We start from the raw sequence: 55,532 nt of genomic DNA, 5'->3' as shown, positions 1-55,532 counted from the left end.
GCTGGTTTTTGGGATGATGCCAAAGAGGTGGGAAGCAAGTTTTTAAGCGATTTTTCGGAAGACAGTGTTATTGTTTCGCCTTCGGCCTCATGCACCGGAATGGTGAAGAATTACTATAACGATCTGTTTACCAATACGGCTGTTCACAATAAATGCAGGGCTGTTCAAGGGAATATCTACGAGCTATCAGACTTTTTGGTGAATATCCTGGAGTTTGATTATTTCGGCGCCGAACTTGATGGCAAGGCCGTTTATCATGATAGCTGTGCCGGTCTGCGCGAGTGCAAAATAAAGGATGAGCCGCGCCAACTGCTCTCTAAAGTACTCGGCCTCGAATTGTTAGACCTCAAGGATGGCGAGACCTGCTGCGGTTTCGGCGGTACATTTGCCGTTAAGTTTGATGGCATTTCAACCGCCATGGCGCAGCAAAAAGTAAATAACGCCCTTGATGCCGGTGCCGAGTACATTATCTCAACAGATACTTCATGCTTAATGCATATGCAGGGGTATATTGATAAAAATAATTTACCTATTCAAACCCTGCACATTGCCGATGTTTTGGCTTTGGGCTGGGGGAATGTGTAGTTAGGTTTTTTATCAATCGTATTTAGACATCGTTTAAAATTGACGAATATCGTTTACAGATAGATAATGCTTCATTGCCGTTGGTTTTAACCAACGGGATAATGAGTAGCGATAAGAGGGCTTCAGCCCAAATCCGCTAATACAATTGGGCTAAAGCCAAGACTTCTTAGCTTTTTTACCGTCGGTTAAAACCAACGGCAATAAATATTTTTTGATAGTGTCCCAAAAGATACTATTTTACTTCTGCTCAATATCTAGGATAGATCCTTCTCTCGCCATCTCTACAAGAAATGGTTTGGCAATACCTTGCTGGGCGTTATCATAGGCGGTATCACCCTTTGCCGCGATATCATCAAGGCCCTCTTCACGGTCCGATTCATATTTGTTTAAGGCCAGGTAAACAGAATCGCCGGAAACCTTATTTACCCTGTAAAGGGTATAGTGTTCGTTTTTAAGTTTGATATGAAATATATCGTTCTTTTGTGGCGATAAAACCCATTGGTTTACTTTTTTGCTTTCTGCTTTTCGCTGATATAAAAAAATATCGAACCGATAACGATAAGGAAACAGCCTGCAAATGTCCACACAGGTATTGTAGTTTGAGATTTTATATTATCATAGCTTAATTTAAGCGAGGCGGACATTTCCTTAAGCTTCAAAACCTGCCTGCAATTTAGGCATTGGGATACGCCTGTTTTACCTATCGGGAAAAACGGGATCCAGAAAATATGTGCCCAGCGTTGAAATACATTCATTTGTATACTGTTGCCGGTATTGCAGTTTGGGCAGGTGTCGCTTGTTATTTCAGCTTTTAATAGTTTCGCTTTGATGCCGTATATGATCATGGTATGGGTGGTTTAGGGTTTACGTTTATCCGCACTGAAAATAGGCAAATTACCAGGATTATGAAAATACCGAGCTTATAAAGAGGCTCTTGTTTATAGAAAAACTAAAGCAACGATGGTGGCACTGTTTTGTTAGTGGGTATTGGCAAGACGCTATGCAGGTTCAAAAAACTCAAAAAAACGCTAAAAAAGGCCGAAAATAGAAGTACGTTCTTAAGCGATGAGATTATATTCCTTAAAGTTTTAGTAGTTGATAATCAAATATTTATTGGTGTTTCAGGTAAAATATTAAAGCTTTGATTATCAATATGTTTTATAAAAATCATGTTTTGCGTTTCACTCTCAAAAAATGGAACATTTTAAAAACGCGGCGAAAGCCAAACCAATTTTATTTGGGGAATGGCGATTTTGGGACACCCATAATTTTACAATTACTTTTTACCTTGAAGTGAAATTGCTGAAATAGGCATTTCTTTAAAAAACATTATCTTTGCCGATTAAAATGAACAAGAAAGTCGCTTTTTACACTTTAGGCTGCAAGCTGAATTATTCAGAGACCTCATCCATTGGTCGGCTATTTAACCAGGCCGGTTATGATACGGTAAATTTTACCGAAACACCGGATGTTTTTGTGATCAATACCTGCTCGGTAACTGACAATGCCGATAAAAAGTGTAAGAAGATTGTTAAAGAGGCGCTTAAAATTTCACCTAATGCCTACGTAACCATAGTAGGATGCTACGCGCAGCTAAAACCGCAGGAAATTGCCGAAATCCCCGGCGTAGATATGGTACTTGGCGCTGCCGAAAAATTTCAGATTGTTGACCACATTACCGACCTAACTAAAAGACCCAAGGCATTGGTGCTTAATCAGCCCGTGTCTGAAGCTAATGAGTTTGTACCCGCATATTCTTTTGGCGACCGTACCCGCACTTTTCTGAAAGTGCAGGATGGCTGCGATTACTCCTGTACGTTTTGTACCATTCCACTGGCCCGCGGCGCAAGCAGGAGTGATACCATTGAAAATGTTGTAGCGCAGGCAAAGCAAATAGCTGAGTCGGGCGTAAAAGAAATTGTGCTTACCGGTGTAAACCTTGGCGATTTCGGGATCCGGAACGGTAAACGCGAAGACAAGTTTTTTGATTTGGTTAAGGCCCTTGATGAGGTAGAAGGTATCGACCGTTTCAGGATCTCATCTATAGAACCTAACCTGCTTACCGACGAGATCATCGCTTTTGTGGCTGCTTCAAAACGTTTCGTACCGCATTTTCATATCCCGCTGCAATCAGGTTCGGATAAGATTTTGGGGTTGATGCGCCGCCGGTACAAGCGCGACCTCTATGTTAACCGTGTTGCCAAAATAAAAGAGCTGATGCCCGATTGCTGCATTGGCGTGGATGTTATTGTTGGTTTCCCCGGCGAAACAAGGGAGGATTTTATCGATACCTATAACTTCCTCAACGAACTTAATATATCGTACCTGCACGTATTTACTTATTCGGAAAGGGAAAATACTTTGGCCGCTCAGATGACGGGCGCGGTACCCGGCTCGGCACGTGGCGAGAGGAGTAAAATGCTACATATCCTGTCGGATAAAAAGCGCCGTGCTTTTTATGAAAGCCAACTCGGTAAAAACCAGGAAGTTTTGTTTGAGGGTGATATCAAAGATAGCTTTATGCACGGTTTTACCCGTAACTATGTGAAAGTACGTACCAAGTATGATCCTGTACTGGTTAACGAATTGAAAACGGTAAATCTAACAAATATTTCACCTGATGGTGATGTTGAAATAACAGAAGGCGAAGAAATATTTGTGCATTAAATTCTATATTCGCCTTAAAATATAACCTATGTTTCCAACGCTTACATCGTTACTGAAATACCTTTTTGGTTTTAATCTTCCTTTGCCTATACAAACCTTCGGCTTTTTTGTGGCGATAGCTTTTGTTGGCGCTTACTGGGCATTTGGCCAGGAGTTTAAACGTAAAGAAGCGTTGGGCGTAATCCATACTTTTAAAAAACGGGTTACCATTGGGTTGCCGGCTTCAAATGCCGAGCTTGCGGGAAATGGTGTTTTTGGCTTCATATTAGGCTATAAAATTGTGGACAGTATTCTCAATTACCAGGCTCTCATTGATAGTCCGCAGGATTTTCTGATATCCTTAAGAGGCAACTGGATAGGCGGTATACTCGGTGCAGCAGCGTTTGCTTACTGGGCTTGGTATGAAGCACAAAAACAAAAGCTCGACAAGGCGATAACTAAAGATGTTGATGTGCACCCCAATGAATTGATGGGCAGTATATTATTGTGGGCAGCAGTGTTTGGCTTTGCGGGCGCTAAGCTGTTCAACGCATTAGAAAACTGGGGCGACTTTATGAAAGACCCGGTTGGCATGCTTATAGGTTTTAGCGGGTTAACATTTTATGGTGGTTTGATCTGTGGTGGTGCAGCTGTATTGTATGTTGCTAACAAAAATGGTATTAAACCTTTGAATATGCTTGATATTGGTGGCCCTGGTGTGATGTTGGCTTACGCGTTGGGCCGCATTGGCTGCCAAATGAGCGGCGACGGCGATTGGGGTATAGTTAACCTGGCACCTAAACCACACTGGTTAAGCTGGGCTCCCAATTGGATGTGGAGCTTTAAGTTTCCGCACAACGTAAATGACGAAGGTGTGCAGATGGTTGACTGCGTAGGGAAATTTTGCCATGAGTTACCGTACCCGGTTTATCCAACCTCGTTTTATGAGTCTGTAATTTGTTTATTACTGTTCTTTGTTTTATGGAAAATAAGGCACAATTTTAAAGCTCCCGGCGTTTTGTTTGGTGTATATATGATATTAGCCGGCGTTGAGCGTTTCATTATCGAACTCATCAGGGTTAATACCAAATATGTTGTTGCAGGTGTTTCATTCACCCAGGCCGAGATGATTTCGGTGATTATGATTTTAGGTGGTATTACACTTATTGTAACAGGATTAAACAAAGAAAAGAAAGCACCGGGCACAACAAATGGCTGATAACAAATCAAAAGGCAAATTAATTAATAACCAGGTATTCAGATTTGTACTTTCGGCCGGGGCTGGTTTTTTGGTAGATGTTTCAGCATTTTATCTTTTTTACCATAACCTGCTCACTCAACATACTTATCATATTTTCGGGCTTACAGTTCGTAACTATACGGTTTCGTTGGCATTATCATTTTTTATGGGGGTATTGGTTAATTTTTTAATCACCCGCTATATGGTATTCAACGAATCAAAATCGGCACCGCGCAAGCAGTTTTTCCGTTTTGTGACAGTAGCTATCATCGGTTTCTTTGCCAATCTATCGGTTGTAAAAATACTCATCCAGGCTTGCAGCTTTAACCCAACAGTAGCGCGGATTTCAGCAGCGCTGAGCTTGTTCTTCGCGAGCTTTTTTATCCATAAAGTTTTTTCATTTAGCCTATCATTAAAACGTAACCATGCAAACAGCGAACATCATACACCAGGTAATTGAAGTTTCAAAACAGGCAGGTGACTTCATCAGGCAGGAGCGTAAAGCATTTGACCCGGATAGGATAGAATATAAAGGCCTTAACGATATGGTTTCCTACGTTGATAAAACCGCCGAAGAAGCTATTGTAAAGGGCCTGAGCAAAATTTTGCCTGAAGCCGGTTTCATTACCGAAGAAAAAACAACCACTAAAATAGGCGAACGCTACAACTGGATCATCGATCCGCTGGATGGTACTACCAATTTTATTCATGGTTTACCCGCTTTTTCAGTAAGTATTGCTTTGAAAGAATACGATGAACTGATAGCCGGTGTGATATATGAAATAAACCTTGACGAGATGCTTTTACGCCTGGAAAGATGCTCCCGCATACCTGAACGGTAAAGAGATCAGCGTAAGCAATAACAGCACAGTCGGTACCAGCTTACTGGCAACAGGGTTCCCATATTACGATTTTACCAAGCAGGCAGCCTATATCGAATTATTTACCGAACTGATGCGCAGCAGTCATGGCTTGCGTCGTTTAGGTTCTGCAGCCGTTGACTTGGCTTACACCGCTTGTGGTCGTTTTGATGCTTTTTACGAGTATAACCTTAATGCCTGGGATGTTGCCGCCGGTATTGTAATTGTAAAACAAGCCGGGGGCGAAGTAGTGAACTTTAAAGGCGGCTCGGAAGTGCTGGATACCCGTGAATTATTGGCTACCAATGGGAAGATCACGGGGGAGATGCTGGAGGCGATACAGAAGTATTTCAGGTAATACTTTTACACCTTTATTCCTTAGCATATCCCAAAAGCAATCCTTTATAAAGTTGCAATTGCCTCTTAAGCGCATCTTGCTGATCTTTTGGTAATATTATTTGATCGTGGCCTTTGTTACCGTTAAAACGAACAATGACCTTATCTGCTGTTACAAGTTTTAATAATATTAAGATTTTGTCGTCGTAAATCGTCTCCTCGCTGTATTCGTTTATCCAATGCTGTAAAGAGTCTGTTGCAAAATCGGGTTTGTACCGGAGACGTTTACCATTTATAACAAATGTCAAACTTTGTAATCCTAAAGGTTTTTTATTTATATGTTGACAACCAAAATAAATGTTGCAGCCTGTTATGTCATAACAATTTATATAGGCGTATAAACCGGTGACTGGCTTACCGACTATTGAATTTTTATCTCTGAAATACGTTGCCTGAACCGCAGACTCTCTTGTGATATTGCTTGAATCTTTAATTAACTTTTTAAAGAGTTTCTTATCCACATTGATTGCGGCTAATTTTTTGAGACTCGCTTGCGCTGTTTCTGACAGTTCAACAGGCTGGGGTTGTGTGTTTAACATTGAGGTGTCAATAGCTATGCTACCACTATAAGTAGTCTTCTGCTCCGATCCAATGATTTTAGCTATGACTATTACCACCATGATGGCGACCGAAGCTATCAGAGCGATACTACATCCAAGATTTGTATTTTGCTTATCGGTAGGAAAATCATCTGACTGGAGTGTTTCATTGGCATCACCATTTTCCACGTTTTCCAGTTGGTGTTGTACTCCTTCCGTTGTAACTTCTGTAGACGATATTGTATGATCTGTCTGCGGTTTTGAGTGATAAATTGTTCCGCAATAGTCGCATTTAATTGTTTGATTTGCGCTTGCAGTTAATATTGCACCGCAATTCTTACAATTTAGTAATTCATTAACTTCCATAGTTTAGAAAGTTGGAGTAAATAAAGTATCATCAACTGAAATTAGAATGTGGAGGTTTGAAATATCAATCAAATTTGGCATTGTGATAAAGTTTAACGATTGGGTGGCTAAAATAGAAACTTATAGACAGATAACCTCATTTAATTATAAACAGGATTAGGGGTAAAAAATCAAAAGCCTCTCATTTTCATGAAAGGCTTTTGGGTAAATGATGGGGCTCGAACCCCAAAATCTTTATTATTATAATGCTTCAGAAACCACTTCAGTAACTTCCGGTACCATACGTTTAAGCAAGTTTTCGATACCGGCTTTAAGGGTTACGGTTGATGACGGGCAGCCGCTGCATGAACCGCGAAGTTCAACAGTTACTACGCCTTCGTTAAATGAGCGGTAAGAGATAGCGCCGCCGTCCTGCTCAACAGCCGGGCGAACGTAATCATGCAGGATCTGCTGAATTTTAACTTCGGTCTCTGTACCTTCAAAATTTCCGGCTTCTGCTTCTTCCTCCAACTGGATCTTCAATTCAGATTCGATAGCACCTTTAACAAACTCTTTCATTATCGGTTCAACATCTGCCCATTCGCTGCCTTCAGTTTTGGTAATAGTCACAAAATTACTGGCAAAGAAAACGCCATTTACAAACGAAAACTTATATAGTTCTTTTGCAAAAGGTGAATGTTCGGCACTTTCCTTGGTAGGGAAGTCAACACTGCCGTTAATAAGCAGTTTGTTAACTATGAATTTCATAGTTGCCGGGTTAGGCGTTAATTCGGTATATACGTTGATGTTCATCGTTTCGTGTTTTAAAATCTTAATTAACAAATTTAGTTACCTTTTTCATTAAAAGCTACCACTTACTTTGTTATGACATGCGGATGATTTTTTTGCACACAGGCAAATATCCAATCAAATGCCAGTATAATTCAACGGCGTTATCTTTTTAATCTCGTCCTTAATAGCATCACTTACATTTAACGTATCAACAAACTCTGCTATTGTGTTAGCATTGATCTGCTGATTGGTACGGGTAAGGTCTTTCAGGGCTTCGTAAGGATTAGGATAAGCTTCGCGCCTTAATATGGTTTGAATAGCTTCTGCAACAACCGGCCAGTTAGCTTCCAAATCGGCATTGATGGCGTCGGTGTTTAATAACAGTTTGTTTAATCCCCTAACGGTTGATTTAATGGCTATCAATGTATGTGCAAAAGGCACACCGATATTCCTAAATACGGTAGAGTCAGTAAGGTCGCGCTGTAATCTTGATATTGGTAATTTAGCCGCAAGGTGTTCAAATAAAGCATTCGCGATACCCAGGTTGCCTTCCGAGTTTTCAAAGTCGATAGGGTTAACCTTATGCGGCATGGCCGATGAGCCCACTTCGCCGGCTTTGATTTTTTGCTTGAAATAGTTCATGGATATGTAAGTCCACATATCGCGGTCAAGATCGATCAGGATATTGTTTACGCGTTTCAAAGCATCGCATTGAGCCGCAAAATTATCGTAATGCTCAATCTGGGTAGTAAACTGCGAGCGCTTTAACCCTAAGGTGTTATTTACGAAATTATTGCCGAATGCTTTCCAGTCGATAGCAGGGTAGGCGATATTATGCGCGTTAAAGTTACCGGTAGCGCCGCCAAACTTAGCTGAGTTTGGAATAGGTTTAAGCAGTTCAAGCTGCGCTTCCAAACGCTCAACAAAAACCAGGATCTCTTTACCCAAACGGGTTGGCGAAGCCGGCTGACCATGGGTATGCGCTAACAGAGGAATATTTTCCCAATCGGCAGCGAAGGTTTTCAGGATACTAACCAGATCATTAATAGCAGGGTAGTAGCTGTTATTTAATGCCAGTTTAAAAGTGTACGGGATGGCAGTGTTATTGATATCCTGTGAGGTAAGGCCAAAGTGAATAAACTCTTTGTATGGTTCCAGACCTAATTTATCAAACTCCTTTTTAATGAAATATTCAACCGCTTTTACATCGTGATTTGTCGTTTTTTCAATCACTTTGATACTCTCAGCGTCATCTTCCGAAAAAATCCTGTAAATGTCGCGTAACTTTTCTGATAGATTTTTATCAAATGACTGTAACTGAGGTAGTGGATATTCGGCAAGTGCTATGAAATATTCTATTTCAACAAATACCCGGTACTTGATAAGGGCATATTCTGAAAAGTATGCGGCAAGTTCGGCGGTGGTGTTTCTATAACGGCCATCAATAGGCGAGATCGCTGAAAGTGAAGTAAGCGTCATATATTAAAAAGAGAGTGGGTGATAATTTTTTGCAAAGGTAATCATTTTTGAGGTGCCAATAGCAGATTAAAAGCTTCGCAATTAAACCACAGAATAATAAGCATTAATTAAATGGATTTTAAAAATGAACAGGTATTTGTAATAAGAAAGTAAAAATGAATGGAAACTTTTTATTCAAAAAATGTTTCCTTAGTTTTGACCCGGAAAGTCAATGAGTCAAACAGAAAGAATTATAAAAGGCGCCGAAGACCTGTTTTTAACTGCAGGGATTAAAAGTATCACCATGGATGATATTGCCAGGCACCTTGGTATGTCAAAAAAACGATCTACCAGTTTTTTAAGGATAAAAACGAACTGGTAGTAGCCCTTACAAAACAGAAGTTGAAAGAAGATGAGGATCAAATGAACGATATCATCAGCAAATCAAATAATGTAATTGAAGAGATGATTAACATGACCAAGTGTTCGGAAGAGATCTTTTCGAGGATCAACCCGATTGTTATTCATGATCTGCAAAAGTATCATCCCGAAGCCTGGAACGATTTTCAAAAGTTTAAGGCCGAAATATTGATCCAGAAAATGGAAGAGCTGTTGATCAAAGGGATGGAACAGGGTTATATCCGTAAAGATATTGATGTAAGGATAATAGCACGGATGCGGGTAAACCAGGTTGAACTGGGCTTCAACACCTCCATATTCCCGGTATCTGAGTTTAGTCCGTGGAAGGTGCAGGTTCAGTTTTTAGATCATTTTAATTACGGCATCTGTACACTTGAAGGGTATAAACTGCTTAACGAGTATAAGAATATTAATAATGAATAACATGCTGACACACAGTTGTCATTAACTGCATGAAATTTGTATCAGTTTAAATGAAATCAAATCACTCAACCACAACATATATAATGAAGTATTTATTTTTTACGGCAACTGTGTTTTGCGCTATAGCCTTTAAAGGATACGGGCAGGAGGCAACGCCAAATGGACAAACCTTTAACTTTACGGTTCAGGATTGTGTTAATTATGCATATGAGCATCAGGATTCGGTAGTAAATGCCAAACTTGATATTAAGAGCGCCGAATATAAAGTTAGGGAAACAACCGGTATCGGCTTGCCACAGGTAAGCGGAACGGCATCTTTTCAAGACTACTTGAAAATCCCGACTACTTTACTGCCAGGAGAAATTTTCGGACAGCCCGCCGGTACCTTTATTCCCGTTCAGTTTGGCGTTAAATACCAATCAAGTTTTGGGGTCAATGCCGACCAGATCTTGTTTGACGGTAGCTACCTTGTTGGCTTAAAGGCGTCAAAAACTTATAAGGAGCTTTCTATACGTAGTCATATCCGTTCAAAAATTGAGGCAAATGTTAATGTCACAAAGGCTTATTACCAGGTTTTGGTAAGCAACGAGCAGTTAAGGTTGTTAAATGCCAATATTGCTCAGCTTAAACAACAGATGGATGAAACGGTACAGCAAAATAAACAGGGCTTTGTAGAAAAAATTGACGTAGATCGGATTGCTGTTCAGTACAATAATTTGGTTACAAGCCGTGAAAATACTATCCGTTTACTGGCATTGAATTATCAGGTGCTTAAATTTCAGATGGGTATGCCGATAGAATATGCACTTAGCCTGAAAGATAAACTTGAAGATATTAAGCTTGAAGACAATACCGCTGATCTTGCGGCCGATACCTCGTTTTATCATAACCGAATTGAATATAATTTGGCCGAGACAGCTGTAGATCTTAAACAACTGGACCTGAAACGTCAAAAATCGCTTTCTCTGCCTACGCTTAAAGCTAATGCGGCTTATACTTCATCATACCAGAACAATAATTTTAGTAACCTTTATAAAATGAGTTTTCCATCAAGTTATGTGGGGTTATCTTTAAACATACCAATATTTAGTGGCCTTCAGCGGGTTAATCAGATAAAACAGTACAAAATTGCTGTATTGAAATCACAAAATGATTTGGAGAACGCCAAAAACGGATTAAAACTGCAGGCTAACCAGGCTCATATTACTTATGTAAATGGTTTGCAGTCGCTTAATAACCAAAAGCGTAATCAAACGCTTGCGCAGGAAGTGTTACATGTATCAAAGGTGAAATATCAGCAGGGAGTTGGCTCAAGCATTGAAGTTACCCAAGCACAAACATCACTTGAAGATGCAGATAATAAATATATACAAGGCCTTTATGACGCATTGGTTAGTAAAGTTGACCTTGATAAAGCTTACGGACGAGATTAAATAACAACAACACTAAACTCACTATATAACAATGAAAATGAAAAAATTTATATACATACCGTTCCTGGTTTTACTGGCTGCCTGCTCAAGTAAACCCAAAGATAAGAAAGCCGAGCTGGCGGATCTGAAAAAGCAGCAATCAGATCTCAATTCAAAAATTGAGAAGTTGCAGTCTGAAATGGGCACTACTGATTCGGCCAAGAGCACTGATGTAAGCGTTACTGAAATAAAGAATGGTAATTTTACTAATTATGTTCAGGTGCAGGGTAAGATTGATGCACAGGATAACGTTACCGCTTATCCGCAGGCATCAGCTGTTATTACGGCTATTTACGTAAAACCAGGTCAGCATGTAAGTAAGGGCCAGGTATTAGCACAATTGGATAATAGTGTTATGCAGCAAAATATAGCGCAAAGTGAAGCTCAGGTGAGCTTGAACCAACAGTTGTTTGATCGTCAGAAAAACCTTTGGGATCAAAAAATTGGCACCGAAGTACAATATCTACAGGCTCAAACCACCTTACAAAGCAGTCAGAAAGCTTTGGCTTCATTAAAAAAGCAATCAGCTTTGTATCGTATCATATCGCCCATTAATGGCACTGTAGATCAAATGGACCTGAAACTTGGTCAGGGTGCAGCACCGGGTCAAACCGGCATCCGTATTGTCAATGCCGATGTTTTAAAAGTTAAGGCCGATGTTCCTGAATCATACGCAAGCAGCGTAAACACCGGTAACGATGTTAAAATATTGATCCCGGATGCTAAGGATTCATTAGTTACCAAGGTGACTTTTGCAGCTAAAGCTATCGACCCTACATCTCGCAGTTTTGGCGTGGAGATCAAATTGCCTCAACGCAGCACACTTCGCCCTAATATGACCGCTATTTTAAAAATTGCTGATTATTCAAAAACAAATACGATAGCTGTACCAGTTAAAGCTATACAGAAATCAGAGAACGGCGACCATGTCTTTGTAAATCAGAATGGTATTGCCAAACAGGTAAATGTAAAATCGGGTGTTACTTATGGTGGCCAAACAGAGATATTATCAGGCTTAAAAGCCGGCGACCAGCTGGTTGTTGAAGGGGCAACTGAAATAGAGGATGGCGATAAGATTAAAATTGTTCAGTCGGCCAATTAGTTATTAACCAATTGATCTGTTCATTATGAAAGATGTAAAAAAGAATTTGGCCCTTCAAGCTGGGCCATAGATAACAAAACGGCCATTTATGTGCTCATGTTCCTGATCACCGCACTTGGCCTGATAAGTTATAACCGCTTGCCTAAGGAAAACTTTCCGGATATAGCACAATCAAAGGTGTTTATAACAACAACCTTTGCTGGTCAGTCTCCACAAAATATTGAGAACCTGGTGACCCGCCAGATTGAAAAGCAATTGAAGTCGTTAAAGGGCTTAAAAAAGGTGACGTCAAACTCGGTACAGAATGTTTCCATTATCACGGCCGAATTTCAGGCGAACGTTGATATTAAGGATGCAAAAATCGATGTGAAGGATGCTATAGATAAGGCAAAAAAGGATCTTCCCCAAAATGATAATAATTATACCGATCCTGCTGTATCTGATATCAATGTTGCCGACCTGCCCATTTTATATATCAATATTTCAGGTAATTATGATCTGAAAAAGCTAAAGGAATATGCCGATATATTAAAAGATGAAATTGAAAGCTACAAAGAGATCTCAAAAGTTGATGAAGTAGGTGCTTTAACACCAGAAATTCAGATAAATGTTGATATGAATAAGATGGCTGCGGCGCAGCTGAGCCTACCGGATATCAGCAATGCTGTTGGTTACGAGAATATATTATCATCGACCGGTACGGTTAAAACTGATGGTGTTCGCAGGACTATTGATATTAAGCAAGACTTTAAAAATGCCGATGAGGTTGCGGCAATGGTGATCCGTAACCCCAAGGGACAGGCTGTTTACCTGAGAGATATTGCCGAAGTAAAAGATTCGTTCTTGGAGCAGGAAAGTTATGCAAGGTTAAAAACTAACGATAACCCTAACTTTAAAAATGTAATTACCCTTAACGTAAGTAAAAGGGCTGGTGAAAACCTGATTGAGGCATCGGATAAGATCAACGAATTGATCAAATTAAAGCAGAAAACAGTTTTCCCTAAAGGATTGGATATTGTTGTAACCGGTGATCAGTCAGACAAAACGCGTACAACGCTTAATGACCTGATCAATACAATCGTTATTGGCTTCCTGTTGGTTACCGTTATCCTGATGTTTTTCATGGGCACAACCAACGCTATTTTTGTTGCGCTATCTGTGCCTTTATCGTGTTTTATCGCCTTTTTGGTGATGCCGGCAATTGGGTTCACGCTCAATATGATCGTGTTATTCTCGTTCCTGCTGGCGTTGGGTATTGTGGTGGATGACGCCATTGTGGTTATTGAAAACACCCATCGTATTTTTGCTAACGGAAAAGTACCTATTAAGGAAGCTGCAAAAATGGCCGCAGGCGAAGTGTTCCTACCTGTATTTTCAGGCACTATGACTACTTTGGCCCCGTTTATACCATTGGCTTTCTGGAATAGTTTGATAGGGCATTTCATGTTCTTTCTGCCTATTACCCTGATCATTACCCTGCTGGCCTCGCTGGTAGTAGCATATATCTTTAATCCGGTATTTGCGGTTGACTTTATGAGGCCTCATCATGACGGAGAGCATGACAACCCTAAATTTGACAGGCCGACAAAAAGGGCGATGATATTTTTAGCTATAGCAGCAGTTATCGGTTACCTGATAAACGTAGGTGTTGGTAACCTGATGGTGCTGATCATGGTGTTATACCTGCTCAACCACTTTTTCCTGTTGCGGGTTATTGACAGGTTTCAGAAAAATGCCTGGCCTAAATTTCAAAACTGGTATGCAAAATGGCTTGAGCGTGCGGTACACAGGCCGGTTACCGTTTTGCTTGGCACCATAGGCTTATTCATTTTTGCTATTTTCCTGATGGCTGTACGCGGCAAAACACCTGAGTTTTTCCCATCCGGCGACCCTAACTTTGCTTATGTATATATTACCCTGCCTATAGGTACCGACCAGGCTTATACAAACCAGGTTACCCAACAGATAGAAAAACGTGTTGCCCAGGTTGTTGAACCTGATAAGGATATCGTATCGTCTGTAATATCAAACGTAACTAAAGGTGTAACAGATCCTACTGATGAAGATCAGGGCGATTATGAAAATAAAGGCAAGGTTACCGTTGCTTTTGTTGAGTTCGGCAAGCGTAATGGTAAGGATACCAAAAAAGTATTGGCAAATATCCGCGCAGCGGTACAGGGTATTCCAGGTGCAAAGATAGCCGTAGCCCAGGAAAACAGCGGCCCGCCGGTACAAAAGGATATCAGTATTGAAATTGCCGGCGATAACCTTGATTCCCTTGTTGCTACGGGTAACAGGCTTAAAAGCTATCTTGCCAAACAAAATATAGCTGGTATTGAAAACCTTATTGCGGATGTACAAAGCGATAAACCAGAAATTGTGTTTGATGTAGATCGCGAGCGTGCTAACCGCGAGGGCGTATCTTCTCAACAAATAAATCAAAATCTATTTACCGCCATTTATGGCTGGAAGGCGGCTGATTTCCGCAATACCCGTGAAGATGATTACAAAATTATGGTGAGGACACTGCCAAGCCAGCGAAGTAATATTGATGAGATTAAAAACCTCAAGATAACATACCGTGATTTGGCAATGGGGGGAGCAATTCGCCAGGTACCTATTTCTGCTTTTACTGATGTGCGTTACACAACTACTTACAGTAACATAAAACGCAAGCAACAACGCAGGGTATTAACGCTTGGTTCAAATGTTATTAAGCCATATAATCCTAACGAGGTTAACGCTAATATTTTAAAAGCGATAAATAACTTTAAAAAACCTGATAATGTGATCATACGCCAGGGCGGCGGTCAGGAAGACCAAATGGAAGCCATGACATTCCTGCTTTCTGCCCTTGGTGTGTCATTCGGGCTTATCCTGGTTATTTTAATGATCCAGTTTAACTCTATTGGCAAAACGCTTATTATTATCAGCGAGATCCTCTTTAGTATTATTGGTGTATTGCTGGGCGTTAGTGTGTTCGGCATGACCATGTCTATCGTAATGACGGGGATTGGTATCATTGCACTCGCCGGTGTGGTTGTTCGTAACGGGATCTTATTGGTTGAGTTCACCGATATGTTGCTTGAACAGGGCGTGAGTATTCATGATGCTGTAGTTGAAGCCGGTCATACCCGTATGACACCGGTATTATTGACAGCAACTGCAGCTATTTTGGGTCTGATACCTTTGGCAGTTGGTTTCAATATCGATTTCGTTGGCTTGTTTACCCATTTTGAACCGCATATCCACTTTGGTGGCGATAACGTTGCTTTCTGGGGGCCGCTGGCCTGGACAATGATCTTCGGTTTAGGTTTCGCCACCATTATTACATTGATCCTTGTACCATGTTTATACCTGATCCGTTATAATCTGAAAGCAAGGTTGTTCGGCAAAAAATCGGTTGAAGCTAAACATGTTGAAGTATTAGAAACAGAAGCTGTTTAAAATAAAGAGCCATTAATAACACAAACAGCGGCAGTCTAAAGATTGCGGCTGTTTTGTTTTTTGACAGTTTTTAAATAAAACATAATGATGTATTTATGGTTCTCTATGCAAACGTTTATCACAGCCATGAAACTTAAAATAACAAAACCGCTTTGGCCGGTAATAGGCCTTGGTACGTTAGCCGGTATGCGTACCTTATCTGCCCCTGTTGTAACTACGCATGTATTAAGTCATCATCCATCAAAGCAACTGGAAACATCACCGTTAAGGTTCATGCAATCAACAACGGTGGCTGCTGTTTTAAAGATCGTATCCGTTACTGAACTCATTGCGGATAAATTGCCCTCCACTCCAAACCGTATAGAGCCCGCAGGGGTAGCGGCAAGGTGTTTATCCGGCGCCCTGGCCGGCGCCAGTATTTATAAAGCGGTGGGGGGCAAAGCATTAACCGGAGCCTTGATAGGAGGGGTGGCGGCAATATCTGCAACCTATGCCAGTTACTTTTTACGCAAAAATACGGTTAAGGCAAATCATATCGCCGACCCGATAATTGGCGCAATTGAAGATGCTTTGGTAATAGGATCGGGCTTTGGCTTAAGCAAGCTAACCTATGCCCCGGTTGCAGGCTGAACATATTTTTCAAGCTCACCCAGGTTGCTGATCTCATTGCGCGAACGGGGCAGGCTGTCGGGATAATTCTTTTGAATAAAGCTTATCAGGTTTTCGCGGATATAGCAGCGGAGGTCAAATGCATCTGATGAGGTTCGGGAACTCATTAACACCCTGATCTCTATGGTATGTTCTTTAACGTCAGTTACCTGCACTACTTTAACCCGCTTGTCCCAGAGGTTCGATTTAACTATCAGGCGTTCAAATTCTTCACGTATAGCATCAATAGGGGCGGTATGGTCCATGTATAAAAATACGGTGCCCAAAATGTCGGCAGATGTCCTTGTCCAGTTCTGAAAGGGTTTTTGAATAAAGTAATTGATGGGGAGGATCAGCCTACGTTCTGTCCCAGATTTTTAAAACCACATAAGTAAGCGTGATCTCCTCCACGCGTCCCCATTCTCCCTCTACAACCAAAACATCATCAATACGAATAGGCTGAGTAAACGCTATCTGGAAGCCGGCCAGCAAATTACCTAATGAGCTCTGTGCTGCAAAACCAACTATAATACCACCTATACCAACACCGGTAAGTAAACCGGTACCTATTTTACGCATGCTTTCAAAACTGAGCAATATAATGGCAATCGTCAAAAAGATAATAGTCACCACAATGATCTTACGTATAAACTGGATCTGGGTACGTATTTTACGTTCCTTCAGGTTATCCACTTTATTAAGGTCGTAAGTGTGATAGATATAATCTTCCAGGATCCTTACCGAACGTACAAGCAGGCCCGCGAAAGATATGGTAAGTAAAATCTCAAAAGTTTTGTCAAGAGGTTTGTAATAAACCGGATTCATTCGCATTAATGGCGAAAGAATATTGAATAGAAACAGTGGGATGAAATAAGCCACAGCCGGCCCAAGGTTAACCAATATCGATCTTAAGATTGAGTAGGATGTATCTGCTTTTTTTGCATAAAATTTAAACGGCCGGGTTATTATGAATTTTATACTCAGGCCAACAAGTATGGCTACCAGCGCGATGATCAGGTTCCAGACAAATGATGGTATGCGCTGTGAAAATGTGAGCAGGTCGGGGGATAAGCTGTTTTCAATATTCATAGCAAGGCAAATGTTTTCTACAGTAAAATAGTTGGAATGTAAAATTGTTTTAGCAAACGGCGCCGTACCGGGTGTTGTTACACATGTTTAATGAATTTTTGATAGTTTTGTTAAAAAAGTCAGGAAATCGATTGTCTTAACTTTTTGTTTACCTGTTTAAATAAAACTTAACGAGCACATGGCAGCAGTGAATGACCAGCAGGATATTAAAAGAGAAAAAATTTTAGAGGCCTCGCACCAGCGCTTTTTACATTACGGTTATTCAAAAACTACCATGAACGAAATAGCCGGCGACCTCTCCATGTCAAAGGCCCTGCTTTATTATTATTTTCCGGATAAAAGCCAGTTATACATTGCTGTAATGCGTAAACTTGCCACTGATTATCTTAAAACACTTGAAAACAGGCTAAATACATTTACCAATTTAAAAGAAGCTTTTACCTTCCAGGTAAATACCCATCACGAGTTTATAGTAAACAATTATAACTTTTTTGATTTTTTCAGGCTTAACGAACAAAACCTCCCCGAAACCATTTGGCAAATAGTTAGCGAAGTTCACAGTGCCGAGCTAAACCTGTTAAGCAATGCTATTAAATCGGAAGTTGAAAAAGGAGCCATTAAGCCTGTAGAAAATCCTGACGAAGTTGTTGATGTATTGATGGACGCTTTGCACGGCATCAGGGTGGGGGCGATATCTCAAAAGAAAACCAACTTTCCGCGCAAGGAACACCTGGAAGAAATTCATCATAAAAAACTACTCCTGCTTGATATTTTTATCAAAGGATTGATGTACTAAAGTCATCTTAAAGTATAAATACTCCACACTGTCAGTTAGCCGTCAAATGAATTGGCTGTTAAATAGTATGGCTATTATTTATAGGTACATTTGTACTTACAAATAATTTAATAGCCAGGTAATTACCTCCCTGTTTAGTTATTTATAAAATACTTCTTTTTTAAGAGGTGATTGTTTTAGAGTGATTTAGCCTGCATAGCTTTTTGCCGTGCGGGCTTTTTTTATGGGTTGATATTTGTACGGATAGCAATATTGCCGGTCAATATTTTATGTACCGGACATGCATTTGCTATTTTCAATAACCGATCTCTTTGTTCGTCATTTACTTCACCTTTAAAGCTAATTTTAGTTTCAATGCGTGTACCACTTAAAGTCTTAAACATTTCAACATTGGCTTTAATTTCTTCTATAGGCCACATTTTACGGTTAATGTACATGCGTAGGGTGATCACAGTGCAGCTTGCGAGGCTCGCCAGTAACAAACTAAACGGGTTCATGCCTGTATTGCTGCCTTCAGCCTCAAGGGGTTCATCGGTTATAAGGCCATGCCCACCACTGTTAACTACTGTTTGATATTGAGTGAGTCCTATAAGTGCAATAGCTGTTTCTATCAACTCAATTCCGGTTTCTTCCATAAGGCGTTTAAATAGAGTATTGTTATTAATAAATTAAGCTTAGTCCTAAGGCATGAGTTCTAAGTATAGAAAAGCAAAAAAACAGATTGGCGACTTCCGACTCAATACTATCGACTTAATTTTCTTTATTCGGGTGTTTCATTAATATCAACCAGGTTCCAGTTCTTTTTCAGAAATTTGGGGCCGCCATTATATTTCAGTATCACTTCAAAATTGGTACGGTTTGTTTCACCCTGGCTATCTGTTGAAAGAACATACGATTTGATAATAAAAACAGAGTCGGCCTTTTTGCCAAATTGATATCTGTCGTCAGGAAAAGAGGTATTTCCCGAACGTATGGTTGGGATTACAAATTCCTTCGCAATTTTATAAGCATCATCGGCATTAGGCATTTTGCTAAATGAAAGCACCTCCGTAACATCACCGGATATGGCAAACTTTACCATAATAAAAATAAATACTACACCAGCGATGATAATGGCGTAGACGCCTTTCATAGCGCGCTTTTTTTAGCTGCTTTTCTTTAAGATAAGTTTGAGTCATTAGTTTATAAAGGGTGCGATAAAATTAGCAATTAATTTGATGAATAAACACCCCTTTGTTAAGCGGTAATTATGGCTGATGGCCGAAGAACAAATAAGCAATAAAAATAGCCGCAATAACGCCGGCCAAATCGGCAATAAGTCCTGCCGGAATAGCATAACGCGATTTTTTAATACCCACCGAACCAAAGTATAAAGCAACGATGTAAAAAGTAGTATCGGCCGAACCGTTAAAGATCCCGGCAAGCCGCCCCGCAAATTTATCGACACCAAAATTTTGCATTACCGTTATCATCATACCTTTTGAGCCCGAACCGCTAAGTGGTTTTAAGTAAGCCACGGGCATAGCATCTACAAAGCGTGTATCCAAATTAAACTGAACACAAACCCAGCGTAAGCCTTCATTCATATAATCCAACGCGCCGCAATTCCTGAACACGCTGATCCCAACCAGCATAGCTACCAGATAGGGAATTATCTTTACTGAGGTTTCAAAGCCGCCTTTAGCGCCCTCTACAAAAACTTCAAATACGTTTACCTTTTTTATAAGGCCGCCCACGATAAATATTACCGGTATGGTAAACAACATCACATTGCTTATAACTGATGATACCGTACTGATCTGCTCTTTGGTTAGCTGCGTGGTAAAGTACCATACCACCAATGTAATGAAAGCGGTAACGCCGCCAAGCCAGCCAATAATAACCCTGTCAAAAAGATTGATTTTTTGCTTAATAGCCACCGCTATTAAGCCAACTACCGTGGCTACATAGGTAGCAATGATACAAGGTAAAAATACTTCGGCCGGATCTTTTGAATTAAGGATGGCCCTTTGTGCGATGATGGTAACGGGTAATAACTGCAAGCCGGATGTATGCAGCACCAGGAACATGATCTGGGCATTTGAAGCTATTTCTTTATCTGGATTCAGTTCCTGCAGGCTACCCATCGCTTTTAAGCCAAGCGGTGTAGCTGCGTTATCAAGGCCCATTAAATTGGCCGAAAAGTTCATCATCATCTGGCCCGTAGCGGGGTGATCTTTAGGTACATCGGGAAACAATCGGCTAAAGAAAGGTCTTACTATCCGTGATAAAAAATTAATAGCTCCAGCTTTTTCGCCAATGTTCAGAATGCCGAGCCAGAATGCCATAGAGCCAATCAGCGGCAAAGCGATATCCATTACCGACGATTTTGACGAATTAAATAATCCTTCAACCAATAATTTGAAAGCTTCTGTATCGCCAAAAAAACTAATTTTATGAGTGAAACTACAAATGCAATTACAAAAAAAGCTATCCAGATATAGTTAAGCGCCATAGTAATGTTTAAGGCTTTGAAGTTAGTGCTTTTGCTGTTTAATATGAAATACTGATACTTTTATACTACCGATAAACCAATAAATGAACGAGGTAACCAACAAACTCACCGGAATAATAGAGAACCTAAGGCGGCTTAAGAGCTGTGATATTGACTGGACTTATAACGCATCCCCTGTTAAGTGGTCAAAAAAGAAGTGGTTGGCCATTTGATTGACAGTGCTCAAATTAACCTGCAGCGTTTTGTGCGTTGCACCTATGAAGAAAACTTCAGGCTTACCTACCAACAGGTAGAATGGGTTGCTGCCGCACGTTACCAGGATGCTGACATTAACGAATTGATTGAACTTTGGGCCTTGCTGAACCTGCAGATTGTACGGGTTTTAGAGAATTACCCTGCCGACAGATGGAGCGCCCGTTGTGATAACAGTAAAACGGAGCCAAAGCTGCAAACTGTTGAATGGCTTGCCGCAGACTATGTTGATCATATGCTCCATCACCTTAAAAATATTTTGTAATGGCACGTTATTCAGCTACGCCCCTGGCAAAAAAGCTCGGCATAAAAGCAAGGGGGATGCTGTTACTTGTTAACGCACCTGATCATTACCTTGATCTGTTTAGCGACATGCCTCCTGATGTTTATTTTACAGATGATATTTCATTTGAAATTGATGTGATCCATTTCTTTAGCAAAAGTGCGGATGAATACCGGGTTAAACTGCCTGTACTGATAAAGCAAATAAAGCAGGATGGCATGATCTGGATATCCTGGCCCAAAAAGGCTTCGAAAGTAGTTACTGATATTACGGAAGATTTGATCAGGAGCTTTGCTTTGCAAATAGGCTTGGTTGACATCAAGGTTTGCGCGGTTGATAAAGTGTGGTCGGGTTTAAAGCTGGTGATACATGTTAAAAACAGGAAATATGTGGCATAGGTCATTTTTGATTAAAACCAGGTAAACAAACGGCACTGCGTTTTAGCATAAGCGCTTAATTGTATAACTTAGCACAATAATACCTGAAAATATGGCTCAGATTGAATTAAAACGTGTACATGGCGATTTCGGCTTCGAGGCTGTTGATGCCAACGGGCACACCGTAAAAATGGACAGCAGTCCGGAAAGTGGCGGCCAGGATTTTGGCATCCGCCCAATGCAGATGCTTTTAATGGGCCTTGCTGGTTGTTCGGCAATTGACGTAATCAGTATCCTGAAAAAACAACGCCAGGAAATAACCGATTATAAAATGGTGGTTAACGGCGAACGTGAAGCAGGTAAAGAACCTTCATTATGGGAAGATGTGGATATTGAATTTCATATTTACGGCAATGTTGATGAAGATAAAGCTGTGCGTGCTGCCGAACTTTCTATTAACAAATACTGCTCGGTTGCTGCAACACTTGCAAAAGCCGGTGCCGAAATTAAATGGAAGGTGATTGTTCACCCTACTCAATAACATAGTTATTACTCATTGAAAATACCAGATGGCGGAATAGGAAGTCCCTATTAAAACAGTTCACCTGTTCCCCCTTTTGGATCAAAAGCTGACAGACCTGCTTAGGTCTTTATCAGCGGACGACTGGAACAGGCCTACATTAGCAAAACTTTGGGCAGTAAAGGATATAGCCGCTCATTTGCTTGATGGTAACATACGCGTCATTTCTTCGTCTCATCAATTTGCAGGCGATCCTCCTTCAAATCCCATCAATAACTATAGTGATTTAGTTGATTTTTTGAATGGATTAAACGCCACCTGGGTAAACGCTATGAAGCGTGTAAGCCCGCAGTTGCTTATCGACCTTTTAGAAACTACAGGCAAACAATACAGCAAAGTAATGGCTGCCGCTGATTTGTTTGCACCTGCACCATTTTCAGTAGCCTGGGCAGGTGAAGATGAATCCGTTAACTGGTTTCATATAGCCCGCGAATACACCGAAAAGTTTCATCACCAGCAACAGATCCGCGAAGCGGTTGGTAAACAAGGCATCCTAACTGCTGAATTGTTTTATCCTTGTATCGATACTTTTATGTGCGGGCTTCCGCATACATATCGTACGGTTAAAGCAAACACCAGTACGCTAATTCAAATCACTGTAACTGGCGAAGCTGGCGGTAACTGGTACCTGCTTAAAATGGCTGAGGGCTGGACACTCATCAAAAATGCCGGATCTGTGCCGGATACTACAGTAACTTTATTGCCTGATATTGCCTGGAAGGTTTTCACCAAAGGTATCGATCCACAAACAGCATTGGAGGTGTCTAACATCAGCGGCAATATTAACCTGGGCGAAAACTTGTTTAATATGGTTGCCGTGATGGCTTAACAACTATTTTGTTTAATTACTCTTTAACTGTACAAAACTGTATTCTTTTTAACTCATTAACCAATTTGTACAAAAAGTTAAGAATTTGGTTGTGATTGCCTGTTTAATGCAATCTTAGTGGTGATATAAAAACCAAAGCATTTGACTTAGTGAGTCAGCATTTTATATCAAATTTCATATGCTTTTTTTGTTTGATTAGCCTGCCTTTTGGCAATGGGCTCTCTGGTTAATCCAATATTGATGGCATCAATATTGGATTAACCAGTGTACGTTTTACTTGAATGTTAAACGTATAATTAAATATATAAATATGAAAACAAATTTAAAAAAAGCCTCATTACTTCTTACAGGAGTTATGATTGGCAGTAAATTATTCGCTCAGTCAACAGATACCTCAGCTACAGCAAAAGATTACGTGAGGCCCTTTTCGGGTGGTGGTGAATTACGTACCTGGTCGATAGGTGTACATGGTGGTTTGTTAACCCCTTTTACCATATTTGGACGCAACAACAGGCAGGATTTTACCAGCCCAACCGAACAGTTTGGCTACGGCGGGTACATTAAAAAACAAATATTGCCATCCTTGGGCTTACAGGCCGACTTCCTTCGTGGTAAATTAACTTCATCAAACAGTCAGCCTAACGCAGCAGGTACTTCTCCCTATGATTCATACTCTACTAAATTAAACTGGTCGGCAGCTTTAAGTGCTAATATTACGTTGGCTAACATCAATTGGCGCCATGAAAAGCCATTTATTCAGCCTTATTTAACCGCAGGCGTTGGTAATTTGAACTACACACCAAGGATTACCCCGGTTGGCGGGCAACAGGAAAACTTTAAGAAAACCGATAATGGCCATATCAACGAATTGTTTATCCCCATTGGCTTAGGTTTGAAATTTGACCTTGCCCCGGGCATAAACCTTGATTTAGGTTACCAGGTTAACTTTGTACAGGCCGATAACCTTGACGGATACAAGTATGGGGCGGGTGATGACAGGTTTTCATACGCACATATTGGTTTAGAATTTGCCCTTGGCAATAAGAAAAAACACCAGATGGCCACCCATAATCCCGTATCATCAATGCGTACAGAGTACCAATGGGAAAACCAGCGTACCCGTGCCGAATTACAACAACAGATTGATGCTGAAAAAGCGAAAAACGCACAGCTGGCCAGCGACCTTGCAACAACCAATGCCAATCTTGCCAAGTTAACTACCGACAGCGACGGTGACGGTGTTGTGGACGTAAACGATAAATGCCCTAACACACCGGCCGGCCAAAAAGTTGATGGCTCAGGTTGTCCTTTGGCTAAACCGGTAGTTTATGTTACTGAAGAAGATAAAAAAGTGGTTAAAGACGCTATCAAAAATCTTGAGTTTGATTTGGGTAAAGCTACCATTCGTGCACATTCATATCCAAGTTTGGATAGGGTAGCACAGTTATTGGTTGATAAAAACTTTAGCCTAAAACTTGCTGGCCATACTGACAACACAGGTTCGGCTGATTTAAACATGCGTTTATCAAAAGATCGTGCTGAATCGGTTAAATCATACCTCGCAAGCAAAGGTGCAAATCCATCGCGTATTGAAGCAACCGGCTATGGTCAAACACAGCCAATAGCTACAAACAAAACAGCTGCAGGCCGTCAGGCTAACCGCAGGGTTGAATTTACCTTGTATTAACAAAGGTTGTTAAACCTTATATAAATAAAAAGCTGCTCAATTGAGTGGCTTTTTTGCTTTTATATTTAGCAACCAAACCAGGTGATTGTTTAATAGGCAGGATTTTAATCAGTTCGCCAATACCATCATCCTGTCTAATTTCCTGTAGCAGGAGCGGGTAACGGTGGTGCCTACCAGGAAATCGTCAACAGTGATCAAGTGTTTAGCATGAGCGGTCATTTTTATTGCAAATTGATCTGTTTTTATTTATCCGTGACATCAATAAGCAACGTTATTTAATATCAGTGTAAATTAAAACAAAGCCATTTTAAAGATTACCTAACATAACCGTTTATTGCAACAGGTGGTGAATAATATCCACTTTTAAGCTAAAGGTTAAAGTTTATACACCGCCAGCAACTCATGAGCGTATCAAACTGACTTTTTTATGACTTTTTTAATTACAAATTAAGAAACAGCTCTTGTTATCACTTGTTCAAATCATACATCTCATTATTATATAAATTGGCTATGAAAGCAATCCTGGTAGTTCACAATCTCAAAAAGAAAGCAATTATGCACTTACTTACGCCGGTAATTTAGGTGATAAATTAAAAACCAAAGTAATTGTTATGAACACGGTACCCGAGCCGATGAGTGTTCAGCAATCAGATACTACCACCCAGGATATATTTGATGATGAGGATTTTAGTTTTAAAGATCAAAATAAAGGTATCGAAAAGATAGTTTTCCTTAACTATCTGGATACTTTGGGGATGTCGCTCCACGCAATTATAGCTAAATATGATATAGGTTTAATTATCAAAGGGGTTGGCGGAACTGCAAAAGAAATTAATGAACAGCTTATGCCTGTTTTAAATCATTCATGCTGCCCCTTACTGGCCGTTCCGGAAGGTGCCTCATTCAATATTACGAATATGGGATACCTTGCCGATCTTCGTTATGCCAAAAAGGATATTGTAAATTTTTTAAGTAAAATGAGTGAAGCTATGGGTGTAAAGGCCTCGCTTTTTAATATAACTGAATCGGGATTACCGCATATGTATAATGATTATGCTGATGCTGTGTTCAATCAAATGTTCGTGGGTTCAAGGCTGAACCTGGTGAATATCAAGGAGCGGGATATCATGAAAACCGTTGATGTACTGGCCAATATAATGGGGGTTGATTTTTTTGTATTGAGCAACCGCAGCTCGCAATTAAATGGGTTATGGGATTGGGAGAATATGGAGAATGAAGAACATGCCCACCTACCGGCGCTTATCTTTCCATGCTGAAAATAGCGTAAATATAAAGGGAAGATACTGTGATCGATCTTCCCTTATATATTCAATTTGGCCGTTTATAAAACGTAAACACCATTTGCTTTCAGAACTTTGCTGAAAAACAACAAATGCCCTGGCAAGGCGTTTTGCCAAAACTCCCAGGTATGGCCTCCTGGTTGTTCGGAATAATCATGTGGAGTATGGTTATAAACTAATCTGCGGTGTAATTCACGGTTGGGCTCAAGCAAAAAGTCATCAACTCCTATATTAATAACCAATGGCAGCCCGTTTTTACGGATCTGATCTGCCATGTTCACAACCGAATATTGCAGGTAAGTATCCGGCGTCATAGGCCCCCAAATTTTATCAAGCATTTTGGTAAGCATCTCAAACCTATCGGGGGGAGCTTCCAGGTGGTCATGTTTGGGTCAAGTGCTCCGCTCATACTCCCTGCTGCTGCAAAAAGTTCCGGATGCCTGGTTGAAAGATACAACGCGCCAAATCCTCCCATAGATAGGCCGGTGATAAGTCTGCCTTTTTTATCGTTAACCGTGCGGTATTTGCTATCGATAAAAGGAATCACTTCCTTAATAATATAAGTTTCAAACTTGCTGTTAGGATCAATAGGGCTATCAACATAATAACTAAAGATTTCACCTTCAGGCATTACGATAATGATGTTGTATTGATCAGCAAGGTCTTTTACCAATGATTTATCCGGCGTTTTTAGCAGCCAGTCGTCAAAATGGCCATACCCCCGTGCAGCAGGTACAATACCGGAAAATTGGCTTTGCTTTTTTCATATGCTTTAGGAAATGCAATAGCCGCTTTATAAGTTTTGTTCATTGCCACGCTTGGGATTTGTACTGTGTCGACTTTGGCTGCAAAAACCCATATGCTGCTAAACAGCAGGGCAAATATTAAAGCTACTCTTCTCATTTACTTATGGTTTTGGTACTGCGGCTACTATTTTTAATAATTCATCATCCGGGTGATTTTTAACTGTGCATTGGTTATCCAGTATCATAGTTGCACCATTTTCGGCAGTGTATGCAGGCCATTTGGGTAATGACGATGTATTGGGGTTGCCGGTTTTGGCAAAATTTATCCATGCGCTACTTATTTTATCGGCAAGGGCATATGCTTCCTTACCGCCGCCGGTCATTTCCTGGCAGCGTGCGATGTTGTTAAACTGGAAAGCTATATCCATACAGTGCATGGCTTTATACATACCTCCATTTACGGGCGATTGCCAGGTAAACAGGTACATATACACCGGGGCCGCGCCACTAACAGCCTTTTCATTTGCCTGTTTAATGGCTAATGAGCGGAAGTTAAATTCAATGTCGGTAAATTCTGATGGTTTTGAAATTGTTGGATACGCTTTTTGCGCCGCGGCGATGTAAGCATCGGTTTTATCGCCATATTTTTTTGAAGACTGGTTTTTAATTCATCCATAGTTTGGCTTTTAGGGCCGGGGATAAATGGAGCGAATTCGTTTTTGGTTGTACCTACCAGCAGCGGAACATTTTTCGACAGTTCTTTAGCTGCCGGATCTGATGGTTGGTAAGGAAGAAAATCGCCGTCTAAAGCGGGGCCCCAGCCGTTCATGGTTTTGCCCTCCTTTTTCAACTCGGCCGAGACCTTGCTCATGGCTTTTTTACCCGCTTCGTTCAGTACACCATAAGGCAGTTTTTGAAGAGAATCAACCTGCGAAGGCTGCAGGTGAAGTTCTTCCAATAATGCAGCGGCAACTTTTTGGGTAACCGGTTTTTCGTTAAAATTGGTGATGTAGCTGCCGCTTTCAACAATGGCATTTTTAAATAAACCTTTTACTGATGGCGCGTTCATCAAACAGGTAACCTTACCGCCACCACCCGACTGCCCAAAGATGGTCACATTATCAGGATCGCCGCCAAACTGGGTTATATTTTGTTTTACCCATTCCAGAGCCAATTTCAAATCAAGCAGGCCCGCGTTTGCAGAGCCCTTATATTTATCACCATAGGCTGAAAGATCAAGAAAGCCCAAAATGTTTAACCGGTGATTTACCGATACCAGTACCACATCTCCCTTTTTAGCCAGGTTTTCACCGTCATATGACGGAAGTTCAATTGATGAACCGGCTGTAAAGCCGCCACCATGCAGCCAAACCATTACTGGGCGTTTTTTGCCATCGTTCAGTTTCTGTGTCCATACATTGAGCGACTGGCAGTGTTCATTTGAATAACCCAGATCATGCTGAAAGGCAAATTCAAATTCGTCGTTAACAGTTGTAGTTGGATCGGTAGGACAAACCGGACCGTAAGTTTTTGAACTGCGTACATCTGTCCATGGCGCAGGTTTTTCGGGCGCCATAAAGCGGTCGGCTTTGGCGTAGGGGATACCTTTAAATGTAAAAATGCCATTGTGAAGATAGCCTTTTACTTTTCCGCTTTCGGTTGATGTTACAGCTACATCGTTCCCGGCAACAACTGGTTCGTTGCTGCTTTGGCAAAACGCCGTTACAGGTAAAAAGCAAATGAGTAAAAGCAGCATGAGGGTACTGTTTTTTTCATAATTGTATTTGGTTAAATTGGTTTACACTTCGCGACCCGAAACTGGCTTCCGGAATTGAAAGATAGTTAATTACCGATTAATTGGAGAGGATGTTTATCCAATGGCAATAGCTATTGTGTAAATATAACACAATGAATTAACCAAATACAATTATATCATACTTTTTACTTTAAAAAATTTCAGCTAAAAACGTAGTTAGTTTAATGTAACCATAATCCATAGCTATCTTTATACCGCTGCATAGAAGTTTCAAATATTTCCATTGCATTACCCTCAATATCCTGGTTTTCAAATGCTCCATATACAGTATCAAAATTAAGCATGGATGCTTTTTGATATGCTTTGACAAATTCTTCCTTGGCGAGTAATATAATATTAGGATAGCTGTACATAATAGCCATATGCCGTTTGCTTCTGGCTATATTAAAGGTATCACCACAAAGCATAGTTCCATTGGGTGTAAAGCCTGCAATGTGCAACACGCAGCTGCCCGCAAAATGACCGCCGATATGTACTACGCTTATGCCGTCCCAAAGTTGTGTGGTGTTACCACCCCATAAGTAGATATACGGAGAATTAAAAGGTACCCATTCGGTGTCATGTTGGTGGATATAGATTGGGCAGCCAAATTCGGCGGCCCATTCATTCATATTACTATAATAATGCGGATGTGAAAACGCGATAGCTTTTAATCCGCCTTTAGCCCGGATAAATTCAATTGTAGCATCATCCAGGTACGGAATACAATCCCACAAAATGTTACCTCCCGGAGAGATAAGGAGCAGGGCCCTTTGGGCAATTGCAAAATCTGGTTGTATTTTGAGTGCATACAGATGTTCACTTAACTGTGTTATTTTGATGGTGCGGTTCTTAAGTTCGGCTGGCGTATTCCATTGCTGTCCACTCTCCGGAACGTATTGTCGATCATCGGTACAAATTGGACAAAATTGGGGTGTTGCCGGCCCGGCTAAAAGCTGGGTGCCGCATGTGCTGCATATGATGGTTTTATTCATCGTTTTATAAAGTGTTATTTAGGGAGATGATTTTAGATCCGGTAAGCTATTTTAGCCAATGCTTTGATCTGTTCCAAATCGGAAGCAGGGTTGAGGTGGTTGCAGTTACCTGCTTGTTCAACTGTTTCTGTCACAGTTTTTTTAAACGTAAGCTTCCCATACTTTGAAAGATTTACAAGCAATACGCTGAGCAAGATCACAATTAACCCCAAAAACTGCATTAACGAAATACTTTCATGTGCAAAGCAAACCCCAAGTAATACGGCGATAACCGGATTTACATACGAATGGGTGCTCACCTGCGTTGCAGGCCTTACCTGTAGCAGCCATACATAAGCGCTGAATGCCCCAATTGATCCGAATATGATAAGGTAAACGATAGCCATCCATGACTGAGCCGGAACAGTAGCGAGATTAAATCCGTTAAACTTCTGGTGAATAATAGCAGCCGGTACAAAAGTCAAACCGGCAATGATCATTTGCCAGGATGTATTTACCCTTGCTGGTGCTGTACCGCCTCTCTTTTTGAATATAATGACCCTGACGACCAGGCAACAGGGCCTGCCAGTAACAATAGTAATCCTGTTAATTTTGCATGGTCCATAGTACCGGTAACCGATTTCAGGAAAGCTTCGCCAAAAAGGAGCAAGATTCCTGCAAAGCCGATGATGAGGCCGAATATGGTCGATTTATTTTTTAGGTTTACCCGCCAGTTAGCTTTATCTAATATGATGAACCATATCGGGTTCACAGAAACCATAATGGCAACCATGGCACTGGGGATATTGCGCTCGACCCAGATCACTATACCTGTAGCTATGAATAGGGTAAGCAGCCCGCAGATACCGGAGGTGATGATATCGCGCTTAACAAATATGTTGTCGCCCCTAATGTAGCACCAGCCAAGTAATAAAATACCCGCGCTGAAAAAACGCAATGCACCCATCAACATAGGAGGGAAGCCCTGAATAGCCATTTGTATAAAGAAATAGGTTGAACCCCATACTATATAAACGGTAGCAAAGGCTATGATCACTAAAAGGTGTGATGCTTTTGTATTTGCTGTAGTTGCCATGATTATTTTATTGGTTAAAGATGTTTGCTGATTTTAATTGGTTTGCAATGATTGGTAAGCCGTAAGCTTTTTGTTCACAATACGTGAGGCGAACCATTTATCTAAGCTCCATGAATATTGGGACATCCCGGCCAGCAGAAAGCTTGCGGCGCTCAAAGTAAACACTGAATAACCTAAAGGCGATTCGACGCCGAAGGAAATTGCCATCGCGATAGCAAAACATAAACTAAGGATACCGCTGCCGATAGCTGCCATGCGGGTAAATAAGCCAAGGATGAGTAATAAGCCAAAACCGCCTTCGCCAATGGTTGCAATAGTTGCCAGCGGATTTATGATGCCATCGGGTAGGAAACTCATTACCTGTTTGGCATAGGCAATAAAATGTTTCCAGTCGCCCCAGCCAACGTGTGCGTGACCGTTTGGGCCAAATAAGCCGAGGCGGTCGGCTACTTCCCACAGGTAGCTTAGTCCAACGGCTAACCTTAGGTATATGGATGATATTTTTTGATTGAGTTGCATAAGTTTTATTTTTTGATGATCAAAAATACCATGCTTTTGGACTATACTTGTAGTCCAGAAAGTAGTTTAAAGATAGTCCAGAATGATGCTCATCGAAAGTTTATTAAGTGTAGATAAAAGCAGCCAGGTGCCCGTGTATTTGCAAATTAGCAACGGCATTATCAATTATATCAGGCAGGGGACCTTAAAACCAGGCTCTGCACTTCCTGCCAGTCGTGTGTTGGCAGCATCGTTAAACGTACATCGTAAAACAGTAGTAGCTGCTTATGACGAACTTTATGCTCAAAGCTGGGTTGATGTTATAGCGCGTAAGGGGATTTACATAGCTAAAAACCTGCCCGATGTTGCACCCCGGCCTATCGAAAAAGCTGTTCTGAAACATAGCCTGGCAAATAAAACATCGTTCAACGTTGATGACAACAGGATCAACCCTCAGCGCATGTTTGTGGAAATGCCTGATGGCAATATTACATTTACCGAAGGGTTTCCCGATACCCGCATTGCGCCTGTCGACCTGATGGTGCGCGAATACAGACGGATGGCAGGTTATCATTTTACGCATAAATACCTGATGTACGGGCTGGAGCAGGGTTCCGAAAATTTAAGGAACGAACTTGCCCGTTTTTTGGGTGAAACCCGTGGCTTGCATGTAACACCTAACGATATTTTAATAACCAAAGGCGTTCAAATGGCACTTTACCTGTGCGCACAGGTATTGATTAATAAAAATGATATTGTAATTGTAGGTAACCCAGGCTACAGTGGTGCAAATGAGGTGTTTGAGCAAGCGGGCGCCAGGTTGGAATTTGTCCCTGTAGATGAACATGGTATTGATATTAATTCCGTTGAGACTATTTGTAAAGCACAAAAGGTACGTATGCTGTACGTGGTGCCGCATCATCATCAGCCTACTACAGTAACGCTGAGTTCGGAGAGGCGTATGCGTTTACTCGAACTGGCAGCAAAATACCAGTTTGCCATTATTGAAGATGATTACGACTTTGACTTTCATTATACTAGCGGCCCTATTTTACCGCTGGCCAGTGCCGATTATTATGGCAATGTAATATATGTGGGTTCATTTTGCAAAACCATCGCGCCGGGCATTCGCATTGGCTTTATGGTTGCCCCGGCTAATTTTTTATTACAGGCCACCCGCTTACGCAGGCTGATTGACCGCCAGGGGGAGCACCTGTTAGAAGAAGCTATGGCAAGTTTATTAAAGAACGGTGACATTAGCAGGCACCTGAAAAAAGCCAATAAGCTGTATCACGAACGGCGGGATATTCTTTGCAAATTACTGCAGGAGCAATTGGGCGATTATATTTCCTTTAAAATACCATGTGGCGGTTTTGCCATATGGGTTAAATACCTTCATGATCTGGACACTGCCGTTGTTTCAGAAAAAGCTAATGAACTGGGGCTGTCTATAGGTGCGGGACATGATTATTATTATGATAAAACATTTAAACACAGTTTTGTACGGATAGGGTTTGCCTCATTAAACCAAAAAGAAATGCATGAAGCAGTAAATATCTGGAAAAAGGCCATTCTTAAATGCCTTCCAAAAGTTTAAAAGTTTGGCATAGGGGATTAAACGCCATAATAGGATGAATTTGTTAATATCATGTCATGCTTTGGCAGTTACTGTCATGCTTTTAAGTTAGAGATTTTCTGCCAAAATTTGCGTTTGTCATGCCTGTGACAAATTGTCGGTTAATTTTTTTAAAAATGCTAAGACCTCTAATATGTAAAAATCACGGAATAGTTTTTTTACAAAAAAAAGTTTGGCGATGAGTTTTTATAGCCGCAAAGCAGGCTAGGAAATTAATGAGCGAAATAATTTTCTCTAAAAATAAATTTGTGCTTGTTTGCCCGCTTTTTTTAAATAATTCGGCAAAAAACAATTTTTCGGCTTTTTTTGCCTCGGTTTAAGCCCATTTTTTTTCGTTAAGCGCAAAACTCTGCGTTAAATTTAATAAACACCAGTTTTTGAAGGTAGTTTCAAAGAAAAAATCCATTTTGAAAATGACGTTTTTAGGCTTAAAGTATTGATTTATAGGGCGTGTTTTTTAATGGCATGTTTTTAGCCTAACTGGTGGCAGGAATGATACAATTGTTCTTGCATCCCTGCCACAGCATGCCTGTAGGAACGATTGTATTTCCTCAAAACATTGTTAGTTCAGTAATTAAAACATTAAAAAAATTAAAGTTATGTTAACCGTATTAGAAGTTGCCCTTTTCTTAGCTGTTATTATCGTTCCATTAATCCCTGCAAGAAAAACTGCAAAATAATTGGACATTAAAACCAGTTAATGAATGGGCGGCCTTTGGTTGCCCATTTTCGTTTTTATACCATTTGTGACCGGTCGTACTCAATGCTAACCAATCCGCTCCCTTTTTTCCGTCGCTTCCGAAACCTCCTTCTTTCCCACTTCGCTGAATTTTTTATTTATATACAATGTTACCTATGGTAGTAGTGATGTAGTGCTGTAATAAAAGCATCTGATCATGCTATCGGATAGATTTGTGCATTAATGATCCATTGGATTTATAGCAGTGCCTTATAAACGAGATTGGCATTTGGTATGTACGGCGATAATATTTTATTTATCGCGAGCCATAATTCACTATTTTCCGTAAAAATTAAAAGAAAAGCCCTAAATAAAGTATGCAGCAATTACCCAAACGCCTGTTATCAATAGATGTATTGCGTGCGATTACTATGCTCCTGATGATATTTGTTAACGATGCGGGCGGTGTACAGCATATTCCCGAATGGATAGACCACGCCAAAGGTCTTGAAGACAGGATGGGTTTTGCTGATACTATTTTCCCGGCGTTTTTGTTCATTGTGGGCTTGTCGTTACCATTTGCTATTAATAACAGGATCAAAAAGAGTGATAGTACCAGACAGGTATTATTTTATATCCTGATACGCAGTGCGGCGCTGCTCATTATGGGTTTTTACCATGTAAACCTTGAAGAATATAATCTCGTCGGCGGCATTAATTCCGAAGGCTGCATGGGCACTGGTTATTACTATAGCATTCTTCCTGATCTGGCTTGACTATCCGGAATCTATGGCAAAGACTAAAAGATATGCCTTGCAGATATTGGGAATTGCTATGCTGATTGGCATGGCGATGATTTATAAAGGTGGCGAAGATGGCGAGGTACGGGGTATGGAGCCTTCATGGTGGGGAATATTGGGTTTGATAGGATGGGCATATTTGGTTTGTGCTTTTATATTTTTCGCAGTTAAAGGCAAATTGAACAACCTTATCGTAGCATGGATAACGCTTGCCGCCATTAACATTTTGGCGCACACCATATTAAAGGTAAACGTGTTGCACGACGAAACGATGGTAACCATTGCAGGAAAAGATGTTACGGGCAGTTTCCTCGGTAATGCTATTATCTTTTTAAAACCGTTTTGGATAATCAACGATGCATCGACCATGACTTTAACCATGGGAGGCGTGGTGATATCAGGTATTTATGCCAAATTGGTTGAACAAGGGAAAACACAACGCATTTGGGCCACACTAACTGTCGTCGGTATCTTGTTCCTGGTAGCGGGTTTTGCTTTAAGGCCTTATACTGAAGGTATTTCCAAGATCCGTTCAACACCCGCCTGGGTATTCATTTGTTCCGGAATTACCACGTTAGCTTTTTTGATGCTGATATACGTGGTAGACGTTAAAGGAAAAATAAATGCTTTTAACTGGATCAAACCGGCAGGTACCAGCACACTAACCTGCTACCTGATCCCGTATTTTCAGGTGTTTACACTGGAACTGTTCCAAATTAACTATCCCGGCGTTATCAATAACGGATTTCCGGGACTATTGCGCTCTTTTCTGACGGCTGTGATCATCGTTTTATTTGTTGGATTACTTGAAAAGAAAAGATTGCGCTTAAAAATTTAATTATTATACATACCTAAAATGTCATGGCAACAATTTCATCATTATTGTAACCTTGGCGGTGAAATATGCTGGAAGATGTTGGTGGAAAAATGAGCGCTTACTCGATGCGGCTATCAGACACTTGGATTAAAAGAACCTTAAAAGCATCTTCAAAAGAGGCCCCCGGAAATCAAGCGGCCTCTTTTAGGTTTAGGTTGATTATAATAAAAGCTACTAATTATAATTGCGTTCTTTGGCATAATCGGCAGTCAATGCACCTGCATTGGCGTCAGGCGAAACCTCGCAAACACGTTGCAGCTATACTAATGATGTAGGGATGTCCGTACTTACACGGCCGGGAATAGCCTGTTTAACAATTTTAACTTTACGGCAGTCCGGTAGAATATATTTCATGTTGGATTTATATAAGAGATGAAATTTTATATTCTGCAATTATCAGCCAAACTTTACTCAATTGCTATTTTGAAGCCACTACAATACCACTACTATTATGTTATCGATAAAGTGCTACGTGGTCATTAGCCCAAAGTCGTAGTTTCTAAGCACAGAATTTTAAAAACGACTTTTCACACCCCACTTAGCACTTGCCGGGTAATCGGCTAAGGTAACTTTGTAACAAATTGAGGTGTTTAATCACGGTAGAGCTAATGTAGTGGCACAAAAATATCCGGCCGAAACTTAATCTTTTAGCTTTGACCAATATTGCAAAACCATCATGCTTAAACCGCAGGGCAATTTCTTAACTTTATATATGAGTCTGAAAAAACACATCAATGTCCTGTTTAAGGCCACTGCCTTGTTTTGGTTCGGTTTGCCGTTTTTTGTACAGGCACAAAATATCAAAGTGGTAACCAATCACGTTGGTTATGAAGATAACAAGGCAAAACATGCCGTTATAGTTGCCGACAGCCGTCTTACATTTACATCATTTAACCTCATTGATGCAGATAAGGGTAAAGCTGTATTTTCGGGAAAGATCTCTTACAGCGGCCCGGTTGGCAAATGGAAAAATTTTGAGTTTTGGACGCTTGATTTTAGCAGTCTTACCGTGCCGGGGACTTATAAAATTCAATTCGCTTCACCTAAAGGAATAATTTCATCATACCCTTTTACCATTGGCAAAAATGTGCTTGAAAAAGCCACTATATCCGATGTAGTATATTATTTTAAAGGGCAGCGCAGTTCGGGCCTGCTGGATAAGGCCGATCATCATCTGGTATTACCGGACACAACGGATACTATTGACGCGCACGGCGGTTGGTATGATGCCACCGGCGATTACGGCAAGCATTTGTCGCATTTATCATTTTCCAATTATTTTAACCCGCAGCAGATCTGTTTAACAGCCTTTAGCCTGTTTAAAACATATGAGCTGCTAAACGCCCGCTCAGGGACTGATTTTCGGCAGGTTAACCGCAGGATTTTGGATGAAGCCATGTATGGCGCTGATTATTTAGTGCGGATGCAGGTTAAAAACGGTTCATTTTATCGCTCTGTGTCATCGCCTGGCCCCGGCAAATTGCCAAAGGACAGAGTAATCCAGGCAGACGAGGGTAATTATCGGATTAAACAAACCAAAGACCAATCATTTACCAAAACCACCTCAGGCAAAAACTGGCGTACTTACCAGGCCAGTTACCGATCGGGCGGGGGATTGCTATTGCGGCGCTGGCTATAGCTTCGGCTTATCAAACATCGGGTGAGTTTAGTAATGCGGATTACCTGAAAGCTGCCGAAAATGCATTTGCTTTTCTGGAAAAGGAAAATCCACAAATGGACTATGATAAAAAAGAGAATATCCTTGATGACTATTGTGCGCTGAGTGCCGCTACCGAATTATACAAAGCAACTCACAAAGATATATATAAAGCTGCTGCCGAAATGCGTGCTAACAACTTGCTTAACCGCATAAGCTTGTGGAAAAAGTACCAAAATTTTTGGCGCGCCGATGATAAGGACAGGCCTTTTTTTCATCCATCAGATGGCGGCTTGCCTGTGATAAGTCTGCTGTATTACTATCCTTATGCGTCCACAGATTTGCAGGCAAAGATCAAAACAGCAGTAAAAAAGTCAATGGAATTTGAATTGGCTATTACCCACGAAGTAAACAATCCCTTTGGTTACAGCCGCGAACTGGTGCAGGATACATTGGGCAATCGGCACAGCGCTTTCTTTTTTCCACATGGCAGCGATGCTTCGCCCTGGTGGCAGGGCGAAAACGCGAGATTAGGTTCTGTGGCCACCGCTGCACGAATGGCTGCCAGTCTGTTTAAAGATGATAAGACTTTCCATGACCAGCTCTCCGGCTTTGCGATAGATCAGCTGAACTGGATCCTGGGCCTGAACCCCTTTGATGCCAGTATGCTACAGGGTACAGGGCATAATAATCCGGCTTATGGCTTTTTTGGCACGTTTGAATATACCAACGCACCTGGCGGTATTGTAAATGGTATTACTTCAGGGTTTGATAATGAGGATGATATTGATTTCAATATCCCTTATGCAGTATCAGGTAAAGATTCTGACTGGCGCTGGGCCGAGCAATGGCTTCCGCATACAGCCTGGTACCTGCTGGCAGTATCAACGAGTGATTAATTGTAAACCATATCTATTATGAAGGAGTTTAAGATCAGTTTGTGTTTCATCTTCGGGCTGCTATTGGTTTTGCCGATGTTTTCTTTTGCCTTCGATGAACATAAAACACTGGCGATAGGAGCGCAGGCGCCCGATTTTAGTCTGCCAGGTATTGATGGCAAAACATACACTTTACAATCGTTCAGAGATGCTAAAGTGTTGGTTGTGGTTTTTATGTGCAACCATTGCCCCACCTCGCAGGCCTATGAAAGCAGGGTGATCAAACTGACCACCGACTATGCGACAAAGGGAGTCGGTGTGGTAGCAATCAATCCCAATAATCCTTCCTCGTTGCGCTATGACGAATTGGGCTACAGTGATTTAGGTGATTCATTTGAAGAAATGAAGATACGGGCGAAAGATAAAGGTTTTAATTTCCCGTACCTGTATGATGGCGAAACCGAAGTAGCTTCCAATAAATATGGCCCGGTTGCTACCCCTCATATTTTTGTTTTTGATAAAGACAGGAAGCTGCGTTACAATGGCCGGATAGATGATATGGAAAACCCAGCCAAAACACCTAAATCTTTGGATGCTCTGAACGCTATTGATGCGATACTTGGAGGCAAAGAAATAGCAGTACCGGTTACCAAAACCTTTGGCTGCTCGGTTAAATGGGCCGAAAAAAGGATTGGATAGATAAGGCGCAAATTCAATGGGCAAAGGAGCCGGTAAAACTTGATACCATTAACGCCAGCGGAATTGCAACAGTGGTGAAAAATCATTCGGACAGGTTAAGGCTTATCAACCTGTGGGCTACCTGGTGCGGTCCCTGCGTTGCGGAGTTTGACGATCTGGTTACCCTAAACAGGCTTTACCGCGACAGGAGCCTGGAATTTGTAAGCATTAGTGCTGATGACCCGGCTAATAAAGATAAAGCTTTGAAGTTTTTACAACGCAAGCAGTCATCAGGTATCAACTACATTTACACAGGCGATGACAAATATAAGATGATAGAGGCAGTAGACCCTAAATGGGATGGAGCTTTACCTTATACCATGCTGATTGACCCGGATGGGAAGGTTGTATACAGCCACCAGGGCGCTATTGACCTGGAGGAAGTTAAGAAAGCGATTTGGAATAACCCGACGATGGGCAGGATCTATAAATAAATCATCAACGCAAAAATCATCGATATGAAAAAAATAGCCCTGATCTTCAATTTTTGCTTGTTAACCGTTATCAGCGCGTGGGCACAAAAGGCCCCGCGTTTTAAAGTGATAGCCCTGTATGAAAGCGGGGGCATCATATTGAGTATTCAAAAGTGGCAAAAGTATGGCTGGATAAGCTGGCTGCTGACAGTAATTTTTCTGTCGATTATATTCAAAGTACTGATAGAATTAATGATGCTTTTTTATCTAATTATCAGTTATTTATCCAGCTGGACTACCCGCCGTATGCCTGGAAGGAAAAAGCCGTAAAAGCCTTTGAAAAATACATTGATGAAGGCAAGGGAGGCTGGATAGGCTTTCATCACGCAACCCTACTGGGCGAGTTTGATGGTTACGCGATGTGGAACTGGTTCTGGAATTTTATGGGGGGATCCGCTATAAAAACTACATAGCTACATTTGCCAAAGGTACTGTCAATATTGAAGATCAAAGCCATCCGGTAATGAAGGGTGTATCACCACCTTTCCTGGTTCAGAAGGAAGAGTGGTACACTTATGACCAAGATCCAAGGCCTAATGTACATGTGCTGGCCTCGGTAGATGAATCAACTTATGAACCCAAAGATGGCATTACCATGGGTGACCATCCTGTGGTATGGATTAACCCCGAAAAAAAGCCCGTAACATTTACATCTTTATGGGACACTCGCCTGTGCTTTTTGATAGTAAGGATTATACCAGGCTTTTCAGCAATGCTATATTCTGGGCCGCCGGAAAATAAATACGAAGTAGCCGGGATTGAGTAAAAGCATTTTTAAAACAAGAAATGCCTATGGATGGCAGCACTTTGATGTTTAATAATGGCTGGAAAGCAGTAAAAACTGGAAGCAGTTTTACCCGGATTGTTTAGTAACCTCCATCAAAAAATCATACAGATTGGTTTCGGTAGCTAATTGCAGTTTTTTGCGTACGCGGTAACGGCTGATCTCCACGCCTTTCAGCGAGATGTTAAGCAGCTGCGCTATCTCCTTTGATGACAGGTTTAACCGCAGGTAAGCACACAGTTTCAAATCGGTTGAGCTTAAACCGGGGAACTTGGCTTTCATGGTGGCTAAAAAGTTATTATGCACCTGGTCAAAATACATGGAAAAGTTGTCCCAGTCATCGTCACTTTTCCCGGTATCGCTCAATAATTTAAACACGCTCCTGAATTGGTGCGATCCATCAGGAATGTTAAGTTTTTTTATTAATACCATCAGCTCGTCCTTTATATTGAGCAATAGTTTACTGCGGTTAACCATTTGCATTGTTAGCGTGGCCAGTTCTTTGTTCTTGTAATTTAGCTCGGCTTCAAGCTTTTCGTTTTTTAAGGCAATGATCTCTTTATCATTTCTGTCAAGTTCAAGGCTATGGAGGTAGCTTAACCTTTTTGCTCCTCTTCATGGCGTTGCTGATGCAAGGCGAAACGTTTTTGCTGCGCCTTTATACCGATATACACAGTGCAGGCAATGATCAGGAAATAAGCCGGGTAGGCCCAAATAGTTTGATACCATGCCGACTCAACAATAAAACTATAACTGACGGGAGCAGACGCTGTGCCTAAATTATTACGGGCCTTTACCGAAAATGTGTATTTGCCATAAGGAAGGTTGGTATAGTCCTTCTCGGTTTTAATCGACCATTGCGACCAATCTTTATCAAAACCTATTAATTTATAGCTAAACTCCTCGTTGCTTTTTTGTGCAAACAGGGTAGAGGTATATTCAAAATGAAAGGAATTCCAGTGGTTGGACAGCGAGGCAATAAGTTGCGTGTTTTGTGCTGATGCGATCCGGTTGTTTTTAACAAAATATCCACCGAAAATCAGGCTATCTTTTTCGGCTATGGCTTTTACCGTAGTAAGTAATACATTGAGTTTGTTCTCCGATGAAACGTATTGGCGATAATTTAAATGGAAAACACCATTGTTTGAGCCGATAAAGATGTTCTCCATATCGTGCGGATAAATATACTCTGCCCCCTTTACTGTTTGCCCGGCCAATTCAGGGAAATAGATCACCTTGTACGGTAACTTACCAGATCGTTTACCAAAATCAATTACGCCAACGCGTTGGTTACTGATAAACCAGATATTACCTTTGCCATCTTCGGTAAGAAACTCAATTTTTGAATTGCCAAATATCGGCTTGTAAAATGCAGATCGTGTGAAGTCTCCTTCAGTTGTATTGTATTCATAAACACCTTTTTCGGTAGCAGCTATTACTTTGTTTTTAATAAAATATACATGATTATTCAGCGCAGATGGCAAACCACTTTTTTCGGTATATTGCGTATAACTAACTATCTTTTTTCTATCAGCGGATAGCTGCACTTTAAAAATACCCCTGTAGGGGTGCGTTGCCCACACAAAATTGCTCTTATCTACCGCGAGGTTTCCTAATGATTCATAAATACCATTTATTTTTCCTTCAAAGCTAAATCCGGCACCATTGTATTTTAAGAGTTGAAAGCCGGTATAAGTCCCCGCTATCACATCCTGCGAAGCAGGGAAAGCTTTCATCATCCACGCCCCCGGGCCGGGAGTAATCAGTTTAGCCTGGTTATCGTCTACCTGTAAAACACCATCCTGATGACCGGCCAATAAATGCCCGTTAATTTGCGTTAGGCTTAAAACCTGTCCTTTAGTGTTTGGCACTTCTGTAAAAGCACCTGTGGCCGTGCTGATATCTTTTTGCTGCGAGCCTATCGATACGGTATATAAGCCGTTTGATGTTCCGATATACAACTTGTTGTTAAAAATGCTTACCGAGTTACTTTTTACCAGGTTTTCGCGATTAGGATAAATATTTTTAACAGACGTGTTATAATTAATAAAATCGAGCCCATTTTCCAGTCCAAGCCATAAATTATGATCTTTATCTAACAATATACCATGGACATTATTATTTTGTAACCCCTGGTTATTGGAGAACTGGTCTATTGGCTTGCCTTTACCATCAATAATAATCAGCCCTTTTGCTGATGTGCCGATGGCGTATCTGTCGATGCCAATTTTTTGAATGAAGTTTATAAGATCAGTAAGCAGGATTCCATCAATAGCCGTGTTTTTTTAACCAGCGACGAGCCAGCAATGATAAAGAGGCCATTTTTGCGGGTACTTACCAGTAAGGTATCTTTATTAAACTCAGTGATGCCAGTGACACTCAGCGCCGTTGTGGGTTGTTGAACGAAGGCTTGCCAGTGCGAATCTTTAAAAATAACCAGTCCGATAGCTTTATCATAAGCAAACAATTTACCGCCGGCCCGGTTTAGCAGCATCCAGCCACCGGGCGCATCAAATGTGTGCATGGTGTTGTTTTTCAGCTCAAAGATGCACTCAATGGTTCTGAAAAATACCTCATTATTATGGATAACAATATCCCAGATATCGGCAAACTGCCTTGCTTTTTGGGCAGGCGTTGTTTAAGCGAATGATATTTGAGGATTCCCGACTCATTTGGAAAAAATAACCAACTTCATCCTGCCCTCCAACATAAATACGGCCCATGCGATCAATAGCCACAGACTTTATAGGGCTTTTATTAGGCAGCGGATAGGTTTTCCAATAACTACCGTCGAACGTAAGCAGACCCTCATCGTTGGCAAAATAAAGAATTCCGTTCTTGTCCTGTTTAATGTCCCAGATCTCAGTTCCGGCGTTATAATCATTATGAGTGTAGTTTTTGATAGCAGGAGTACCAAGCGTAGTTTGAGCGGAAGATGTCCATATAAAAGCACGGAGAACGAGAATAAATAAGATGTTTTTTTCATTAACGGTTTTCCTGGCGAGGGCTTAAACCCCATTAATAATAGGCAACCCGGCAAAAGGCCGGCCTGATTAAGAGCTGTAATTTAATCAACATTTTACATATACCGGGAGTAAAATGTACCCCAAAATTGTAAAATGGCTTCAGTCAGAAATGTTTTAAATCAGCAATGGATTGCTGTAGTGGTATTGTAGTGGGGTGCTGGACAATAATAGCTGATACTGTTTAAGGAACTCTTTATTGGTTTTTTTGGTATCGCTGATATAATCTATGGTAACATTACTGTCTATTGCAAGCTTGTTAAGCCATATTTTAGCAGTGGTATCAAATGAGGCATGGCCGCCACCAATTTCCGCGAGGGCAATTGCCTTAAAACGAGGTTTGGTATTTTGCTGGGCTGTTACGTTGCCGTAATGCATAAGCAGGAAACACAGGAAAATTAAGAAAATATTTTTTTCAATTTGATTGAGACAGAACGATCGGGCAGCATGAGCTGGAATAATTAGTAAGATTTAGATCGCCGCAATGATAAATTAAACTTTTTAATCGAAGCTTAAGATGATAAAAAGTAGTGGTGAAGTAGTGTGGATCCGCTTGTTTAACAAACAATGGGTTATAATATGGTGATTGGCTAATAAAAATGCCTGATAACGAATAACGCTTTCAGGCATTTTATTGAATAGTATTTATGGTATAACAATTATTTGGACTGTTTTACATAGTCATGGTCCGTACCCACAACTACATCGTACCATTCTTCAATTTCCTTTTCAAAGGCGGCTGTTTTTTCACGGAAACGTTGCAGCGTATCACTTCCCAACGGTAAGTGTACCGGAGGTTTTTCTGAAGCAGCAAGCTTGATAAAAGCTTGTGCTAATTTTTCCGGGTCACCAGGCTGTTTATAATTTGCTTCGGTAGCAAAAGTCCGCATGTTACCCACGGTATCCTGGTAATCAGCAATTTCATTTGATGTGCGGGTCAGCGAGCTTTCATCAAGGAAATTGGTGCGGAAAAAGCCCGGAGCAACAACAGTTGCATGAATGCCAAGCGGAGCAAGCTCAAGCGCCATGGCTTCGGTAAGCCCTTCAACGGCAAACTTGGTTGAGCCATAAACACCCCAGCCAAAATAGGCCGATAAACCACCTACAGATGATATATTGATCACATGGCCTGAGTGTTCTTTACGCATATAGGGTAAAATGGCACGGGTTACGTTCAGTAAGCCAAATACGTTGGTTTCGTAATTCCTTTTTACTTCTTCGGCAGTGGCTTCTTCAACTGCTGATAGCAATCCAAAACCTGCATTGTTTACCAGTACATCAATCCTGCCAAAGTGTTCAACAGCTTTTTCAGCCGCTTCTTTTGCCTGCTCTTCATTGGTAATATCCAAGGGCACAACAAATAGGTTGGGATTGTTGTCAAATTGTGCAGCCAGTGTTTCAGGGTTTTTACGAACAGTAGCTACTAATTTGTCGCCAGATGCTAAAACAGCTTTTGATATTTCTAAACCAAAACCTCTTGAGGCTCCGGTTATAAACCATACTTTTTGAGTTTTCATTTTATGTTGCTTTTAATTTGTTTTTGTTTACAGTACAAAGTTGGCAACAAAAGCAGGGAGGCTCTATACCAAAAACAAAGCGGTTATTATGAAAATCAAAGAAACGGCGAATTTATGCGGTGGCCTGGTATGATCTCCTGAATTCGGCAGGGGTAATACCAGTGTTTTTCTTAAAAAAGAAGCTAAAGTTAGGCTGCTCGGCAAAGCCAATGCTGTATGCAATATCCTGCAAGGTCCAATCGGTTTGTACCAGTAATGCTTTGGTCTCTTCGAGCAGGCGGTTGCGGATATGAGTGCTTACATTTTGCCCGGTGTATTTTTTTAATACCGCGTTTAAGTGGTTCGGATGTACCGAAAGATTGGCGGCAAACTCCTTGGCAGTTTTCATTTTTATGGGCGATGTATAGTTAATGCCCGATGTTTCCTTCTCCAGCAAATGAAAAAATTGGTGGATGTAATGGTATTCGTCGGATACACTATCAGGTTTGGGAAAATGAGCTACCCGCATGCTTTCAACCATTAATAATTGAATGTAAGCCTGCAGCGCATCATCTTTTAAATGATTGTTGGATAACTCTTCAATAGTCATTCGTTCAAACAAGCTGTTAAGTACAGGCATGTCTGCATTATTTAAGCGGATAACGCTTTTATCCTTTTCGGTAAACAAACCATATTTATCAATGGTGTTTTTTAATTGAGGATGATCATTAATGAAGCTCCTTTTGAAAAGTACATAATATCCGCCCGATTTATCCGAAAGGTTTTTCCACGATATAATATCATTGGGATGGATGAAAAGGATGGTAGGTTACTCAATGTAATAAGTGTTAAGCCCCATGGTAAAAACTCCGGCACCTTCGGTTATCATCAGTGTTTTATAAAAATCGCGCCTGTTGGGCGACATGTAGTTGCGGCATTCATGATGCTTACGGTCAAAAACCTTGATAGTCCAGTTTTCGAAAGATTCGCGCAATACGGGGATCATATCCGGTAAATCGCGGAGGGTATCAATAGCTTTGGCATCAAGTGTGTTTGGTTTCATGGTGAAGATGTTTTATACAAATGTAAGCAGTAAAAAAGCGTTTGAAGCGAGTTGGAGCAAACGGGAATATTTTATGAACTTTACGTTAAATATTGTTATGCCTTATGCGAGATGAACCACCGCATACAGTGCAGCACCTGATATAGCAATCCAAAGTACCACACCCTGTAAAAGCGGCTTCAGGCCAACAGATGCCAACACTTTGCGTGAAAGGCCCGCACCGATTAAAAATAAGGTAAGGGTTAAGCCTGCTTTTGCTGTAATGATGATGTAGGGGCTCATAAACCTTACAACTGGTAAGTAGGTGTTGGCTATCATAGCCAGTATAAATAAGCCGATAAAATAGGGGATACTCACTTTTTTTGATTTGTTTTTAAACAGGAAGGTAGATAAGAATGCTACCGGGATAATCCATAATGCCCGCGCTAATTTCACTGTTGTCGCTACTTCAAGCGCGTGGGCTCCGTATTTACTTGCTGCACCAACTACCGAACTGGTATCATGTATAGCAATAGCACACCATAACCCAAACTGGGTTTGTGATAAATTCAAATAATGACCAATCACAGGAAAAACAAATAGCGCAATTGAGTTCAGGATAAATACACAGCCCAATGCTACGGAGATCTGCTTTTCTTCAGCTTTGATAACCGGTGATATGGCTGCAATTGCGCTCCCGCCGCAAATAGCCGTTCCTGATGAGATCAAAAATGAAGTCTTTTTCTCGATGTTTAACCATCTCCCCATCAGCGTGCCAAATAGCAGTGTTCCGGTAATGGAGGCGATGGTAAACAAAATCCCTTCCTTGCCTGCCTGTAACGCGCTATGTACATTCATGCCAAAACCTAAACCAACTACTGATATCTGTAATAAAATATGGGTGGCTTTGTGGTTGAGGTGCAAATATGGGTGACCAGAACATTGTGCTACTACCAAGCCTAATAGTAAAGCTACTGCCGGGCTCATAAAAGGCATCAGGCATAATACTATGCAAACTGCAAATATAACTTTGCGGGCATTTTCATTGATGTTTAATAACAGGCCACCGGTATTGTTTAATTGATGTTGGGTATTCATTTTTCCTTTGTTTTAATGATACAAAGGTGTGAGGAATTACTGCCGGTTTTTCATCATAATACGCAATCTGTGATAACCAAAAGTTATTATGGGGTTTTAGTAATTTAATGTGCCGAATACGCCGTTTTGATAATCTGATAATGCCTGCTCAATTTCTTCGGGCGTGTTCATTACAAAATTATCCTTAGCTGATACGGGTCTCGTCAATAGGTTTAGCAGATAGAAATAACACCTGCGAATCTTCGGTAGCTGTCACTGTGATCTCTTCATTATCTTTTTCAAACACAATGAGATTGTGTTGACCGATAGTTTGTTCGTTTACTTTGACGCTGCCATTTATAATATAAAGTAATGCCCAGTAGCCGGATATGGCTTCAAAGTTTGCCTCTTTTCCCGTGGCTATTTTTCCAACTATAGAAATAACCGGGGTGAAGTTTTTGATAGGTCCGGTTTTGCCTTCATAATCTCCGCTGGCCAAACTGAAGTCGAGGCCTTCACCAATAAGTACTTTCGGTTGTTCGTTTGCCTTGGCCGACTGATAAAAAGGCTCGTCCCACTTTTTACTTTTAGGCGCATTGATCCAAAGCTGGATAAGTTCATGAACGCCGCCTTTTTGTAACAATTCGGCGGTAGGGCCTTCGCTGTGCATAATGCCTTTGCCTGCAAACATCCATTGTACATCGCCGGCTTTTATAATCTCATCGTTACCTGCATTATCTTTATGATAACCTTCGCCCTGTAGCATAATGGTATACGGGCTGAAGCCGCGATGCGGGTGTGGGTGGATGCGCAAAGTTTGGCCGGGTTCTATTACCTCCGGTCCCATGTGATGTAACACAATAAAGGGGTTTGCAAACCGAAAATCTTTATGAGGTAATGGCTGGCGTACGGTTTCTTCGGCGGTAATTTTCTTTTCACGACCGGCAAGGACATGGATGATGGCTTTTTTCATTGGATAGATGTTGTCGGAATAAAAATAGCTTATTCCGTACGGAATACAACGAGCCAATAAGAAAATTACTGTGGTTTTACCTGCTCAGAGTTAACCGCACTAAGTACTGTTTAAATTCATCCTCCAGTAATACCTCCATATCAAAGCCAGCTTCTGCAACGATGGGCTTAAGTGTTTTTTCATCAATATATAGCCAACGGAACCAGTCGGTTTTTTGGCGATTGTATTCATATTGATAAAGTAGCTCACCGTAATAACCTTTTTCCGGCAGGCCATCTTCATATAAATAAGTGATATCTGATGAATCAAATACGATTTGCCCCCTGGATTGAGCAGCAGTTTAATGTGTTGTAAAAATACCTTCAGGTTTTCAAGTGTCCCGGTGAGGCCAATCCCGTTCATGAGCAAAAGCAGGGTATCGTATTTGCATTCGTTATAAACAAAAATGTCACCTTTGATTACTTTGTTTACCTTGCGCAGTTTCATTACATCACAGGCTAACGGGGAAATATCAAGCGCGGTGCAATCAAAGCCACGTTGCTGCAATACTAAAGCATGACTGCCCGCTCCTGCGCCAATATCCAGCACGCTTCCGCGGCATTCGTTCATGGCCAGCCATTCTATATCCGGCATGTCATCCTCATCCCTGAAGTAAACATCAATGGGCATCTCCTCTTTAGGTCCATATTGATTATTGATCCAAAGTTTATGGTTAGCTGATTTATGATAATGATCATGTATGGCCTGGCCCAGTATATCTTTCATGTGCCCAAAAGTATGAATTGAAAGTTTAATTTAGCGCCACATTAATCCCTTTGATCGACTATGTGGTTAAGTTATGGTTTGCTGGCACTTATTTTAGTAGCTGGTGTAGCATACAGTATATCGGCCCGTAAGCTAACTGTTATAGCAGCATTAACCGGTGCCGCAGTTGCCATCCTGGTATTTGCCGGTGCCGGCTTCACAGGTTTAGCCATGATGACTACCTTTTTTATTTTAGGTTCGGCAGCTACCTCGGTACAAAGCAAAACAAAGAAGGATTTAAACGCAGATCAAAAAGGAGGGAGAACAGCCGGGCAGGTTTTGGCGAATGCCGGTACGGCTGCCTTATGCGGAATTTTGATCCTCGTTTTTCCGGCCCAAACTCAGGTTTTACAATTGATGATTGCCGCCATCTTCGCTTCGGCAACAGCCGATACATTGTCATCAGAGTTAGGGACGGTTTACGGAAAACGTTTCTTCAATATTATAACCCTAAAGCCGGATTTACGCGGGCTTAATGGGGTGATCAGCTTAGAGGGTACTTTAATTGGCGTAATTGGCTCGGTTATCATTGCTGTTGTTTATGCCATAGGAATGGACTGGACAACAAATTTCATCTGGATTATTGTTGCAGGTACACTCGGTAATCTAACAGATTCCGTTTTAGGGGCTGTGTTGGAAAGAAAAAATCTGATCAACAACGATACCGTTAATTTTTTAAATACCCTGATAGCTGCTTTGTTTATGCTGTTGCTGTACTTTGTTTTATAATTTAATCTGTAAATAAAAATGGTTCCTATCCTGATATTGATCGTTGTTGCGTTGGTGGTGTTCGTTTTCCTCAATAAAAAGAAAGTGGTAAATGAAACGCCTGCTGCCACATTGAATTATAAAGCGCTTTTAGAATTGCACATTCCATATTATCAGCACCTTGATGCTGATCGAAAACTGTTGTTTGAAAGAAAGGTTGCCAGACTTTTAGCGGATATTAATATCGAGGGTGTTGGTACAACGGTAAGCGATGCTGATAAAGTAATGATAGCTGCTAGTGCCGTGATCCCGATATTTGGCTTTAACGATTGGAAATACCGTAACCTCACCAATGTGATTCTTTACCCGGATACATTTGATAGCGAGTTTCAGTTTGAAGGCGAAAATAGGAGTATTTTAGGAATGGTAGGCTCAGGATATATGAACGGGCAAATGATCCTGTCGAGAGCGGCGTTGACAAAAGGTTTTAGTAAATCGGCAGGGAAAGAGAACACGGCTATTCATGAGTTTGTACACCTGCTTGATAAGGCCGATGGGGCTACCGACGGTGTGCCGGAAATCCTGCTGGCTCATGAATATATTATGCCATGGCTCAAAATGATCCACCAGGAGATTCACAAAATTGAAGCCGGGCGTTCTGATATCAATCCGTACGCCATCACTAACGAAGCTGAGTTTTTAGCTGTTGTAGCCGAGTACTTTTTTCAAAAGCCGAACGAGTTGAAACATAAACATCCCGAACTTTATGATATGTTAAGCACCATCTTCTTGCAGGACCTGGATGATAATGATGTTACCTGATCAAAAGCTAAGGCCAAGCTGCCCTAACGGCTCATGTTGAACAACCGTACTGCTGATATAGTAAACCGGAGTTTCTTCATGTCTTGACGCCACAATAATATTGATCCCATCGGCACAATTGGTAAACAAATCCTCTACCAGCTTGGGGTCGTTGTTGTTTTTGGAAAGATGCGAAAGCAGCAAGTGGGTCATGTGCGGCGGGCGGTGCGTAGTGAATAAACCCAAAGCCTGCTTGTTTGATAAATGCCCTTTTCCCCCACGGATGCGTTGTTTTAAATAATAAGGGTAACCGCCTTTATCCAGCATATCATCATCATAATTGGCTTCCAAAAAAGCAGCATGGCACTGGCTAAAGTAGCGGATGAGTTGGTCGCACACTATTCCCAGATCGGTAAACACGCCTACCTTAACATTGCGACAGCTTACAATAAAGCTATGCGGCTCAGACGCATCATGCATTTTGGGGAAGGATGTTACTTCGAGGTCACCAATAACAACTGTTTGAAATGCGCTAAGATGATGGACTTTAAAATGATCAACACCGCTAAGGTGCATCAACGTGCCGGGGGTGATGTAAACCGGCAGCTGATATTTTTTGGCTAATACCGGTATACCACGAATATGATCAGAATGTTCATGCGATACAAAAATGGCTTTCACCTTTTGCATGGACAAGCCCAGCCGGGTCATGCGTTTTTCAGTCTCGCGGCATGAAATGCCCACATCAACCAATATAGCCTCCTGATCGTTCCCTACGTAATAGCAATTGCCATTACTTCCCGAATTTAATGATGTAATGAATAAAGACATTGCAATGCAAAGTAAACTATTTTGGTGTTATTATTTTAATCCTAATGATTTTAGCATTCAGAAAATCAGCATTTTTTTGACGCTATAAAAACCTGCTTATATTTAGCCATGGATTCACCGCAAACTTTACCCGTACTTGATGCAGAAGAACTACGTGTGCTTGGTACTTTAATGGAAAAGGCCAAAACCACGCCCGATTATTATCCTATGACCCTTAACGGATTGGTGGCCGCCTGTAACCAGAAAACATCGCGCAAACCTGTTGTTAATTATGATGATGATACGGTTATCAATGCCCTAAATTCCTTGAAAAGGCGCGGTTTGATCTCTACCGCTACCGGTGGTTCTATTCGTAATATTAAATACAAACATAATTTCGCCATAGTTTTCCCGGTAATACCTTCGGAAGTAGCTTTGATTTGCCTTTTGATCCTTCGTGGGCCTCAAACGCCAGGTGAATTGAATACCAACAGCGGCCGCATGTACGAATTTGATTCGATAGAAGATGTACAGGAGATCCTGGATAAACTGGCTGGCGGCGAGACGCCTTACATTGTACAGCTACCCAAACGCCCCGGCCAAAAGGAAGTTAGATACGCGCATCTATTAGGCGGAACGCCCGAAATTAATGATGATGATTTTGCAGATGAGCCAAGTGGTCGCCCATCTTCATCAGCAATGGAGGCCCGTTTAACCAAAGCCGAACAGGAAATTGCCGAATTGAAAGAAACCGTGGGCAGGTTGATGAGGGAATTGGGAGTGGAGTAAAAATTATGGTCAAGTTGAATTTGTTTCAACACCGCATTTGCTAAGCCGCCTGCTAATCTGGGCGTCTACCTGTCCTGTGGGGTGCTGAAATAAATTCAGCATATGGTGCAGTTTTTTCATGGCTATATTTCTTTCAAAAATACTTTCATTACATCCCGCAAAGCCTTCGCCGTTTGCTCATCTGTAATATCCCCATGCACATCTATTTTGCTCCTGATAAAAGGAACAAGCAAAGTTGCCCCCTCTGTTACTTTTGCCGAAAGCGCCCCAAGTGTCAGGAGCAATGCAGCATGCGCATGACTGCCAACTGATGACGCAGTAACTAAAGCTACAGGTTTATCAACCAGCGAACCTTTCGAAACTGTCCAATCTAACATATTCTTAAGCTGCCCAGGAACCCCAAACGCATACTCTGGTGTGCAGATGATAATGCCTGAAGCATCTTTCATCAAGCTTCGCAACTCTGAAACTGATTCTGGTGGATGTTCGTGGTCAAGTCCGGGATCAAATGGAGGTATCTCGGCTAATCTTTCGTATATAGTGTAATTGATATCGGCTGGAACTAATTCACCTAAAAACTTGAGAATATTATGATTGGATGAGCCAGTTCTTAAGCTACCGGAAATAGCGAGAATATTGCCTTTATAATTCATGGAAGCGGACGTTGTGGAACCAAACTTACGAAGTTTCTAAAACTTTGTAAGTTTGGATAAAGTCATAAATATGCAAAGCAAAAGCTCCCCCTTTAGGGGGCCGGGGGTTAAACGAACGACAAGATAAACGCTGATCCTTTACCCTCGGTTGATTGTACCTGGATATTGCCTTTATGAAGCAGCATGATCTGTTTACACAGGCTCAACCCGATACCGCTGCCCGTTTTGCGGGTACTGAAGAAAGGAATAAAAATTTTATCAAGCAGTTCGGGCAGCATGCCTAAGCCGTTATCGATAACTTTTACAAAAGTTTTACCGCCCTGAATTTCGGCTGTGAGTGTGATGCGTGGTTCCTCCCGATCTTTCACCGCTTCAATGGCGTTAACCAGCAGATTGATCATTACCTGCTCAATCAAGTTAATGTCGGCTTCAATGGCAAGTGTCGGATCACGTAGAATGATCTCCAGTTCTATCTTCTTTTTCTCCAGGGTAGGCGTCATCAAGCTGTTGAGGTTTTCAAAGATATTGCGCACCATGATCTTGTTCAGATCAAGTTTGGTAATCTTATTGAGGCTGCGGTAGCTTTCGGTAAACTTAAGCAGGCCTTCGCTGCGGCGCTTGATGGTATCGATACCGAGCTCAATGTCTTCCAAATCACTATGAGGCAGGCTTTCGGCAATATCAGGGCTTTGCAGGCGGTTCTTGAGCGTATCCGCGAGAGAAGAAATAGGAGCTACGGAGTTCATGATCTCATGCGTCATTACATTAAGCAATTTCGACCACGCTTTCGACTCCGTTTCATCCAAAGCTTCGTTTACGTTTTGAAAAGCGATGAGTTTGTATAGTTTATCATCGCTGCGCATCAGGCTGGCGTTCACCAGTATTTTAACCTGTTGTTGGTTACGGGTTACAGTGATGATCTTACTATCGCCCGGCTTAAGTTTAATCAGTTCGGCATACAATGATGGCTCTCGTTTTTCGAGCGAGTGTACAGTCTTAAGATAAGGTACACCTATAATGGTTTTAAAAGCTTCATTGATCCAGCCGGTTTCGCCGGTTTCCTCTTCGTAGGATAAAATACCGGTATCAACCAGTTCAAGAATCTTTTGCAGGTAGTGATATTGTGTTTCGCGTTCGCGGCTTATTAGTTTGAATGTGGTATTGATGTCGTTAAAGCCTTTACGCAAGGGCTTAAGTTCATTGGGGGCCTTCCGTACATCAAAATGGCGGGAAAAATCACGATAATGGATCGACTCTACAAATTGATTTACTTCGTCCTGTGCTTTTTTCTGAAAACGGATCATATCCACCACCGAGTAAGCAACCAATGGCAACAAGATCACGAGATACAACAGCTGATTAAGGCTTACTATGACAAAAGCCGTGACGGTAAGTACAATCAGCAATAAAAATACACGCAGCAAAAGCCGCCACTCGTAACGGTTAAATATCATATTTGCTTAGTCTTCGGTATAGGGCGGTGCGGGTGAGGCCAAGTTCTTTGGCAGCGCGGGTAATGTTACCATTATGCTTTTCAATAACCCGTAATATAGCGTTCTTTTCAAGGGCGCTTAACGGAATATTGTCAGCATCAACCACGCTTTCTGTCGATGTTTCCAGTATTGAAAAAATCAAATCGTCGGGTCTTAAGGTATTATCATCGGCCATGATCACTGCGCGTTCAATAGTATATTGTAATTCACGCACATTGCCCGGAAAATTGTATGATTTAAGCTTGTTAATAGCTGCCGTATCAAAGTCCATTGATGGTTTAAGATATTTACTTGAGTACAATTTCGCAAAATGGCGGGCCAATATTACAATATCCTCATTACGGCGGCGCAGTGGCGGCATATTGATCTCGACAGTATTGATACGATAAATCAAATCCTTACGGAACTTGTTTTCGTTCGCCAGCTCGCTCAAAGCTACATTGGTAGCACAAATGAGCCTGATATCCACATCAACTGGTTTGTTGGTGCCCAAACGGGTTACCTGGCGGTTTTGTAAAATGGTAAGCAGCTTGGCTTGTTGCTGCAGACTGATGTTACCAATTTCATCTAAAAATAAAGTACCGCCCTGTGCCTCTTCAAAACGCCCCATACGGTCCTCTCGGGCATCGGTAAAGGCCCCTTTTTTGTGGCCGAAGAGCTCACTTTCAAACAGGGTATCTGTTAACGCGCCGACATCTACTTTAATAAAAGGTTTATCAGCACGGAGCGAGCGTTCGTGGATAGCCTTTGCCATAAGATCTTTACCGGTACCGTTCTCTCCAAGGATCAGGATATTGGCATCGGTAGGGGCTATCTTGTTAACCTTATAAAAAATATCCTGCATCACGTCCGATTCACCAAGGATAGAAGTGTCTCCCGCAGTGCTTTTTACAGGGGTTTTGGTGGTTTTTGTCCCACCTTCTTTTTTATCCAAAAGATCTTTTATAGTGTTTATCAGCTTTTCGTTGTGCCATGGCTTTACCACAAAGTCGTTTGCCCCTTCTTTAAGCGAGCGGACAGCAAGGTCAATATCACCATAAGCCGTTATCATAATAACGCAAACATCAGGCTTCCATTCTTTTACCTTGCGCAGCCAGTAAAGCCCCTCATTGCCCGTGTTAATAGCGCTGTTGAAGTTCATGTCAAGCAAAATCAGATCAACCTCGTTACGTTGCAGCAGCCAGTTCAGGTTTTCGGGGTTCTTTTCGGTGATGATTTCACGGGCTTCGGGTTTTAGCAAAAGTTTAACCGCGGTTAGTACGTCCGGATCGTCATCAACAATTAAAACGGTGGCTTTCTTAAGTATCATTTATTTTTAGTTAATAGTTCATAGATAATAGTTCGTGGTCTTCAAAACGATGACACATGATAATTTAAGTTCAAAATGAAAATAGCATCTTATTTATTGACGATGTCAATTTAATAAAAGTTATAAATTTAAATTAAATTGTATCTCTTTACCGAAGCTACCTAAATAAACTTTTAGCATCGTTGCCATCAACTATGAACTATACGCTAAAACAATTTAACTATGAACAATAAATTAAAGACTCGCTAATTATACCACATGTTACAATTTTTGTGCTAAATACCCGCATTTTATGCAGTATATCGTATAAATGCTTCACAATGAAGTGCTAACCTGTATTTGCATATAACAGGCTATTAATACGTGAAAAAACACTGTATCAATACCGTACACCTGATGTAACAGAAGCGTACGCTCAAATATGTTGTTTTGTGTTTAAGTTATTGAAAAACAGTATTTTAATTTATGGCATGTCTTTTTGTTATAACATTCAAAATATTATAGAAATACAGTGGACAGAAAAATTGAGAAAAAGACCTGGAACAGCAAAAAGATACTTACCATTGCAGGTATTACAGGCATTATTTTACTAATAGGCGGCAGTATTTATCTTACATCGGGTAAAAGCAAGCTTGATGTTGATACTGAACGCTTAACTATAAGTACTATTACTAAAGGTCCTTTCCAGGAGTTTATACCGGTTAACGGCGTGGTTATGCCGCTAACTACCATATTTCTTGATGCATCTGAAGGCGGTGTTGTTGAAGAAAAATACGTTGAAGACGGAGCTAACCTTAAAAAAGGCGACCGGATTCTGAGAATGTCGAATACCGATCTTGAGCTTACTTTAGCTAACCAGGAA

The 55,532-nt window shown here is 41.2% G+C and carries 66 protein-coding genes (2 of these 66 running past the window's edge); 32 read left to right on the top strand and 34 right to left on the bottom strand.

Annotation, left to right across the window (positions count from 1 at the left end; all coding sequences use genetic code 11):
* On the top strand, nt 1-585 hold the 3' portion of the coding sequence (locus ACRQ5D_RS25790) for a (Fe-S)-binding protein (RefSeq protein WP_091163699.1). It extends 144 nt beyond the left edge of the window; only the last 585 of its 729 coding nucleotides appear in the window; its start codon lies off the left edge, out of view; it ends in the stop codon at nt 583-585.
* A 237-nt stretch (nt 586-822) separates the two neighbouring features.
* Here the strand turns inward: ACRQ5D_RS25790 and ACRQ5D_RS25785 are convergent, their stop codons facing one another.
* Both ACRQ5D_RS25785 and ACRQ5D_RS25780 read right to left on the bottom strand, forming a co-directional pair.
* The gene (locus tag ACRQ5D_RS25785) at nt 823-1,170 is read right to left on the bottom strand and encodes a hypothetical protein (protein WP_432327048.1); all 348 of its coding nucleotides are present in this window, start codon (nt 1,168-1,170) and stop codon (nt 823-825) included.
* Nucleotides 1,089-1,430 carry a hypothetical protein gene (locus ACRQ5D_RS25780; RefSeq protein ID WP_432327046.1) on the bottom strand — a complete coding sequence of 114 codons (342 nt, stop codon included), beginning with the start codon at nt 1,428-1,430 and terminating at the stop codon, nt 1,089-1,091. The genes ACRQ5D_RS25785 and ACRQ5D_RS25780 overlap by 82 nt, the downstream gene beginning before the upstream one ends.
* Nucleotides 1,431-1,932: 502 nt before the next feature.
* On the opposite strand from ACRQ5D_RS25780, the gene mtaB reads away from it, so the two are divergent.
* Genes mtaB through ACRQ5D_RS25755 form a run of 5 tightly spaced genes read left to right on the top strand, consistent with a single transcriptional unit; the run spans nt 1,933 to nt 5,689 of the window.
* The gene (gene mtaB / locus ACRQ5D_RS25775; RefSeq protein WP_091163703.1) at nt 1,933-3,252 is read left to right on the top strand and encodes a tRNA (N(6)-L-threonylcarbamoyladenosine(37)-C(2))-methylthiotransferase MtaB; all 1,320 of its coding nucleotides are present in this window, start codon (nt 1,933-1,935) and stop codon (nt 3,250-3,252) included.
* A 28-nt stretch (nt 3,253-3,280) separates the two neighbouring features.
* On the top strand, nt 3,281-4,450 hold the full coding sequence (locus tag ACRQ5D_RS25770; RefSeq protein ID WP_091163706.1) for a prolipoprotein diacylglyceryl transferase: 1,170 nt from the start codon (nt 3,281-3,283) through the stop codon (nt 4,448-4,450).
* Nucleotides 4,443-4,931, top strand: coding sequence for a GtrA family protein (locus ACRQ5D_RS25765; RefSeq protein ID WP_091163709.1), 489 nt, complete (start codon nt 4,443-4,445; stop codon nt 4,929-4,931). The genes ACRQ5D_RS25770 and ACRQ5D_RS25765 overlap by 8 nt, the downstream gene beginning before the upstream one ends.
* Nucleotides 4,897-5,313: an inositol monophosphatase family protein gene (locus ACRQ5D_RS25760; RefSeq protein ID WP_432327043.1), complete on the top strand. Its 417-nt coding sequence runs from the start codon at nt 4,897-4,899 to the stop codon at nt 5,311-5,313. Before ACRQ5D_RS25765 ends, ACRQ5D_RS25760 begins: the two co-directional genes overlap by 35 nt.
* Nucleotides 5,261-5,689, top strand: coding sequence for an inositol monophosphatase family protein (locus ACRQ5D_RS25755; RefSeq protein WP_432327041.1), 429 nt, complete (start codon nt 5,261-5,263; stop codon nt 5,687-5,689). The genes ACRQ5D_RS25760 and ACRQ5D_RS25755 overlap by 53 nt, the downstream gene beginning before the upstream one ends.
* Before the next feature lie 13 nt (nt 5,690-5,702).
* Here ACRQ5D_RS25755 and ACRQ5D_RS25750 read toward each other — a convergent pair whose 3' ends face one another.
* From ACRQ5D_RS25750 to purB, 3 genes are all read right to left on the bottom strand, one after another.
* Entirely contained in the window at nt 5,703-6,632 is a 930-nt protein-coding gene (locus ACRQ5D_RS25750) for a hypothetical protein (RefSeq protein ID WP_091163714.1), read from the bottom strand.
* Nucleotides 6,633-6,872: 240 nt separating this feature from the next.
* Entirely contained in the window at nt 6,873-7,424 is a 552-nt protein-coding gene (locus ACRQ5D_RS25745; RefSeq protein WP_090525267.1) for a NifU family protein, read from the bottom strand.
* 114 nt (nt 7,425-7,538) lie between these two features.
* Nucleotides 7,539-8,882 (bottom strand): adenylosuccinate lyase, encoded by a 1,344-nt coding sequence (purB, locus tag ACRQ5D_RS25740; protein WP_091163717.1) that lies wholly within the window; start codon nt 8,880-8,882, stop codon nt 7,539-7,541.
* A gap of 211 nt (nt 8,883-9,093) precedes the next feature.
* Between purB and ACRQ5D_RS25735 the strand changes: the two genes are divergently transcribed.
* From ACRQ5D_RS25735 to ACRQ5D_RS25710, 6 genes are all read left to right on the top strand, one after another.
* Nucleotides 9,094-9,243: a TetR/AcrR family transcriptional regulator gene (locus tag ACRQ5D_RS25735; protein WP_431200744.1), complete on the top strand. Its 150-nt coding sequence runs from the start codon at nt 9,094-9,096 to the stop codon at nt 9,241-9,243.
* Between the two features lie 20 nt (nt 9,244-9,263).
* Nucleotides 9,264-9,704: a hypothetical protein gene (locus ACRQ5D_RS25730; RefSeq protein WP_431200743.1), complete on the top strand. Its 441-nt coding sequence runs from the start codon at nt 9,264-9,266 to the stop codon at nt 9,702-9,704.
* An 83-nt stretch (nt 9,705-9,787) separates the two neighbouring features.
* The gene (locus tag ACRQ5D_RS25725) at nt 9,788-11,137 is read left to right on the top strand and encodes a TolC family protein (protein WP_432327038.1); all 1,350 of its coding nucleotides are present in this window, start codon (nt 9,788-9,790) and stop codon (nt 11,135-11,137) included.
* A gap of 37 nt (nt 11,138-11,174) precedes the next feature.
* The gene (locus ACRQ5D_RS25720; protein ID WP_091164911.1) at nt 11,175-12,278 is read left to right on the top strand and encodes an efflux RND transporter periplasmic adaptor subunit; all 1,104 of its coding nucleotides are present in this window, start codon (nt 11,175-11,177) and stop codon (nt 12,276-12,278) included.
* A gap of 96 nt (nt 12,279-12,374) precedes the next feature.
* Complete coding sequence (locus ACRQ5D_RS25715) at nt 12,375-15,725, top strand: efflux RND transporter permease subunit (RefSeq protein ID WP_431200742.1); 3,351 nt, start codon at nt 12,375-12,377, stop codon at nt 15,723-15,725.
* Between the two features lie 126 nt (nt 15,726-15,851).
* Nucleotides 15,852-16,355, top strand: a complete 504-nt coding sequence (locus ACRQ5D_RS25710; protein WP_176844390.1) for a DUF4126 family protein — start codon at nt 15,852-15,854, stop codon at nt 16,353-16,355.
* Here the strand turns inward: ACRQ5D_RS25710 and ACRQ5D_RS25705 are convergent.
* Complete coding sequence (locus ACRQ5D_RS25705) at nt 16,334-16,639, bottom strand: hypothetical protein (RefSeq protein WP_432327036.1); 306 nt, start codon at nt 16,637-16,639, stop codon at nt 16,334-16,336. The two genes, ACRQ5D_RS25710 and ACRQ5D_RS25705, sit on opposite strands and share 22 nt — an antisense overlap.
* A 91-nt stretch (nt 16,640-16,730) precedes the next feature.
* Nucleotides 16,731-17,462, bottom strand: a complete 732-nt coding sequence (locus ACRQ5D_RS25700; protein ID WP_432327034.1) for a mechanosensitive ion channel family protein — start codon at nt 17,460-17,462, stop codon at nt 16,731-16,733.
* Between the two features lie 178 nt (nt 17,463-17,640).
* On the opposite strand from ACRQ5D_RS25700, the gene ACRQ5D_RS25695 reads away from it, so the two are divergent.
* Nucleotides 17,641-18,258 (top strand): TetR/AcrR family transcriptional regulator, encoded by a 618-nt coding sequence (locus tag ACRQ5D_RS25695; RefSeq protein ID WP_091163733.1) that lies wholly within the window; start codon nt 17,641-17,643, stop codon nt 18,256-18,258.
* Between the two features lie 221 nt (nt 18,259-18,479).
* On the opposite strand, the gene ACRQ5D_RS25690 is transcribed toward ACRQ5D_RS25695, so the two are convergent.
* The 3 genes from ACRQ5D_RS25690 to ACRQ5D_RS25680 all read right to left on the bottom strand — a co-directional run bounded on the left by ACRQ5D_RS25690 (nt 18,480) and on the right by ACRQ5D_RS25680 (nt 20,654).
* Complete coding sequence (locus ACRQ5D_RS25690) at nt 18,480-18,893, bottom strand: OsmC family protein (protein WP_091163735.1); 414 nt, start codon at nt 18,891-18,893, stop codon at nt 18,480-18,482.
* A gap of 125 nt (nt 18,894-19,018) precedes the next feature.
* Nucleotides 19,019-19,390 (bottom strand): hypothetical protein, encoded by a 372-nt coding sequence (locus ACRQ5D_RS25685; protein WP_431200740.1) that lies wholly within the window; start codon nt 19,388-19,390, stop codon nt 19,019-19,021.
* Between the two features lie 115 nt (nt 19,391-19,505).
* Nucleotides 19,506-20,654 (bottom strand): nucleoside recognition domain-containing protein, encoded by a 1,149-nt coding sequence (locus ACRQ5D_RS25680; protein ID WP_431200739.1) that lies wholly within the window; start codon nt 20,652-20,654, stop codon nt 19,506-19,508.
* A gap of 279 nt (nt 20,655-20,933) precedes the next feature.
* On the opposite strand from ACRQ5D_RS25680, the gene ACRQ5D_RS25675 reads away from it, so the two are divergent.
* The 6 genes from ACRQ5D_RS25675 to ACRQ5D_RS25650 all read left to right on the top strand — a co-directional run bounded on the left by ACRQ5D_RS25675 (nt 20,934) and on the right by ACRQ5D_RS25650 (nt 26,037).
* The gene (locus ACRQ5D_RS25675; RefSeq protein ID WP_431200738.1) at nt 20,934-21,269 is read left to right on the top strand and encodes a DinB family protein; all 336 of its coding nucleotides are present in this window, start codon (nt 20,934-20,936) and stop codon (nt 21,267-21,269) included.
* Nucleotides 21,269-21,685: a DUF3052 domain-containing protein gene (locus ACRQ5D_RS25670; protein WP_431200737.1), complete on the top strand. Its 417-nt coding sequence runs from the start codon at nt 21,269-21,271 to the stop codon at nt 21,683-21,685. The genes ACRQ5D_RS25675 and ACRQ5D_RS25670 overlap by 1 nt, the downstream gene beginning before the upstream one ends.
* Before the next feature lie 91 nt (nt 21,686-21,776).
* Nucleotides 21,777-22,205, top strand: a complete 429-nt coding sequence (locus tag ACRQ5D_RS25665) for an OsmC family protein (RefSeq protein WP_091163745.1) — start codon at nt 21,777-21,779, stop codon at nt 22,203-22,205.
* 76 nt (nt 22,206-22,281) lie between these two features.
* On the top strand, nt 22,282-23,073 hold the full coding sequence (locus tag ACRQ5D_RS25660) for a maleylpyruvate isomerase N-terminal domain-containing protein (protein ID WP_256337361.1): 792 nt from the start codon (nt 22,282-22,284) through the stop codon (nt 23,071-23,073).
* A gap of 310 nt (nt 23,074-23,383) precedes the next feature.
* The gene (locus tag ACRQ5D_RS25655) at nt 23,384-24,760 is read left to right on the top strand and encodes an OmpA family protein (RefSeq protein ID WP_091163750.1); all 1,377 of its coding nucleotides are present in this window, start codon (nt 23,384-23,386) and stop codon (nt 24,758-24,760) included.
* 611 nt (nt 24,761-25,371) lie between these two features.
* A complete protein-coding gene (locus tag ACRQ5D_RS25650; RefSeq protein ID WP_431200736.1) occupies nt 25,372-26,037 on the top strand; it encodes a hypothetical protein in 666 nt (221 codons plus the stop codon).
* Nucleotides 26,038-26,102: 65 nt separating this feature from the next.
* On the opposite strand, the gene ACRQ5D_RS25645 is transcribed toward ACRQ5D_RS25650, so the two are convergent.
* The 9 genes from ACRQ5D_RS25645 to ACRQ5D_RS25605 all read right to left on the bottom strand — a co-directional run bounded on the left by ACRQ5D_RS25645 (nt 26,103) and on the right by ACRQ5D_RS25605 (nt 31,191).
* Nucleotides 26,103-26,375 (bottom strand): alpha/beta hydrolase-fold protein, encoded by a 273-nt coding sequence (locus tag ACRQ5D_RS25645; RefSeq protein WP_432327029.1) that lies wholly within the window; start codon nt 26,373-26,375, stop codon nt 26,103-26,105.
* Entirely contained in the window at nt 26,372-26,734 is a 363-nt protein-coding gene (locus ACRQ5D_RS25640) for an alpha/beta hydrolase (protein ID WP_432327028.1), read from the bottom strand. Before ACRQ5D_RS25640 ends, ACRQ5D_RS25645 begins: the two co-directional genes overlap by 4 nt.
* 17 nt (nt 26,735-26,751) lie before the next feature.
* A complete protein-coding gene (locus tag ACRQ5D_RS25635; protein WP_432327027.1) occupies nt 26,752-26,964 on the bottom strand; it encodes a hypothetical protein in 213 nt (70 codons plus the stop codon).
* A gap of 4 nt (nt 26,965-26,968) precedes the next feature.
* On the bottom strand, nt 26,969-27,343 hold the full coding sequence (locus tag ACRQ5D_RS25630) for a carboxylesterase family protein (protein ID WP_431200870.1): 375 nt from the start codon (nt 27,341-27,343) through the stop codon (nt 26,969-26,971).
* Between the two features lie 2 nt (nt 27,344-27,345).
* Entirely contained in the window at nt 27,346-28,563 is a 1,218-nt protein-coding gene (locus ACRQ5D_RS25625) for a carboxylesterase/lipase family protein (RefSeq protein ID WP_432327025.1), read from the bottom strand.
* A 221-nt stretch (nt 28,564-28,784) separates the two neighbouring features.
* Complete coding sequence (locus tag ACRQ5D_RS25620; RefSeq protein ID WP_091163759.1) at nt 28,785-29,597, bottom strand: hypothetical protein; 813 nt, start codon at nt 29,595-29,597, stop codon at nt 28,785-28,787.
* Nucleotides 29,598-29,629: 32 nt separating this feature from the next.
* On the bottom strand, nt 29,630-30,076 hold the full coding sequence (locus ACRQ5D_RS25615; RefSeq protein ID WP_431200731.1) for an EamA family transporter: 447 nt from the start codon (nt 30,074-30,076) through the stop codon (nt 29,630-29,632).
* Nucleotides 30,077-30,090: 14 nt separating this feature from the next.
* The gene (locus tag ACRQ5D_RS25610; protein ID WP_431200730.1) at nt 30,091-30,672 is read right to left on the bottom strand and encodes an EamA family transporter; all 582 of its coding nucleotides are present in this window, start codon (nt 30,670-30,672) and stop codon (nt 30,091-30,093) included.
* Nucleotides 30,673-30,705: 33 nt separating this feature from the next.
* Nucleotides 30,706-31,191, bottom strand: coding sequence for a TQO small subunit DoxD (locus tag ACRQ5D_RS25605; RefSeq protein ID WP_091163764.1), 486 nt, complete (start codon nt 31,189-31,191; stop codon nt 30,706-30,708).
* An 82-nt stretch (nt 31,192-31,273) separates the two neighbouring features.
* On the opposite strand from ACRQ5D_RS25605, the gene ACRQ5D_RS25600 reads away from it, so the two are divergent.
* From ACRQ5D_RS25600 to ACRQ5D_RS25560, 9 genes are all read left to right on the top strand, one after another.
* Nucleotides 31,274-32,767, top strand: a complete 1,494-nt coding sequence (locus ACRQ5D_RS25600; RefSeq protein WP_091163767.1) for a PLP-dependent aminotransferase family protein — start codon at nt 31,274-31,276, stop codon at nt 32,765-32,767.
* A gap of 1,095 nt (nt 32,768-33,862) precedes the next feature.
* Nucleotides 33,863-34,261, top strand: coding sequence for a heparan-alpha-glucosaminide N-acetyltransferase domain-containing protein (locus ACRQ5D_RS25595; protein ID WP_432327022.1), 399 nt, complete (start codon nt 33,863-33,865; stop codon nt 34,259-34,261).
* Entirely contained in the window at nt 34,173-35,123 is a 951-nt protein-coding gene (locus ACRQ5D_RS25590) for a DUF5009 domain-containing protein (protein WP_432327020.1), read from the top strand. The genes ACRQ5D_RS25595 and ACRQ5D_RS25590 overlap by 89 nt, the downstream gene beginning before the upstream one ends.
* Before the next feature lie 715 nt (nt 35,124-35,838).
* On the top strand, nt 35,839-36,801 hold the full coding sequence (locus tag ACRQ5D_RS25585) for a cellulase N-terminal Ig-like domain-containing protein (RefSeq protein ID WP_432327018.1): 963 nt from the start codon (nt 35,839-35,841) through the stop codon (nt 36,799-36,801).
* Entirely contained in the window at nt 36,708-37,718 is a 1,011-nt protein-coding gene (locus tag ACRQ5D_RS25580) for a glycoside hydrolase family 9 protein (protein WP_432329868.1), read from the top strand. Before ACRQ5D_RS25585 ends, ACRQ5D_RS25580 begins: the two co-directional genes overlap by 94 nt.
* Nucleotides 37,719-37,736: 18 nt before the next feature.
* A complete protein-coding gene (locus ACRQ5D_RS25575) occupies nt 37,737-38,396 on the top strand; it encodes a thioredoxin family protein (RefSeq protein WP_432327016.1) in 660 nt (219 codons plus the stop codon).
* On the top strand, nt 38,372-38,869 hold the full coding sequence (locus tag ACRQ5D_RS25570) for a TlpA family protein disulfide reductase (protein WP_431200725.1): 498 nt from the start codon (nt 38,372-38,374) through the stop codon (nt 38,867-38,869). Before ACRQ5D_RS25575 ends, ACRQ5D_RS25570 begins: the two co-directional genes overlap by 25 nt.
* A gap of 152 nt (nt 38,870-39,021) precedes the next feature.
* Nucleotides 39,022-39,321 (top strand): ThuA domain-containing protein, encoded by a 300-nt coding sequence (locus ACRQ5D_RS25565; RefSeq protein ID WP_432327013.1) that lies wholly within the window; start codon nt 39,022-39,024, stop codon nt 39,319-39,321.
* A complete protein-coding gene (locus ACRQ5D_RS25560) occupies nt 39,270-39,674 on the top strand; it encodes a ThuA domain-containing protein (RefSeq protein ID WP_431200723.1) in 405 nt (134 codons plus the stop codon). Before ACRQ5D_RS25565 ends, ACRQ5D_RS25560 begins: the two co-directional genes overlap by 52 nt.
* Before the next feature lie 87 nt (nt 39,675-39,761).
* On the opposite strand, the gene ACRQ5D_RS25555 is transcribed toward ACRQ5D_RS25560, so the two are convergent.
* The 11 genes from ACRQ5D_RS25555 to ACRQ5D_RS25505 all read right to left on the bottom strand — a co-directional run bounded on the left by ACRQ5D_RS25555 (nt 39,762) and on the right by ACRQ5D_RS25505 (nt 48,068).
* A complete protein-coding gene (locus tag ACRQ5D_RS25555) occupies nt 39,762-40,169 on the bottom strand; it encodes a helix-turn-helix transcriptional regulator (RefSeq protein WP_432327011.1) in 408 nt (135 codons plus the stop codon).
* A gap of 119 nt (nt 40,170-40,288) precedes the next feature.
* A complete protein-coding gene (locus tag ACRQ5D_RS25550; RefSeq protein ID WP_432329867.1) occupies nt 40,289-41,848 on the bottom strand; it encodes a triple tyrosine motif-containing protein in 1,560 nt (519 codons plus the stop codon).
* An 86-nt stretch (nt 41,849-41,934) separates the two neighbouring features.
* Entirely contained in the window at nt 41,935-42,216 is a 282-nt protein-coding gene (locus ACRQ5D_RS25545; RefSeq protein ID WP_431200722.1) for a hypothetical protein, read from the bottom strand.
* Between the two features lie 616 nt (nt 42,217-42,832).
* Nucleotides 42,833-43,093 carry a hypothetical protein gene (locus ACRQ5D_RS25540; protein ID WP_431200721.1) on the bottom strand — a complete coding sequence of 87 codons (261 nt, stop codon included), beginning with the start codon at nt 43,091-43,093 and terminating at the stop codon, nt 42,833-42,835.
* Between the two features lie 281 nt (nt 43,094-43,374).
* Nucleotides 43,375-44,232, bottom strand: a complete 858-nt coding sequence (locus tag ACRQ5D_RS25535; protein WP_091163789.1) for an oxidoreductase — start codon at nt 44,230-44,232, stop codon at nt 43,375-43,377.
* Nucleotides 44,233-44,344: 112 nt separating this feature from the next.
* Nucleotides 44,345-44,899, bottom strand: a complete 555-nt coding sequence (locus ACRQ5D_RS25530; RefSeq protein WP_431200720.1) for a helix-turn-helix domain-containing protein — start codon at nt 44,897-44,899, stop codon at nt 44,345-44,347.
* Between the two features lie 141 nt (nt 44,900-45,040).
* Nucleotides 45,041-45,274 (bottom strand): hypothetical protein, encoded by a 234-nt coding sequence (locus tag ACRQ5D_RS25525; RefSeq protein WP_218134372.1) that lies wholly within the window; start codon nt 45,272-45,274, stop codon nt 45,041-45,043.
* 102 nt (nt 45,275-45,376) lie between these two features.
* On the bottom strand, nt 45,377-46,351 hold the full coding sequence (locus ACRQ5D_RS25520; RefSeq protein WP_091163791.1) for a YeiH family protein: 975 nt from the start codon (nt 46,349-46,351) through the stop codon (nt 45,377-45,379).
* Between the two features lie 96 nt (nt 46,352-46,447).
* The gene (locus tag ACRQ5D_RS25515; RefSeq protein ID WP_432329865.1) at nt 46,448-46,522 is read right to left on the bottom strand and encodes a hypothetical protein; all 75 of its coding nucleotides are present in this window, start codon (nt 46,520-46,522) and stop codon (nt 46,448-46,450) included.
* Nucleotides 46,523-46,535: 13 nt separating this feature from the next.
* Complete coding sequence (locus ACRQ5D_RS25510; protein WP_431200718.1) at nt 46,536-47,303, bottom strand: pirin family protein; 768 nt, start codon at nt 47,301-47,303, stop codon at nt 46,536-46,538.
* 99 nt (nt 47,304-47,402) lie between these two features.
* Nucleotides 47,403-48,068, bottom strand: coding sequence for a class I SAM-dependent methyltransferase (locus ACRQ5D_RS25505; RefSeq protein WP_431200717.1), 666 nt, complete (start codon nt 48,066-48,068; stop codon nt 47,403-47,405).
* 60 nt (nt 48,069-48,128) lie between these two features.
* Between ACRQ5D_RS25505 and ACRQ5D_RS25500 the strand changes: the two genes are divergently transcribed.
* Together ACRQ5D_RS25500 and ACRQ5D_RS25495 are read left to right on the top strand one after the other, a co-directional pair.
* Complete coding sequence (locus ACRQ5D_RS25500; RefSeq protein WP_091163798.1) at nt 48,129-48,836, top strand: DUF92 domain-containing protein; 708 nt, start codon at nt 48,129-48,131, stop codon at nt 48,834-48,836.
* An 18-nt stretch (nt 48,837-48,854) separates the two neighbouring features.
* Nucleotides 48,855-49,637 carry a zinc-dependent peptidase gene (locus ACRQ5D_RS25495; RefSeq protein ID WP_091163801.1) on the top strand — a complete coding sequence of 261 codons (783 nt, stop codon included), beginning with the start codon at nt 48,855-48,857 and terminating at the stop codon, nt 49,635-49,637.
* Here the strand turns inward: ACRQ5D_RS25495 and ACRQ5D_RS25490 are convergent, their stop codons facing one another.
* A complete protein-coding gene (locus ACRQ5D_RS25490; RefSeq protein ID WP_091163804.1) occupies nt 49,638-50,447 on the bottom strand; it encodes an MBL fold metallo-hydrolase in 810 nt (269 codons plus the stop codon).
* A gap of 108 nt (nt 50,448-50,555) precedes the next feature.
* Here ACRQ5D_RS25490 and ACRQ5D_RS25485 point away from each other — a divergent pair, with 108 nt between their 5' ends.
* Nucleotides 50,556-51,215: a YceH family protein gene (locus ACRQ5D_RS25485; RefSeq protein WP_091164916.1), complete on the top strand. Its 660-nt coding sequence runs from the start codon at nt 50,556-50,558 to the stop codon at nt 51,213-51,215.
* A 122-nt stretch (nt 51,216-51,337) separates the two neighbouring features.
* Here the strand turns inward: ACRQ5D_RS25485 and ACRQ5D_RS25480 are convergent, their stop codons facing one another.
* The 3 genes from ACRQ5D_RS25480 to ACRQ5D_RS25470 form a co-directional block, all read right to left on the bottom strand.
* Entirely contained in the window at nt 51,338-51,868 is a 531-nt protein-coding gene (locus ACRQ5D_RS25480; protein WP_091163807.1) for an NADPH-dependent FMN reductase, read from the bottom strand.
* Between the two features lie 107 nt (nt 51,869-51,975).
* Nucleotides 51,976-53,322: a sensor histidine kinase gene (locus ACRQ5D_RS25475; RefSeq protein WP_091163809.1), complete on the bottom strand. Its 1,347-nt coding sequence runs from the start codon at nt 53,320-53,322 to the stop codon at nt 51,976-51,978.
* Nucleotides 53,312-54,670 (bottom strand): sigma-54-dependent transcriptional regulator, encoded by a 1,359-nt coding sequence (locus tag ACRQ5D_RS25470; RefSeq protein WP_091163811.1) that lies wholly within the window; start codon nt 54,668-54,670, stop codon nt 53,312-53,314. Before ACRQ5D_RS25470 ends, ACRQ5D_RS25475 begins: the two co-directional genes overlap by 11 nt.
* A 511-nt stretch (nt 54,671-55,181) precedes the next feature.
* On the opposite strand from ACRQ5D_RS25470, the gene ACRQ5D_RS25465 reads away from it, so the two are divergent.
* Nucleotides 55,182-55,532, top strand: the 5' portion of a protein-coding gene (locus tag ACRQ5D_RS25465; protein ID WP_431200716.1) for a hypothetical protein. The gene runs 345 nt beyond the window's last position; the window shows 351 of its 696 coding nt (coding positions 1-351); its start codon is at nt 55,182-55,184; the stop codon falls past the right edge of the window.

It is taken from the genome of Mucilaginibacter sp. P25 (assembly GCF_050859465.1).
GTDB classification, from domain to species: domain Bacteria; phylum Bacteroidota; class Bacteroidia; order Sphingobacteriales; family Sphingobacteriaceae; genus Mucilaginibacter; species Mucilaginibacter gossypii.
Note: the sequence above shows the minus strand (reverse complement) of the source record. Positions and strands in the feature narration are given on the sequence as shown.

What these genes read in the sequence shown, in the direction of transcription:
- ACRQ5D_RS25780 (WP_432327046.1), bottom strand. Translation starts at nt 1,430, where the DNA reads ATGATCATATACGGCATCAAAGCGAAACTATTAAAAGCTGAAATAACA.
- mtaB (WP_091163703.1), top strand. Translation starts at nt 1,933, where the DNA reads ATGAACAAGAAAGTCGCTTTTTACACTTTAGGCTGCAAGCTGAATTAT.
- ACRQ5D_RS25770 (WP_091163706.1), top strand. Translation starts at nt 3,281, where the DNA reads ATGTTTCCAACGCTTACATCGTTACTGAAATACCTTTTTGGTTTTAAT.
- ACRQ5D_RS25765 (WP_091163709.1), top strand. Translation starts at nt 4,443, where the DNA reads ATGGCTGATAACAAATCAAAAGGCAAATTAATTAATAACCAGGTATTC.
- ACRQ5D_RS25760 (WP_432327043.1), top strand. Translation starts at nt 4,897, where the DNA reads ATGCAAACAGCGAACATCATACACCAGGTAATTGAAGTTTCAAAACAG.
- ACRQ5D_RS25750 (WP_091163714.1), bottom strand. Translation starts at nt 6,632, where the DNA reads ATGGAAGTTAATGAATTACTAAATTGTAAGAATTGCGGTGCAATATTA.
- ACRQ5D_RS25745 (WP_090525267.1), bottom strand. Translation starts at nt 7,424, where the DNA reads ATGAACATCAACGTATATACCGAATTAACGCCTAACCCGGCAACTATG.
- purB (WP_091163717.1), bottom strand. Translation starts at nt 8,882, where the DNA reads ATGACGCTTACTTCACTTTCAGCGATCTCGCCTATTGATGGCCGTTAT.
- ACRQ5D_RS25735 (WP_431200744.1), top strand. Translation starts at nt 9,094, where the DNA reads ATGAGTCAAACAGAAAGAATTATAAAAGGCGCCGAAGACCTGTTTTTA.
- ACRQ5D_RS25725 (WP_432327038.1), top strand. Translation starts at nt 9,788, where the DNA reads ATGAAGTATTTATTTTTTACGGCAACTGTGTTTTGCGCTATAGCCTTT.
- ACRQ5D_RS25720 (WP_091164911.1), top strand. Translation starts at nt 11,175, where the DNA reads ATGAAAAAATTTATATACATACCGTTCCTGGTTTTACTGGCTGCCTGC.
- ACRQ5D_RS25715 (WP_431200742.1), top strand. Translation starts at nt 12,375, where the DNA reads ATGTTCCTGATCACCGCACTTGGCCTGATAAGTTATAACCGCTTGCCT.
- ACRQ5D_RS25710 (WP_176844390.1), top strand. Translation starts at nt 15,852, where the DNA reads ATGAAACTTAAAATAACAAAACCGCTTTGGCCGGTAATAGGCCTTGGT.
- ACRQ5D_RS25705 (WP_432327036.1), bottom strand. Translation starts at nt 16,639, where the DNA reads ATGGACCATACCGCCCCTATTGATGCTATACGTGAAGAATTTGAACGC.
- ACRQ5D_RS25700 (WP_432327034.1), bottom strand. Translation starts at nt 17,462, where the DNA reads ATGAATATTGAAAACAGCTTATCCCCCGACCTGCTCACATTTTCACAG.
- ACRQ5D_RS25695 (WP_091163733.1), top strand. Translation starts at nt 17,641, where the DNA reads ATGGCAGCAGTGAATGACCAGCAGGATATTAAAAGAGAAAAAATTTTA.
- ACRQ5D_RS25690 (WP_091163735.1), bottom strand. Translation starts at nt 18,893, where the DNA reads ATGGAAGAAACCGGAATTGAGTTGATAGAAACAGCTATTGCACTTATA.
- ACRQ5D_RS25685 (WP_431200740.1), bottom strand. Translation starts at nt 19,390, where the DNA reads ATGAAAGGCGTCTACGCCATTATCATCGCTGGTGTAGTATTTATTTTT.
- ACRQ5D_RS25670 (WP_431200737.1), top strand. Translation starts at nt 21,269, where the DNA reads ATGGCACGTTATTCAGCTACGCCCCTGGCAAAAAAGCTCGGCATAAAA.
- ACRQ5D_RS25665 (WP_091163745.1), top strand. Translation starts at nt 21,777, where the DNA reads ATGGCTCAGATTGAATTAAAACGTGTACATGGCGATTTCGGCTTCGAG.
- ACRQ5D_RS25655 (WP_091163750.1), top strand. Translation starts at nt 23,384, where the DNA reads ATGAAAACAAATTTAAAAAAAGCCTCATTACTTCTTACAGGAGTTATG.
- ACRQ5D_RS25650 (WP_431200736.1), top strand. Translation starts at nt 25,372, where the DNA reads ATGAACACGGTACCCGAGCCGATGAGTGTTCAGCAATCAGATACTACC.
- ACRQ5D_RS25645 (WP_432327029.1), bottom strand. Translation starts at nt 26,375, where the DNA reads ATGACGCCGGATACTTACCTGCAATATTCGGTTGTGAACATGGCAGAT.
- ACRQ5D_RS25635 (WP_432327027.1), bottom strand. Translation starts at nt 26,964, where the DNA reads ATGAGAAGAGTAGCTTTAATATTTGCCCTGCTGTTTAGCAGCATATGG.
- ACRQ5D_RS25625 (WP_432327025.1), bottom strand. Translation starts at nt 28,563, where the DNA reads ATGCTGCTTTTACTCATTTGCTTTTTACCTGTAACGGCGTTTTGCCAA.
- ACRQ5D_RS25620 (WP_091163759.1), bottom strand. Translation starts at nt 29,597, where the DNA reads ATGAATAAAACCATCATATGCAGCACATGCGGCACCCAGCTTTTAGCC.
- ACRQ5D_RS25615 (WP_431200731.1), bottom strand. Translation starts at nt 30,076, where the DNA reads ATGATCATTGCCGGTTTGACTTTTGTACCGGCTGCTATTATTCACCAG.
- ACRQ5D_RS25610 (WP_431200730.1), bottom strand. Translation starts at nt 30,672, where the DNA reads ATGGCAACTACAGCAAATACAAAAGCATCACACCTTTTAGTGATCATA.
- ACRQ5D_RS25605 (WP_091163764.1), bottom strand. Translation starts at nt 31,191, where the DNA reads ATGCAACTCAATCAAAAAATATCATCCATATACCTAAGGTTAGCCGTT.
- ACRQ5D_RS25600 (WP_091163767.1), top strand. Translation starts at nt 31,274, where the DNA reads ATGATGCTCATCGAAAGTTTATTAAGTGTAGATAAAAGCAGCCAGGTG.
- ACRQ5D_RS25595 (WP_432327022.1), top strand. Translation starts at nt 33,863, where the DNA reads ATGCAGCAATTACCCAAACGCCTGTTATCAATAGATGTATTGCGTGCG.
- ACRQ5D_RS25585 (WP_432327018.1), top strand. Translation starts at nt 35,839, where the DNA reads ATGCTTAAACCGCAGGGCAATTTCTTAACTTTATATATGAGTCTGAAA.
- ACRQ5D_RS25575 (WP_432327016.1), top strand. Translation starts at nt 37,737, where the DNA reads ATGAAGGAGTTTAAGATCAGTTTGTGTTTCATCTTCGGGCTGCTATTG.
- ACRQ5D_RS25570 (WP_431200725.1), top strand. Translation starts at nt 38,372, where the DNA reads ATGGGCCGAAAAAAGGATTGGATAGATAAGGCGCAAATTCAATGGGCA.
- ACRQ5D_RS25555 (WP_432327011.1), bottom strand. Translation starts at nt 40,169, where the DNA reads ATGGTTAACCGCAGTAAACTATTGCTCAATATAAAGGACGAGCTGATG.
- ACRQ5D_RS25545 (WP_431200722.1), bottom strand. Translation starts at nt 42,216, where the DNA reads ATGCACACATTTGATGCGCCCGGTGGCTGGATGCTGCTAAACCGGGCC.
- ACRQ5D_RS25540 (WP_431200721.1), bottom strand. Translation starts at nt 43,093, where the DNA reads ATGCATTACGGCAACGTAACAGCCCAGCAAAATACCAAACCTCGTTTT.
- ACRQ5D_RS25535 (WP_091163789.1), bottom strand. Translation starts at nt 44,232, where the DNA reads ATGAAAACTCAAAAAGTATGGTTTATAACCGGAGCCTCAAGAGGTTTT.
- ACRQ5D_RS25525 (WP_218134372.1), bottom strand. Translation starts at nt 45,274, where the DNA reads ATGAAACCAAACACACTTGATGCCAAAGCTATTGATACCCTCCGCGAT.
- ACRQ5D_RS25520 (WP_091163791.1), bottom strand. Translation starts at nt 46,351, where the DNA reads ATGAATACCCAACATCAATTAAACAATACCGGTGGCCTGTTATTAAAC.
- ACRQ5D_RS25510 (WP_431200718.1), bottom strand. Translation starts at nt 47,303, where the DNA reads ATGAAAAAAGCCATCATCCATGTCCTTGCCGGTCGTGAAAAGAAAATT.
- ACRQ5D_RS25505 (WP_431200717.1), bottom strand. Translation starts at nt 48,068, where the DNA reads ATGAAAGATATACTGGGCCAGGCCATACATGATCATTATCATAAATCA.
- ACRQ5D_RS25500 (WP_091163798.1), top strand. Translation starts at nt 48,129, where the DNA reads ATGTGGTTAAGTTATGGTTTGCTGGCACTTATTTTAGTAGCTGGTGTA.
- ACRQ5D_RS25495 (WP_091163801.1), top strand. Translation starts at nt 48,855, where the DNA reads ATGGTTCCTATCCTGATATTGATCGTTGTTGCGTTGGTGGTGTTCGTT.
- ACRQ5D_RS25490 (WP_091163804.1), bottom strand. Translation starts at nt 50,447, where the DNA reads ATGTCTTTATTCATTACATCATTAAATTCGGGAAGTAATGGCAATTGC.
- ACRQ5D_RS25485 (WP_091164916.1), top strand. Translation starts at nt 50,556, where the DNA reads ATGGATTCACCGCAAACTTTACCCGTACTTGATGCAGAAGAACTACGT.
- ACRQ5D_RS25480 (WP_091163807.1), bottom strand. Translation starts at nt 51,868, where the DNA reads ATGAATTATAAAGGCAATATTCTCGCTATTTCCGGTAGCTTAAGAACT.
- ACRQ5D_RS25475 (WP_091163809.1), bottom strand. Translation starts at nt 53,322, where the DNA reads ATGATATTTAACCGTTACGAGTGGCGGCTTTTGCTGCGTGTATTTTTA.
- ACRQ5D_RS25470 (WP_091163811.1), bottom strand. Translation starts at nt 54,670, where the DNA reads ATGATACTTAAGAAAGCCACCGTTTTAATTGTTGATGACGATCCGGAC.